49 protein-coding genes, 2 pseudogenes and 1 CRISPR repeat array are annotated in these 56,505 nt (G+C 61.0%); of the genes and pseudogenes, 33 read left to right on the top strand and 18 right to left on the bottom strand.

What is annotated here, in order from left to right; translation table 11 throughout:
- Positions 1-1,418: PAS domain-containing protein (locus tag GZ093_RS06235; protein WP_296483568.1), on the bottom strand; the 1,418-nt coding region annotated here is incomplete at its 3' end.
- 361 nt (positions 1,419-1,779) lie between these two features.
- Between GZ093_RS06235 and GZ093_RS06230 the strand changes: the two genes are divergently transcribed.
- The gene (locus GZ093_RS06230) at positions 1,780-3,324 is read left to right on the top strand and encodes an aldehyde dehydrogenase family protein (RefSeq protein ID WP_296483565.1); all 1,545 of its coding nucleotides are present in this window, start codon (positions 1,780-1,782) and stop codon (positions 3,322-3,324) included.
- 298 nt (positions 3,325-3,622) lie between these two features.
- Positions 3,623-5,074, top strand: coding sequence for a diguanylate cyclase (locus GZ093_RS06225; protein ID WP_296483562.1), 1,452 nt, complete (start codon positions 3,623-3,625; stop codon positions 5,072-5,074).
- 38 nt (positions 5,075-5,112) lie between these two features.
- Here GZ093_RS06225 and GZ093_RS06220 read toward each other — a convergent pair whose 3' ends face one another.
- Entirely contained in the window at positions 5,113-5,814 is a 702-nt protein-coding gene (locus tag GZ093_RS06220; protein ID WP_296483559.1) for a TetR/AcrR family transcriptional regulator, read from the bottom strand.
- 110 nt (positions 5,815-5,924) lie between these two features.
- Here GZ093_RS06220 and GZ093_RS06215 point away from each other — a divergent pair, with 110 nt between their 5' ends.
- The 12 genes and pseudogenes from GZ093_RS06215 to GZ093_RS06160 all read left to right on the top strand — a co-directional run bounded on the left by GZ093_RS06215 (position 5,925) and on the right by GZ093_RS06160 (position 23,058).
- Positions 5,925-7,586, top strand: coding sequence for an AMP-binding protein (locus GZ093_RS06215; protein WP_296483557.1), 1,662 nt, complete (start codon positions 5,925-5,927; stop codon positions 7,584-7,586).
- Between the two features lies 1 nt (position 7,587).
- Positions 7,588-9,471 (top strand): annotated as a pseudogene (locus GZ093_RS06210) (carboxyl transferase domain-containing protein); the annotation flags it as partial.
- Between the two features lie 65 nt (positions 9,472-9,536).
- Entirely contained in the window at positions 9,537-10,517 is a 981-nt protein-coding gene (locus GZ093_RS06205) for a YafY family protein (RefSeq protein WP_296483554.1), read from the top strand.
- Between the two features lie 70 nt (positions 10,518-10,587).
- On the top strand, positions 10,588-13,071 hold the full coding sequence (cas3, locus tag GZ093_RS06200; protein WP_296483551.1) for a CRISPR-associated helicase Cas3': 2,484 nt from the start codon (positions 10,588-10,590) through the stop codon (positions 13,069-13,071).
- Positions 13,064-13,777 carry a type I-C CRISPR-associated protein Cas5c gene (gene cas5c / locus GZ093_RS06195; protein WP_296483548.1) on the top strand — a complete coding sequence of 238 codons (714 nt, stop codon included), beginning with the start codon at positions 13,064-13,066 and terminating at the stop codon, positions 13,775-13,777. The genes cas3 and cas5c overlap by 8 nt, the downstream gene beginning before the upstream one ends.
- Position 13,778: 1 nt before the next feature.
- A complete protein-coding gene (gene cas8c, locus GZ093_RS06190; protein WP_296483546.1) occupies positions 13,779-15,686 on the top strand; it encodes a type I-C CRISPR-associated protein Cas8c/Csd1 in 1,908 nt (635 codons plus the stop codon).
- A gap of 18 nt (positions 15,687-15,704) precedes the next feature.
- Positions 15,705-16,592 (top strand): type I-C CRISPR-associated protein Cas7/Csd2, encoded by an 888-nt coding sequence (cas7c, locus tag GZ093_RS06185; RefSeq protein WP_296483544.1) that lies wholly within the window; start codon positions 15,705-15,707, stop codon positions 16,590-16,592.
- Positions 16,593-16,639: 47 nt separating this feature from the next.
- Positions 16,640-17,506 (top strand): BRO family protein, encoded by an 867-nt coding sequence (locus GZ093_RS06180; RefSeq protein ID WP_296483541.1) that lies wholly within the window; start codon positions 16,640-16,642, stop codon positions 17,504-17,506.
- Positions 17,507-17,529: 23 nt separating this feature from the next.
- A complete protein-coding gene (cas4, locus tag GZ093_RS06175; RefSeq protein ID WP_296483538.1) occupies positions 17,530-18,168 on the top strand; it encodes a CRISPR-associated protein Cas4 in 639 nt (212 codons plus the stop codon).
- A 12-nt stretch (positions 18,169-18,180) separates the two neighbouring features.
- Entirely contained in the window at positions 18,181-19,209 is a 1,029-nt protein-coding gene (gene cas1c, locus GZ093_RS06170; RefSeq protein WP_296483536.1) for a type I-C CRISPR-associated endonuclease Cas1c, read from the top strand.
- A gap of 9 nt (positions 19,210-19,218) precedes the next feature.
- Positions 19,219-19,509, top strand: a complete 291-nt coding sequence (gene cas2, locus GZ093_RS06165; protein WP_296483533.1) for a CRISPR-associated endonuclease Cas2 — start codon at positions 19,219-19,221, stop codon at positions 19,507-19,509.
- A 225-nt stretch (positions 19,510-19,734) separates the two neighbouring features.
- Positions 19,735-22,558: direct repeats of the CRISPR family, unit length 37 nt; unit sequence GGATCGCCCGGCATTCATGCTGGGCGCGGATTGAAAC.
- 101 nt (positions 22,559-22,659) lie between these two features.
- A complete protein-coding gene (locus GZ093_RS06160; RefSeq protein ID WP_296483530.1) occupies positions 22,660-23,058 on the top strand; it encodes a rhodanese-like domain-containing protein in 399 nt (132 codons plus the stop codon).
- 39 nt (positions 23,059-23,097) lie between these two features.
- Here GZ093_RS06160 and GZ093_RS06155 read toward each other — a convergent pair whose 3' ends face one another.
- Genes GZ093_RS06155 through GZ093_RS06140 form a run of 4 tightly spaced genes read right to left on the bottom strand, consistent with a single transcriptional unit; the run spans position 23,098 to position 26,709 of the window.
- Positions 23,098-23,802 carry an ABC-type transport auxiliary lipoprotein family protein gene (locus GZ093_RS06155; protein WP_296483528.1) on the bottom strand — a complete coding sequence of 235 codons (705 nt, stop codon included), beginning with the start codon at positions 23,800-23,802 and terminating at the stop codon, positions 23,098-23,100.
- Positions 23,799-24,764 carry an MlaD family protein gene (locus tag GZ093_RS06150; RefSeq protein WP_296483524.1) on the bottom strand — a complete coding sequence of 322 codons (966 nt, stop codon included), beginning with the start codon at positions 24,762-24,764 and terminating at the stop codon, positions 23,799-23,801. Before GZ093_RS06150 ends, GZ093_RS06155 begins: the two co-directional genes overlap by 4 nt.
- A gap of 11 nt (positions 24,765-24,775) precedes the next feature.
- Positions 24,776-25,582: an ATP-binding cassette domain-containing protein gene (locus GZ093_RS06145; protein ID WP_296483521.1), complete on the bottom strand. Its 807-nt coding sequence runs from the start codon at positions 25,580-25,582 to the stop codon at positions 24,776-24,778.
- Entirely contained in the window at positions 25,579-26,709 is a 1,131-nt protein-coding gene (locus GZ093_RS06140; protein WP_296483518.1) for an ABC transporter permease, read from the bottom strand. Before GZ093_RS06140 ends, GZ093_RS06145 begins: the two co-directional genes overlap by 4 nt.
- A 106-nt stretch (positions 26,710-26,815) precedes the next feature.
- Here GZ093_RS06140 and GZ093_RS06135 point away from each other — a divergent pair, with 106 nt between their 5' ends.
- Positions 26,816-28,525: a GMC family oxidoreductase N-terminal domain-containing protein gene (locus GZ093_RS06135; protein ID WP_296483515.1), complete on the top strand. Its 1,710-nt coding sequence runs from the start codon at positions 26,816-26,818 to the stop codon at positions 28,523-28,525.
- Positions 28,526-28,806: 281 nt separating this feature from the next.
- Positions 28,807-29,565, top strand: coding sequence for a TSUP family transporter (locus GZ093_RS06130; protein ID WP_296483511.1), 759 nt, complete (start codon positions 28,807-28,809; stop codon positions 29,563-29,565).
- Positions 29,566-29,584: 19 nt separating this feature from the next.
- Here GZ093_RS06130 and mrdA read toward each other — a convergent pair whose 3' ends face one another.
- From mrdA to GZ093_RS06110, 4 genes are read right to left on the bottom strand one after another with little or no spacing between them, the layout of a single operon-like run.
- On the bottom strand, positions 29,585-31,591 hold the full coding sequence (mrdA, locus tag GZ093_RS06125; RefSeq protein ID WP_296483509.1) for a penicillin-binding protein 2: 2,007 nt from the start codon (positions 31,589-31,591) through the stop codon (positions 29,585-29,587).
- A gap of 18 nt (positions 31,592-31,609) precedes the next feature.
- Positions 31,610-32,140 (bottom strand): rod shape-determining protein MreD, encoded by a 531-nt coding sequence (gene mreD / locus GZ093_RS06120; RefSeq protein WP_296483505.1) that lies wholly within the window; start codon positions 32,138-32,140, stop codon positions 31,610-31,612.
- On the bottom strand, positions 32,137-33,057 hold the full coding sequence (gene mreC, locus GZ093_RS06115; protein WP_296483503.1) for a rod shape-determining protein MreC: 921 nt from the start codon (positions 33,055-33,057) through the stop codon (positions 32,137-32,139). The genes mreD and mreC overlap by 4 nt, the downstream gene beginning before the upstream one ends.
- Before the next feature lie 15 nt (positions 33,058-33,072).
- Positions 33,073-34,116 (bottom strand): rod shape-determining protein, encoded by a 1,044-nt coding sequence (locus GZ093_RS06110; protein ID WP_296483501.1) that lies wholly within the window; start codon positions 34,114-34,116, stop codon positions 33,073-33,075.
- Positions 34,117-34,316: 200 nt separating this feature from the next.
- Here GZ093_RS06110 and gatC point away from each other — a divergent pair, with 200 nt between their 5' ends.
- Genes gatC through gatB form a run of 3 tightly spaced genes read left to right on the top strand, consistent with a single transcriptional unit; the run spans position 34,317 to position 37,609 of the window.
- Entirely contained in the window at positions 34,317-34,616 is a 300-nt protein-coding gene (gatC, locus tag GZ093_RS06105; RefSeq protein ID WP_296483498.1) for an Asp-tRNA(Asn)/Glu-tRNA(Gln) amidotransferase subunit GatC, read from the top strand.
- A gap of 24 nt (positions 34,617-34,640) precedes the next feature.
- Complete coding sequence (gene gatA / locus GZ093_RS06100; RefSeq protein ID WP_296483497.1) at positions 34,641-36,116, top strand: Asp-tRNA(Asn)/Glu-tRNA(Gln) amidotransferase subunit GatA; 1,476 nt, start codon at positions 34,641-34,643, stop codon at positions 36,114-36,116.
- Between the two features lie 2 nt (positions 36,117-36,118).
- Positions 36,119-37,609 (top strand): Asp-tRNA(Asn)/Glu-tRNA(Gln) amidotransferase subunit GatB, encoded by a 1,491-nt coding sequence (gene gatB, locus GZ093_RS06095; protein WP_296483494.1) that lies wholly within the window; start codon positions 36,119-36,121, stop codon positions 37,607-37,609.
- A 72-nt stretch (positions 37,610-37,681) separates the two neighbouring features.
- Here the strand turns inward: gatB and GZ093_RS06090 are convergent, their stop codons facing one another.
- Together GZ093_RS06090 and pyrE are read right to left on the bottom strand one after the other, a co-directional pair.
- Positions 37,682-38,347: a DUF4124 domain-containing protein gene (locus tag GZ093_RS06090; RefSeq protein ID WP_296483491.1), complete on the bottom strand. Its 666-nt coding sequence runs from the start codon at positions 38,345-38,347 to the stop codon at positions 37,682-37,684.
- Positions 38,348-38,349: 2 nt separating this feature from the next.
- Entirely contained in the window at positions 38,350-39,072 is a 723-nt protein-coding gene (gene pyrE / locus GZ093_RS06085) for an orotate phosphoribosyltransferase (protein WP_296483490.1), read from the bottom strand.
- A gap of 11 nt (positions 39,073-39,083) precedes the next feature.
- On the opposite strand from pyrE, the gene GZ093_RS06080 reads away from it, so the two are divergent.
- Positions 39,084-39,875, top strand: a complete 792-nt coding sequence (locus GZ093_RS06080; protein WP_296483487.1) for an exodeoxyribonuclease III — start codon at positions 39,084-39,086, stop codon at positions 39,873-39,875.
- Between the two features lie 119 nt (positions 39,876-39,994).
- On the opposite strand, the gene GZ093_RS06075 is transcribed toward GZ093_RS06080, so the two are convergent.
- Positions 39,995-40,924 carry a LysR family transcriptional regulator gene (locus GZ093_RS06075; protein ID WP_296483484.1) on the bottom strand — a complete coding sequence of 310 codons (930 nt, stop codon included), beginning with the start codon at positions 40,922-40,924 and terminating at the stop codon, positions 39,995-39,997.
- 250 nt (positions 40,925-41,174) lie between these two features.
- Between GZ093_RS06075 and GZ093_RS06070 the strand changes: the two genes are divergently transcribed.
- From GZ093_RS06070 to GZ093_RS06025, 10 genes are all read left to right on the top strand, one after another.
- Complete coding sequence (locus GZ093_RS06070; RefSeq protein ID WP_296483482.1) at positions 41,175-42,326, top strand: ABC transporter substrate-binding protein; 1,152 nt, start codon at positions 41,175-41,177, stop codon at positions 42,324-42,326.
- Between the two features lie 14 nt (positions 42,327-42,340).
- On the top strand, positions 42,341-43,366 hold the full coding sequence (locus GZ093_RS06065) for an ABC transporter ATP-binding protein (protein ID WP_296483478.1): 1,026 nt from the start codon (positions 42,341-42,343) through the stop codon (positions 43,364-43,366).
- A gap of 10 nt (positions 43,367-43,376) precedes the next feature.
- Positions 43,377-44,282 (top strand): ABC transporter permease, encoded by a 906-nt coding sequence (locus tag GZ093_RS06060; protein ID WP_296483475.1) that lies wholly within the window; start codon positions 43,377-43,379, stop codon positions 44,280-44,282.
- A complete protein-coding gene (locus GZ093_RS06055; protein ID WP_296483472.1) occupies positions 44,272-45,108 on the top strand; it encodes an ABC transporter permease in 837 nt (278 codons plus the stop codon). Before GZ093_RS06060 ends, GZ093_RS06055 begins: the two co-directional genes overlap by 11 nt.
- Positions 45,109-45,154: 46 nt before the next feature.
- Positions 45,155-46,600 (top strand): gamma-aminobutyraldehyde dehydrogenase, encoded by a 1,446-nt coding sequence (locus GZ093_RS06050; RefSeq protein ID WP_296483471.1) that lies wholly within the window; start codon positions 45,155-45,157, stop codon positions 46,598-46,600.
- A 51-nt stretch (positions 46,601-46,651) separates the two neighbouring features.
- Complete coding sequence (locus tag GZ093_RS06045; RefSeq protein ID WP_296483468.1) at positions 46,652-46,873, top strand: hypothetical protein; 222 nt, start codon at positions 46,652-46,654, stop codon at positions 46,871-46,873.
- 221 nt (positions 46,874-47,094) lie between these two features.
- Positions 47,095-47,484, top strand: a complete 390-nt coding sequence (locus GZ093_RS06040; protein WP_296483465.1) for a DUF3597 domain-containing protein — start codon at positions 47,095-47,097, stop codon at positions 47,482-47,484.
- Between the two features lie 36 nt (positions 47,485-47,520).
- Complete coding sequence (locus GZ093_RS06035) at positions 47,521-48,108, top strand: DUF937 domain-containing protein (RefSeq protein ID WP_296483462.1); 588 nt, start codon at positions 47,521-47,523, stop codon at positions 48,106-48,108.
- Positions 48,109-48,169: 61 nt separating this feature from the next.
- On the top strand, positions 48,170-48,424 hold the full coding sequence (locus GZ093_RS06030) for a GlsB/YeaQ/YmgE family stress response membrane protein (RefSeq protein ID WP_296483459.1): 255 nt from the start codon (positions 48,170-48,172) through the stop codon (positions 48,422-48,424).
- 171 nt (positions 48,425-48,595) lie between these two features.
- Complete coding sequence (locus tag GZ093_RS06025; RefSeq protein WP_296483457.1) at positions 48,596-49,591, top strand: TIGR01212 family radical SAM protein; 996 nt, start codon at positions 48,596-48,598, stop codon at positions 49,589-49,591.
- A 79-nt stretch (positions 49,592-49,670) separates the two neighbouring features.
- Here GZ093_RS06025 and GZ093_RS06020 read toward each other — a convergent pair.
- The 4 genes and pseudogenes from GZ093_RS06020 to GZ093_RS06005 all read right to left on the bottom strand — a co-directional run bounded on the left by GZ093_RS06020 (position 49,671) and on the right by GZ093_RS06005 (position 52,715).
- Positions 49,671-50,054: pseudogene (locus tag GZ093_RS06020) on the bottom strand (DUF488 family protein).
- Positions 50,055-50,226: 172 nt separating this feature from the next.
- A complete protein-coding gene (ypfH, locus tag GZ093_RS06015; protein ID WP_296483454.1) occupies positions 50,227-50,922 on the bottom strand; it encodes an esterase in 696 nt (231 codons plus the stop codon).
- A 436-nt stretch (positions 50,923-51,358) separates the two neighbouring features.
- A complete protein-coding gene (locus GZ093_RS06010; RefSeq protein WP_296483452.1) occupies positions 51,359-52,237 on the bottom strand; it encodes a pirin family protein in 879 nt (292 codons plus the stop codon).
- A 70-nt stretch (positions 52,238-52,307) separates the two neighbouring features.
- Complete coding sequence (locus GZ093_RS06005; protein ID WP_296483449.1) at positions 52,308-52,715, bottom strand: DoxX family protein; 408 nt, start codon at positions 52,713-52,715, stop codon at positions 52,308-52,310.
- 106 nt (positions 52,716-52,821) lie between these two features.
- Between GZ093_RS06005 and GZ093_RS06000 the strand changes: the two genes are divergently transcribed.
- The gene (locus GZ093_RS06000; protein WP_296483446.1) at positions 52,822-53,742 is read left to right on the top strand and encodes a LysR family transcriptional regulator; all 921 of its coding nucleotides are present in this window, start codon (positions 52,822-52,824) and stop codon (positions 53,740-53,742) included.
- A gap of 35 nt (positions 53,743-53,777) precedes the next feature.
- On the opposite strand, the gene wrbA is transcribed toward GZ093_RS06000, so the two are convergent.
- Positions 53,778-54,380: an NAD(P)H:quinone oxidoreductase gene (gene wrbA, locus GZ093_RS05995; protein ID WP_296483443.1), complete on the bottom strand. Its 603-nt coding sequence runs from the start codon at positions 54,378-54,380 to the stop codon at positions 53,778-53,780.
- A gap of 532 nt (positions 54,381-54,912) precedes the next feature.
- On the opposite strand from wrbA, the gene dsrO reads away from it, so the two are divergent.
- A complete protein-coding gene (gene dsrO, locus GZ093_RS05990; protein ID WP_363260283.1) occupies positions 54,913-55,674 on the top strand; it encodes a sulfate reduction electron transfer complex DsrMKJOP subunit DsrO in 762 nt (253 codons plus the stop codon).
- Between the two features lie 2 nt (positions 55,675-55,676).
- The coding region (gene nrfD / locus GZ093_RS05985; protein ID WP_296483440.1) for an NrfD/PsrC family molybdoenzyme membrane anchor subunit at positions 55,677-56,505 on the top strand (829 nt) is incomplete at its 3' end.

Raw genomic sequence — 56,505 nt, 5'->3', positions numbered from 1 at the left:
TGGCGGGCAGACTGGTGCAGCAAGCCGGTGATGCCTTGCAGGTTGTTCTTGATGCGGTGATGCACTTCGCGCACCAGGGCGGTCCGCTGAACAGCCTCGGCCTGTTCACGCTGATGGGCCTGCAAGGCACTGGCGGTGGTGTCGGTCAGGCTGCCGACGTAATGCGTGAGCCGACCCTGCGCATCCGTGACCACCGTGGTGCTAACTCTTGCCGGGTAGACCTCGCCATTCTTGCGGCGCTGCCACATCTCGCCCTGCCAAGTGCCGGTGTTGTGAATATCACGCCACACACTGTCATAGAACGCGGCGGTGTGGCGCCCCTCGGGCCGCAACAGCCGGGGCGTCTGCCCCAAGGCTTCCTGCTGCGAGTAGCCGGTCATGTCGATGAAGGCCTGGTTGACCCGCAAGAATTTTTGCTCCACATCCATCACCACCAGAGCCTCTTGGCATTCAAAGGCAATCGCGGCGATGCGCATCACCTCTTCGGCCTGCTTGCGCTGGGTGATATCGCGGGTCACGCCGATGAAATGCGCCAACTGCCCCTGCTCATCGCGCACGGGCGAGATGGTCAGCTCGTTCCAGAACGTGCTGCCGTCTTTGCGGTAGTTCAGAATTTCACCGGCGAACTCCGCGCTGTTCTTCAGGGCCAGGCGCATCGCATCGACGGCGCGCGGATCAGTCAACGGCCCCTGCAGAAAGCGGCAATTCTGGCCCAGGGTCTCCGATGGGCTGTAGCCAGAAATAGACACGAAAGCGTCATTGACCGAAATGATGCACTGGTCAGGGGTCGTGATGAGCACGCCTTGTGAGACGGCTTTAAGGGCACTGTCGCTGACGCGCAGGGTCGCCTCAAGCAGCTTGCGCTGCGTGATGTCGCTCAACACCAGCCGCTGCACACGGGCGCCGCCTTCCTCCATGGTGATGGCTCGGATCAGCGCCCAGAACAGCGTGCCATCGCGCCTGGCCAAGCGCAGCTCGCACACCTGAGGCGCCCCGGTGTCGGCCACCTGTTGACCCAGCCGGAAATAAATGGCCTGGTCTGGTGCGCCAATGAAACGGGTGATGGGCTGGCGCAGCAACGCGCGCCGGGGCAGCCCCAGCAGCGCGGCGGCGGTGAGGTTGGCCTGCAGGATCAGACCCGCTGCGCTGACGGTGCAATGACCGACCGGCGCGAGATCGTCAAAGTCGGAAAGAGTCAGCTGCGAGGCAGCCAGTTCATCGCGCGTGCGGCGCAGTTCGTCGTTCTGCAACTCCAGCGCATTCTGGGACACGCGCAGTTCTTGAATGGTCGCCTGCAGCGCTTGCGGCGATAGCTCGCCGCTGTACGCCGGCAAGCGGCCATCAGGTGGTTGCAGCGCTATGTCGGCGCGCGGGCGCAACGGCTGCTCGGCATTGGCAGACGGGAATGAGGAATTCAAGTGATTGCGGGACTGCATCGGCTTTGATGGTACCTGAACGAACGTTCCTGGCGGGCCAGCTCAAGCTGCGCCAGGCGACCCCTTCCGGCGGGCGCCCTGCCACACCTTGAATTTATGCCAAAACAGCCGCCAGCCCTTATGGTATAAGCCTGACAAGCTACTTATACGATAGTAATAAGAGATCCAGCACGGGCGCAAACAAGGCTCGGCGGTGAGCGTCAGGACCTGGCTGCGATGGCGCCTGAAATTGAGGCTTCGGTCATGGTCGGAGGCGCTCGGCGGGAGCACTTCTCATCGACAATGCCCACATCCGCCGGGGCCCCGCGCCCGGCTGTCATGTCGGCCTTTATTTGGAGTTTGCATGCCCGCACAAGCCTTGTTACAGCGTTTGAACATCCCCCTGCTCGCCAATGGCGTCAGCCTGCTCAGCCATGCCCCCGACGGCCCCGGCCCAGCCGCTTTCCTGCGCTGCTGCTCCCCGATTGACGGCGCTGTCATTGCCGAGGTGCCGCGCATGACGCCCGCGCAGGCCGACGCTGCCGCCGAGCGCGCCCACGCCGCCTACCTGCGCTGGCGTCTGGTGCCTGCGCCCCGGCGCGGCGAACTGGTGCGCCTGCTCGGTGACGAGCTGCGCGCGCACAAGCAGGCGCTGGCCGAGTTGGTGACGCTTGAGGTCGGCAAGGTCAGCGCCGAGGGCCTGGGCGAGGTGCAGGAGATGATCGACATCTGCGACTTTGCCGTCGGCCTGTCGCGCCAGCTGCACGGCCTGACCATCGCCAGCGAGCGCCCCGGCCACCGCATGATGGAAACCTGGCAACCGCTGGGCGTGGTCGGCGTCATCACGGCCTTCAATTTTCCGGTGGCGGTGTGGGCCTGGAACGCGGCGCTGGCGCTGGTGTGTGGCGACGCGGTGCTGTGGAAGCCGTCCGAAAAAGCGCCGCTGTGCGCGCTGGCGGTGCAGGCGCTGTTTGAGCGCGCCTGCCAGCGCTTTGGCGAGTCTGATCTGACGCGTGACCTGTCACAGGTGGTGCTGGGCTTGGCCGATGTGGGCCAGGCGCTGGTGGAGCATCCGCGCCTGGCCCTGATCTCCGCCACCGGTAGCACCGGCATGGGCCGCGCCGTCGGCCAGCGGGTGGCCGCGCGCTTTGGCCGCTGCCTGCTGGAGCTCGGCGGCAATAACGCCATCATCGTGACACCCTCCGCCGACCTGGACCTGGCGGTGCGCGCCGTGGCGTTTGCGGCCGCGGGCACCGCTGGCCAGCGCTGCACCTCGGCGCGCCGCTTGGTCGTGCATGAGGCGGTGTACGACGCCCTGCTGGGGCGGCTTCAAGGCGCTTACGCCAGCTTCAAGATCGGCGCGCCGCAAGACGAAGGCACTTTGCTCGGCCCGCTGATCGACCAAGCCGCCTTTGCGGCGATGCAGGCGGCGCTGGCCCAGGCCCGACTTGAAGGTGGTCAGGTGACGGGTGGCGAGCGTGTGCTGATGCAGCAGTACCCGAACGCCTTCTACGTCAGCGCCGCGCTGGTGGAGATGCCCGCGCAAACCGATCTGGTGCGCCACGAAACCTTTGCGCCCATTCTCTACGTGCTCAAGTACCAGACGCTGGCGCAGGCGATTGACTTGAACAACGACGTGCCGCAAGGCTTGTCGTCGGCGATTTTCACCACCGACCTGCGCGAGGCCGAGACCTTCATGTCGGTGGCCGGTTCCGACTGCGGCATTGCCAACGTCAACCTGGGCACCTCGGGCGCCGAGATTGGCGGCGCCTTTGGCGGCGAGAAGGAAACCGGCGGTGGCCGTGAATCGGGCTCCGACGCCTGGAAGGGCTACATGCGCCGCGCCACCAACACCATCAATTACTCCGGCGAGTTGCCGCTGGCACAGGGCGTGCGCTTCGATATTTGATTGGTCACTGCTGAAATTGATGTCCGCCAGGGTCAGCAACGCGCCTTGTCCGGCCGACCGCAAGGCAGCGGCAGGAGACTTTTCCACTCGCAATCGAAGTTGACGGACGCGTCTGGTTAGGTACAGGATTTCAGCGACTTTGTTGGGAAAATTGCTGTTTTCTCGCGCGAACGTGACTGTGAATGCTGGTCGGCTTTCGAGGCAGGGTGTACAGTCACACGGGTCGTGATTGCCCAAATGAATGAGGCTCTAGAGGCCTCGCATATTGTCAAGAGACAAACCTCGAATATTTTCACTGATGACGAATCCCTTGCCCCACGAACGCGAGTCCAGGATTCGGGCGTTATTTGACGAGTACATTGAGCAGTACGCCTCGCGTGATGATCGCCTAACAACCCGATTCAGCGACAACTTCAGCGGCTACACCGGCGGCGGAAGTTTCCTGGTCAGGGACCGCGCCGAGTGGGTCAAAATTACGCGACAGGACTTCGCGCAGGTGACGGGTCGTATCCGCATCGAGATGGTGGACCTCTTGCTGCAGGACATCAGCGCTGACGTGGTCGTCGCCACTGCCTTCTTTCACATTCACTTGCCCGGCCCAGAACATGTTTTGTCGAGGGAAGTGGCGCGACTGGTCCTGATTTTTCGTCTGGAGTCAGAGGACTGGAAAATTGTGCACAGTGGCATCTCGATTCCCTACCACCTGGTGCAGGACGGTGAGGTCTATCCACTGAAGGGCCTGCAGGAGCGAAACAGCGCACTTGAAGCGGTGATTGAGGCGCGTACCAAAGAGCTTCACGACAGTGAGGCACTCTACCGCCTGCTGACAGAAGAAACCTTGGATGTTGTCTGGAAGACCGACCGCAACCTTTGCATCACCTATATCAGTCCGGCTGACGAGCGCCTTCGAGGCTACTCGGCCGACGAAATGCTGGGGCGCCACGTTTTTGACATGTTGACCGATGAAGGCATGGCTACGGTGAAGGCAATTTTGCACAATGAGATAGAGCCTGAAGAAATAAGCGTAAGGGAAGGCTACCGGACCTTTTCAGTACAACATCGCTGCAAAGACGGCAGGTTGCTCTGGGGCGAAGTTCTTGCCAGGCCCGAGCGCGATGCGCAAGGAACGATCACCGGATACCACGGCACCACGCGGGAAAGTACCGAGCGCGTGCGTCTGGAAGCCGAAGTGCGCAGATTGGCCTTCTACGATCCGCTTACCCGCTTGCCCAACCGGCGTTTGCTCCATGATCGATTGAACCAAGTCATGGTCGCCAGCAAGCGCAGTACATGCCATGGTGCAGTGATGATGCTTGATCTGGATAGCTTCAAATCGCTCAATGACACGCATGGGCACATGGCGGGAGATTTACTGTTGACGGAGGTGGCCCGGCGTTTGACGGCTTGCGTGCGCGAGATGGACACCGTGGCCCGTTTTGGCGGTGATGAGTTTGTGGTGGTGCTCGGCGAATTGAAAGTGGACGAAGCGGCATCGACAGCGCAAGCGCAGATGGTGGCTGAAAAGATTCGCGTCAGTTTATCCGAGCCCTACTGGCTGACTTTCAGCCATGGGGGGCAGGCAGAGACGACGGTCGAGCATCGTTGCTCCGCAAGCATCGGCGTGGTGGTGTTCATCAACCATGAGGCGAGTCAAAATGACATCCTGAAATGGGCCGATGCGGCAATGTACTGGGCCAAGGAGGCGGGCCGCAATGCGGTACGGTTCTATGGGGCAAAAGTCCAGTCTTGAACGGCTGTCATCAGAGAAACTCAGTGTCCGCTGTCAATCTAGCCGACATCGGCGGCATCTTGGCGCTGGGGGTTGGCAGTTTTAACCGAAAAACTTTCGTTATCGATCAGACCAATAACGCGCCACGCCAACTGGGTGAGTTCTCTTGCCATGGCGTCAGCGTTCAGGCGACCGTCGGGGCGGTACCAGGCATAGAGAAAGCCGGGCAGACTGCATGCCGCCAGCGCGGTAATGCGCGTCTCGTTGAAGTCAAACTTGCCGTCGCGCCGACCCTGCTCGAGCAGGGGACATAAGCGATCATAAAAATGATTGGCCAATTGCTTCTGTGCCGCCAGGTACTCAGGGCGATAGACCTGGGGTTCGCGGTAGCCAAAAAATGCCGCCGGGTAGTGGGCAATGGTGGCGCGGATCAGGCGATCCAACCCTTCGGTGACCTTGACATGCGCTGGGCGCGTGTCATCAGGGCAGAAGTCCATGGTCGTGAAACACGCCACGGCCGCGCGCCAGGACAGGGTCTCAAAAATCTCCTGCTTGTTTTGAAAATAGTAATACACAAATGGCTTGCTGACCCCCAGCTCGCAGGCCACCTGCGCCAGCGTGGTATGGGCGTAACCCTGGGCGGCGAACAGGCGCTCGGCGACTTGGAGGATGCGCTCGCGCTTGGCGTCGGTGCCGGGCGTGGCGCTCTGCTGACGGCGCTTGGGCGAGATGGCGGAAGATGAAGTACGGGAGCGGACCATAGGCTAATTGTCACCTAAGTTATACCAAGAGGTAGGAGCATCCTACCAACGGGTATATATTGACATGCAGGCGATTGACAGATGCCTCACTTAACCACGAAAGTGTCACCATGCCAACAGTTCCAGCGCCCCCCATCAACAGACCCCTACACGACTACCTGCGTGCTCAGGCCAGGACGCAACCCGACAAAGCCGCTTACCTGTGGTACGGCCACGGCATCAGCTACGCCGAGCTCGATCGCGCCAGTGATGCCTTTGCGGCCCGACTGGCGGCGCTGGGGGTCAAAAAAGGCGACCCGGTGGCGCTGTTCCTGAACAATTGCCCGCAGTACGTGATGGCGCATTACGCCATCCAGAAACTCGGCGCCATCGTCTGCCCGTGCGGGCCGCTCAACAAGGAGCACGAGTTGCTCTACCAACTGGGCGACTTGCAGGCGCGCGTGATCATCGCCGCCGACAACCTGCTGCCGGTGGTGGCGCAGGTGCGCAGCCAGACCGCACTGACCCATGTGTTTGCCGTGCGCTATGCCGACTTGCTGCCCGAGCAGCCGAGCGTGACCGTCCCCGCTGAATTGCTGGCGATAAAAGCCCAGCCCCAGCAACTGCCGGCCGATGTGGAAGACTTCATGGCGGCCACCCAGGGCACGGCCACGCCGCCGCCGGTGGCGCTGGCCATGGACGACGTCGCGCTGATGACCTACACCTCGGGCACCACCGGCTTGCCCAAGGGGGCCATGCTGACTTATGGCAACGCCTTGTACAAATCGGCCGCGGCGGCCAACTGCAATGGCGTCAGCCACGATGATGTGTTGCTGGCAATTGCGCCGCTGTATCACATCGCCGGCATGGTGATGGGCATCAACGTCACGATGTTCACGGGAGCGACCACCGTGTTGATGTACCGTTTTGACCCGCTGGCGGTGCTGCAGGCGATCGACCGCCACCGCGTGACCTGGTGGTACAGCATTGCGCCGATGAATGTGTTTGCCATGCAGGTGCCCACTGCCAGGGAGTTCGATTTGTCGAGCTTGCGCATGAACCCGGTGACCAGCTTCGGCGTCACCTTGACCGAGGCGCTGGCCCGGCAATGGCAGGCCCTGGCACCGAACTGCGAGTCGTTTGAAGCGGCCTACGGCTTGAGCGAAACCCACACGGTGGACACCTACATGCCGCACGATGCAATCCGCTGGGGCACGCAGGGCAAGGCGATTCCGGGCAACGAGATCCGCATCCTGGACGCCGAGTCGGGCCGTGTCTGCGCCAGCGGCGAGGTCGGCGAGATCGTGCTGCGCAGCGCCGGTGTCTTCAAGGGCTACTGGAACAAGCCCGAGGCCACGGCGCAGACGCTGCGCGACGGCTGGGTTTACACCGGCGACATGGGCAAGCTGGACGCCGATGGCTACCTGACCTTCATCGGCCGCTTCAAGGAGATGATCAAGGTCTCGGGCTACAGCGTGTTCCCCGAAGAAGTGGAAACAATCTTGATCAAGCACCCGGCCATTGCCCAGGCCGCCGTGATTGGCGTGCCCGACCCCGACAAGGGCGAAGTGGTGAAGGCCTTTGTTGTGCTGAAGCCGGGCCAGAACGCCAGCGCCGCGGAGATTGTGGCCTGGTCGCGCGCCAACATGGCCACCTACAAGGCACCTCACGACGTGCAGCTGATGACCGCCCTGCCGACCACCGGCGCGGGCAAAGTGTTGCGCCGCCTGCTGAAAGACCCGGCGCCATCCGCCGACCTCACGCCACCCGCCACAAAGCAAACCCATGACTGAAATTCGCTCCCCCCTGCAGGCCCAGATCGTCCAGTGGCACGTGCAGCCTGGTGACAGCGTCCAGGCCGGTGACCTGCTGGTCATTCTGGAAGCGATGAAGATGGAGCACGAGTTGCGCGCCCCCCAGGCCGGGCGCGTGAGCGAGCTGTTTTTTGCCAATGGCGAGTTGGTGGCAGAAGCTGATTTACTCCTGAATATAGAGCTACTCAAGCAGACAGGACGGGGGCTAGAGCCGGATTTGTCATATAAGACGCCGGAAACCACCCGGCCCTCGTTGGCGGTTCGCGCTGAGGCACCCGTCCCGCGCCCGCTCGCAGGAGCAGCAGGGAACACCGCGCCGCGCCCGGACCTGCAACGGGTGCTTGATCGCCAGGCCCACACGCTCGATGCCAACCGCCCCGAGGCTGTCGCCAAGCGCCACGCGCTGGGTCAGCGCAGCGCGCGCGAAAACATCGCCGATTTATGTGATGCCGACTCCTTCATCGAATACGGCGCGATGGCCGTGGCGGCCCAGAGCCGCCGTCGCTCCGAACAAGACCTGATCCAGAACACCCCCGCCGACGGCATGGTGACCGGCATCGGCAGCGTCAACCAGGCGCTGTTTGGCCCCGAGCACAGCCGCGCGGTGGTGATGGCCTACGACGCCACCGTGCTGGCCGGCACGCAAGGCCTGCGCAACCACCAGAAGACCGACCGCATGCTGGGCCTGGCCCTGGAGCAAAAGCTGCCCGTTCTGCTGTTTGCCGAAGGCGGCGGCGGCCGCCCGGGCGACGTCGATATGCCGATCGTGGCCGGGCTGCATGTGGGCACTTTTGCCAGCTTCGCGCGCCTGAATGGCCAGGTGCCGGTGGTCGGCATCGTGGCGGGTCGCTGCTTTGCCGGCAATGCGGCCTTGCTGGGCTGCTGTGACGTGATCATCGCCACCGACAACAGCAACATCGGCATGGGCGGCCCGGCCATGGTCGAGGGCGGCGGCCTGGGGGTTTTCAGGCCAGAACAGATTGGCCCCAGCGGGGTGCAACACGGCAATGGCGTCATCGATATTCTGGTGGCGGACGAGAGGGCGGCGGTGGCGGCGGCGCGGCATTACCTGTCGTTCTTTCAGGGCCGGGTCAGCAACTGGCAGGCGCCGGACGTACAGGCGCTGCGTGACGTGGTGCCGGAAAACCGCTTGCGCGTCTATGACACGCGCGCCGCGATCACGGGCATGGCTGATGAGGGCAGCGTGTTGTTTCTACGCAGCGGCTTTGGCTTGGGGCTCCACACCGCGTTGGCGCGCCTGGAGGGCCGCCCGGTCGGCATCCTGGCCAACAACCCGCTGCACCTGGGCGGCGCCATCGACGCCAATGCGGCCGACAAGGCAGCACGCTTCATGCAACTGTGCAACGCGCACGGCTTGCCGCTGATCAGCCTGGTGGACACACCCGGCTTCATGGTCGGGCCGGACATGGAAGCCCAGGCGCAGGTGCGCCATGTGAGCCGCATGTTTATTGCGGCAGCGCATTTGCGCGTGCCGTTTTTCAGCGTGATGCTGCGCAAGGGCTACGGCCTGGGTGCCATGGCCATGACGGCCGGCGGCTTTCACTCGCCCCTAATGACCGTGGCCTGGCCGAGTGGCGAATTTGGCGCCATGGGCTTGGAGGGCGCCGTGCGACTGGGCTACCGCAAGGAACTGCAGGCGTTGCCTGAAGGGCCGCAGCGCGAGGCCTTGTTCCAGCAACTGCTGGCCAAACAGTACCACAACGGCAGCGCCATCCACATGGCCGCCACGCTGGAGATTGACGCCGTGATTGACCCGGCGCAAACCCGCGCCTGGCTGGTGCGGGGCTTGCAGATGCAGCGTGAACTGCCGCAGGCAAGCGGGTTGGCCATTGACGCCTGGTAGGCCAACTCGATTGGGCGGGCACCGGTTTCGATTTCATAATGCACCCTGTCACACAGGGAGCTGCAATGGATCGGACCGAACGTTTCTACATGATCTTGGGGCTGCTGCGTCGCCAGACGGTTGTCAGCTTTGCCACACTACAGACAGCACTTGAAGTCTCGCGCTCCACGCTCAAACGTGACCTGAGTTACCTCAGCACCCGACTGAACAACCCCATCGCCTACAGCCGCGAGCTCGGCGGCTACAGCCTTGAAAAAGCCGATGGCGAAAGTGGCATCCCCCACGAGTTGCCGGGGCTGTGGTTCTCGGCCACTGAAATTCATGCCCTGCTGACCGTGCAACATTTGTTGTCGGGGCTGGATACAGGCGGCTTGCTCAATACCCACATCGCCCCATTCATTGACCGTCTCAACACACTGTTGGGGCACGAAGGCAACGAAGACGCCACCCAACTGCGCCGCCGCGTGCGCATCATCGGCCTGGCGCACCGCAGTGTCACTCCGCGTCACTTTGAGCGCGTGGCCACCGCCCTGGCGCAGCGCAAGCGGCTGCACATTGCCTACTGCGCCCGAGGGACCGGCGAAGCCAGCGCGCGTGAGGTGTCGCCCCTGCGCCTGGTGCACTACCGGGGCAACTGGTATCTGGACGCATGGTGTCACTTGCGCCAAGGTCTGCGCAACTTTGCCCTCGATGCCATGGCCGAAGTTCAACTGTTGGACCGCCCGGCACGCGACGTCAGCGACGCCAAACTTGATGCCACTTTCGGCTCCGGCTACGGCATTTTTTCCAGCGGCACCCTGCGCTGGGCACGCTTGCGCTTCACGCCCGAGCGCGCCCGCTGGGTGGCGCAAGAGCAGTGGCATCCGCAGCAAGACGGCAAGCACCAAGCCGACGGTGGCTACCTGCTGCGCATCCCCTACACCGACCACCGCGAGCTGATCATGGACATCCTCAAACACGGCGCGCACTGCGAAGTGCTGGGCCCCACCAGCCTGCGCCAGGTGGTGGGGGATGAGGTGAAAAAGATGGGTGAAAAATATTTTTGAGTCGTGGGAGAGTGGGTCATGTGGTGACCCTCAGCGCATGTAAGCTTCCCCCAATGCTTAACAAAACCCAATGAGGCTAAAACCTATCGCCCACGTCCGGGAAGCGGATGGCTCCATCCAGTGGCTGCCAGATCACTTGATCGGTGTATCGATGCTGGCCAGAGATTTTGCTCGAAAGATCGGTCTGGCCGAGCAGGGTGAACTAATGGGCTTGCTGCACGATCTAGGCAAATACAGCGAAGAGTTCCAGAACTATCTGAAATCTGCGGTTGAATTGCTCAATCCCGATGAAGACGAAGATTTTGTCAATGCCAAGGGACTCAAGGGCAAGGTGGATCACTCCACTGCTGGGGCTCAATTGGTCTGGCGCGAGCTTTCACAATTGGGACAAATCGGCCAGATCGTCGGGCAGGTACTGGCCTTGTGCATCGCCTCCCATCACTCTGGGCTGATTGATTGCCTGACCTCTGACTTGAATAGCCTGGGCGAAGATTCGTTCACCAAACGCATGAGCAAACTGGACGACCGAACTCATTTGATTGAAGCGCGCGCCGCAGCCGATGAAGCCATCGTGTCGCGCATGCGCGAACTCATCACCCAACCATCAATGATTGGAGGGGTGAGCGCTGCAATCGGCAAAGTTGTCCGTGCGGCACCTGAGAAAAATGATAAAGGCATTGTTTCTCAGCAGCATATTGGACTGCTTGTTCGCTTCTTGTTCAGTTGTTTAATTGACGCAGACCGCATAGATACGGCTGACTTTGAGAGTCCAAAGCATGCCAAGCTGCGAATGCGTGGCAGCTACGCAGCATGGGACGCATTAATCGTTCGTTTGGAAAGGCATCTGGCGGCCTTTGAGCCCAAGCTACCAATCGACGATCTACGCCAAGACATCTCGCGCCATTGTCTGGATGGCGCATCACGTTCCAAAGGCATCTATACATTGACCGTGCCAACTGGCGGCGGAAAAACACTGGCGAGCCTGCGCTTCGCTCTGCATCATGCGCACAAACACGCAATGGATCGCGTGATCTACGTCATCCCTTTCACATCGATCATTGATCAAAACGCAGAAGTGGTCCGAAGCATTCTTGAGCCCCAAGGTGTGACACCGGGCACGGTGCTCCTTGAGCATCACTCCAATCTGACCCCTGAGCAGCAGACTTGGCGCGGGAAAATACTTTCTGAAAACTGGGATGCGCCTATCGTTTATACGACCAGCGTTCAGTTTTTGGAAACTTTGTTCGGTTCTGGTACGCGGGGGGCACGGCGCATGCACCAACTGGCCAACGCGGTGCTGATCTTCGATGAAATCCAGACTCTGCCTATCAACTGTGTTCATCTTTTCAACAACGCCATCAATTTTCTGGTTGAGCAGTGCGGCAGCACCGTTGTGCTGTGTACAGCTACTCAGCCACTGCTAAATAAGGTCGATGCAGACAAGGGCGCTATTCGCATTCCTGATGGCAATGAACTTATGCCGGATATTAAGAAATTGTTTGATGACTTGAAGCGGGTCGAGGTCAAGAACCGTCGTAAACCCGGCGGTTGGACGATGGAGGAAATTGCACTACTGGCACAAGAGGAAACGCTGAGGGCGAACAGTTGCCTGGTCATTGTCAATACCAAGAATTCGGCGCAAACCATCTACCGGCTTTGCAAGAAGCATGCAACCATTCCGGTCTACCACCTGAGCACAAATATGTGCCCTGCACATCGCAAGTCCATACTAGCTGAAGTACGGATTCGTCTTGAAAAGCAGGAGCAAACGCTACTCGTCAGCACCCAACTGATTGAAGCGGGTGTGGATGTGGACTTTGGTGCGGTCATTCGGTTCATGGCAGGTTTGGACTCCATAGCCCAGGCATCGGGGCGGTGCAATCGCAATGGTCGATCAGCGTTGGGGATTGTTCATGTCGTCAATCCACAAGACGAAAACCTGAGCATGCTGCCGGACATCAGTATCGGCCGTGACAAGGCTGACCGTGTGTTCAGTGACTATGAGGCCAACCCAGCAAAATTTGGCAATAACCTGATTGGGTTAAAAACCTTGGACTGGTATTACCAGAACTACTTTTTTGCAAGAGCCGGTGAAATGGTTTATCCAGTTTCAGAGAAGGTAGTCGGGCATAAAGACTCACTGCTTAATCTGCTGGCCGTCAATACGCACGCTACGGCAGAGCACTGCAGAACCAAGGGTCAGGCACCCAATATTTACCTGCGGCAATCTTTCATGTCTGCAGCCAAGGCTTTCAAGGCGATCGATGCACCGACACGCGGGGTGATTGTTCCTTATGGTCAGGCGGGCAAAGACCTGATTGCTGATTTATGCGGCGCATACATGCCGGCGAAGGAGTTTGAACTGTTGCGTCAGGCCCAACAGTTCAGTGTGAATGTATTCCCGAACGTTCTTGAGACACTGCAAAAAGCTGGGGTTGTGCAAGAAGTTCGGAAAGAAACCGGAATTTTGTTTTTGATTGATTCCCGCTACTACAGCGAGGAGTTTGGTCTTTCAACAACACCTGAAGGAAATATGGAGGTTCTTTATGGCTAACCGAAACAGCATTGAATTTAAGGTGTCGGCGCGGCACGCCTTGTTCACCGATCCACTGAGCAGAATTGGTGGGGAAAAGTGTTCGTACCACATCCCTACTTACGAGGCACTCAAAGGCATTGCCAAGTCGATTTACTGGAAGCCCACGTTCATCTGGGTGATTGACGAAGTGCGCGTGATGAAGCGTGTTCGCACGCAGACGAAGGGAACCAAGCCGCTGGATTTCGGAGGTGGAAACACCTTGGCGATTTACACCTTTTTGGTAGACGTGGAATACCAGGTTGGCGCTCATTTTGAGTGGAATTTGCATCGGCCGGAATTGGCGGACGATCGAATTGAAGGTAAGCACCTCACCATCGCCAGACGCATGTTGGAGCGAGGCGGACGGCAGGACGTTTTTCTCGGTACACGCGATTGCCAGGGCTACGTCGAACCTTGTGTTTATGGGGAAGAAGTAGGTGCCTATGACAGTGACGGGGAACTGGCGTTTGGTCTGACGTTTCACGGGTTTGACTACCCTGATGAAACTGGGGACAAACAGCTGCATGCGCGCTTTTGGCGACCAATCATGATCGATGGTCGTATCCGCTTTGCACGCCCAGAGGACATCACTGTTCGCAAATTTGTTCGGGATATGGGTGTTAAAAAATTCGGCACAAAAAATATGAAAAACGTCGAAGCCGAAGCATCTGAATTGGAGGATTGACGTGAGCTGGGTTCAAAAACTTTATGAAACCTACGAGCAGTGTTGGGGGCGGGAAGCGCCTGGTGAGATCGGGTTGCTCCCTATAGGCCACACCCCGCAGCAAGCTCACGTCGAAATCACGATTGATGCGGATGGAAACTTCAAGGGTGCAAGAACTGTTCAGAAAGTGGAAACCGTCATACCGGCAACGGAACAGTCGGCCGGGCGTGTCGGAACAAAGCCACCGCCACATCCTTTATGCGACAAGGTTCAATACTGCGCCGTTGATTACCCCCACTATGGCGGGAAAAAACCAAGTTTCTTTAGGGAATACGAGGAGCAACTCAATGCGTGGTGTACCTCGGAATTCAGCCATCCCAAAGCAAAGGCAGTACTTCAATATGTCAGAAAGGGTCGTTTGGTGCAGGACTTAGTGAATGAAAAAGTCCTCCACCTTGGTACAGACGGAATACTGTTTACCCGATGGACAAGCGAAGAGCAAGCCCCGAATATTTTTCGGTATTTGACCGCCAAAGACGGGGAAAGGGATCAAGGCGATGCCTTCGTTCGTTGGCAGGTCTGGGAGCTAGACAATCCGTGTACTGCTGTTTGGGAAGATAAGCCCTTGCAAAACGCTTGGGCTGCATACGATGCCAGCACCAAAAAATTAACCGGCGTTTGTATGGTGACTGGTGATGCCCAAGCCGCACTTGCCGCTAGTCACCCCAAGAGAATCCGCCATGCGGGGGATGGTGCCAAGCTCATTAGTGCCAATGACGATTCAGGCTACACCTTTCTGGGCAGGTTCACCGACAAAACGGGGTTGCAAGCCTGTGGTGTTGGCTATGAGGTGACCCAGAAGGCGCATAACGCGCTGCGTTGGCTGATCCAGAGACAAGCGTATCGAAATGAAGATCAAGTTATTGTTACCTGGGCTGTTGCCGGTAAACCGGTGCCTGATCCATTCAAGGATTCACTTTCACTTTTTTTGAGTGGTGAAGACGCTTCCGAATCTGTGCTGGATGAACTGCAGGCTGATGTTGGTGACGTTGGTCAAGCTTTTGCCTTGAGGCTAAAGAAAGCCATCGCGGGATACCGCGCAAAGCTTGATCCGACCGACGACATCATCGTCATGGGACTTGATTCGGCGACACCGGGGCGCATGGCCATTTCTTTCTACCGGGAGCTGAAAGGCTCTGAATTCCTTGATCGACTTCAGTCTTGGCACGAGAAATTTGCTTGGCTGCAAAACTTCGGCAAGGACTCCAAATTTGTTGGCGCGCCCGCCCCGCGCGATATCGCAGAGGCTGTTTATGGTCGCCGTATCGACTACAAGTTGCGAAGAAGCACGATTGAGCGGCTACTGCCTTGCATTGTTGATAGCCAGCCGTTCCCACGCGATCTTGTTGATTCAGTTGTACGACGGTCTTGTAATCGCGTCGGCATGGAGCACTGGGAGTGGGAGAAAAATCTTGGGATTGCCTGCTCTTTGTTCAAAGGCTTTTTTAATGAAAGGGACTATCAAATGACATTGGAAACAGACCGGACATCCCGGGACTACCTCTACGGACGCCTTCTGGCTGTGGCTGAGCACATTGAGGGCCGAGCGCTTTACGTTGGAAAAGAGACGCGAGACACCACTGCGGCCAAATTGATGCAGCGCTTCGCCGACCGACCTGCCAGCACGTGGCGGACAATTGAATTGGCTCTAGCACCGTCGAAATCACGCTTGCGAGCCAAGCGCCCCGCGTTTCTTTACGAAATGGAAAAGCTGCATGACACCATCGTTTGCAGCTTTGTTGGCGATGATTTTCTTGACGACAAGAAGCTTTCCGGTGAGTTTTTGCTCGGATACCACTGCCAACGACGGGAATTGAATCCACCAAAAATTGATGCGAGCAACAGCGCTGAAGACACCCCTACTGAATAAACAACCAAGGAGCCCAACATGACAACCTTACAAAACAAAATTGACTTCGCTGTGATTCTGCGCGTGAAAAACGCCAACCCGAACGGAGACCCGCTTAACGGAAATCGCCCGCGTACTGACTATTCAAATTTCGGCGAAATGACCGATGTTTCCATCAAACGGAAGATTCGTGACCGATTGCTTGAGCGCTGGATAGCGGATGGCAGAGCAGATGATGGAAACATGATATTTGTGCAGTCTGATGATCGAAAGGCAGATGACTGCAAGAGCTTGCGGTCACGTGCTGAAGCTGGTTTGGATAAGGAATTGGGATCAGATAAGACGGTCACGCTGGCTTGTGCCAAATGGTTTGACGTACGTGCTTTTGGTCAGTTGTTTGCGCTCAAGAGCAACAAGAAAGCCGGCAAAAAGAAAGAAGACGGTAGCGAAGATGAGGGTGACACCGGTGTGTCGATTGGCATTCGGGGACCAGTGACGGTTCAATCTGCTTTCAGTGTGGAACCGATTGATGTCATCAGCACGCAAATTACAAAAAGTGTCAACGGCGAAGATACCAAGGATGGGAAACGGAGTCCCGACACGATGGGCATGAAGCACCGCGTTGATCACGGCATCTACCGCTTCTACGGCAGCATGAATCCGCAATTGGCCGAAAAAACCCGGTTTTCTGATAACGATGCAGATGCCATGAAAAAAGTGCTGCCGAAGTTATTTGAGAACGATGAGTCCTCAGCCAGGCCAGCGGGCAGCATGGAGGTAATCAAAGTCATTTGGTGGAAACACAATTGCAAGTCAGGGCAGTACTCCTCGGCCAAAGTGCATCGGAGCCTGACAGTTCACCCTGACGGCACGTACACGATTGACGATCTGGCTGGACTTGAGCCTGAATGCATTGATGGATTTTGAGTGGGTCACAACGCTGCTGAAAATGAACCCGCTAAAAGGAACCGGTAATGAAAATCTTTCCCACTGAATTTGATGGTCAGACAATTCGTCGTTTATACGACGAGACGACTGAAATCTGGTGGTTTTCGGTCATCGATGTGGTGCAGGTGCTCACGCAGCAGGTCGACTACCAGACTGCGCGCAAATACTGGAACAAGCTCAAAGAGCGTCTGAGCAAGGAAGGCAGTGAGTCGGTGACAAACTGTCACCGACTGAAATTACCGGCAGCCGACGGGAAAAACTACCTCACCGATGTTGCCACCGCCCAGACCCTGCTGCGCCTGGTGCAGTCCGTCCCCAGCCCCAAGGCCGAACCCATCAAACTCTGGCTTGCCAAGGTCGGCTATGAGCGCATGCAAGAGATGGCCGATCCGGCCCTGTCGCTGGACCGTGCCCGCCAGACCTGGCAGCAGCACGGTCGCAGCGACAAATGGATTCAGCAACGTATGACCGGGCAGGAAACCCGCAACAAGCTCACCGACTATTGGAGCGAGCACGACATCAAAAAGGGCAGCGAATTTGCCATCCTGACCAACATCATCCATCAGGAGTGGTCGGGCGTGAGTGTCGCGGAGCACAAGGATATGAAGGGGCTGACAAGCCACAACCTGCGGGACCACATGAGCGAGGCGGAGCTAATTTTCACGGCCCTGGCTGAGCTGTCCACCCGGCAGATAGCTGAAAGTGTGGATGCCACCGGCATGGCAAAAAACAAGTCCGCTGCCAAAACGGGAGGCCGCATTGCCGCCCAAGCCCGCCACCAGCTGGAAAGCCAGACCGGCAAGTCGGTGGTCACCGGTGCCAATTACCTGCCACCGGTTGCGCCCAAGGTAGTGAAGGTCGTCAAGGCCATCAAGGCCGCAAAGAAAGCGTAAAGCATCCACGCATCGGGCCGCTTGTGCTTGAACCTGACCCCATCCCCCTGTCTGCCCTGCAGCACTGGCGTTATTGCCCGCGCCAGTGCGGACTGATTCACTTGGAGCAGGTGTTTGACGACAACGTCCACACCCTGCGTGGCCAGGCGGTGCATGCCAAGGTAGACCAGCCCGGAGTCGAAACCGCCAAAGGCGTTCGCGTGGAGCGCGCTTTGCCTCTGTGGCATGACGAGCTGGGTTTGGTGGGCAAGTCCGACGTAGTGGAATTTTTGGCTGGGGGCGTGCCCTACCCGGTGGAATACAAACACGGCAGCCGCAACAAGGCCGCAGACATTGCCGCGTGTGACGATCTGCAGTTGGCAGCCCAAGGCATGTGCCTGCAAGCCATGACAGGCAAGACGGTGAACGAGGGCGCCCTCTACTACGCCACTTCCAAACGTCGGCGCGTGGTCGCTATCACTGAACAATTGCGCGTTGACGTGGCGCAGACCGCTGACGCCATCCGCCAAATGCTGGCCAGCGGCGAGTTGCCCCCGCCACTGGTGGGCGAGCAGGCGGCCAAGCGTTGCAAAGCGTGTTCGCTGCTGGAGCGCTGCCAACCGCAGGCCACGCACGCGGGGCTGATCGCCGCTCGGTCTGCGCTGTTCGACCCCGATTCCTAGGTCTGGATGCCCATGCAACTCCTCAACACCCTCTACGTCACCACAGCGGACACTTATCTGCGCCTGGACAACGACACTCTGCGCGTGGAGGTGGAGCAAGAAACCAGGCTACGTGTGCCACTGCACCACTTGAGCGCGGTGGTGTGTTTCGGTCATACGGGCTTGTCGGCACCGCTCATGCACCGCTTGGCTGAAGGTGGCATTGCGCTGGTGTTGCTGGATGACAATGGGCGTTTCAAAGCAAGGTTAGAGGGCGCAGTCACAGGCAATGTTCTGCTGCGCCAAGCTCAGTTTGGGCGTGTGGCAGACCCCGCGTTTACGCTGGACATGGCACGCGCCTGTGTGGCGGGCAAGATCAAAAACACCCGGCAGGTGTTGCAGCGCGGCGCCCGCGAAGCCAAGTCAGAAGACGAAGCCCAGGTATTAACCCGCCTGGCCGACGACCTGGCTGCCAGTTTGCGCGCGCTCACCGGGACCACCAGTCTGGACGCCTTGCGTGGTATTGAGGGTGAGGCGGCGCGCCAGTATTTCAGCGGCCTCAATTTGCTGGTGCGCCCTGAGTCGCGCGCGGTCTTCCAGATGGATGGGCGAACGCGTCGCCCGCCGCGTGACCGCTTCAATGCCATGTTGTCATTCTTGTATTCCATGTGGATGAACGACTGCCGTAGCGCGTTGGAGGCAGCCGGGCTGGACCCGCAAGTGGGTTTTTTGCATGCCTTGCGACCGGGCCGCGCTGCACTGGCGCTGGATTTGATGGAAGAGTTTCGCCCCTGGGCTGATCGCTTGGCCCTGACGCTCATCAACCGGGGTCAGTTGGACGCTGATGATTTTGTTTTGCGTGAAGGCGGTGGCGTGTTACTGGAGCCCGATGCGCGCAAGGCCGTGGTGGTGGCGTATCAGGAACGCAAGCGCGACGAGATCAATCACCCGCTGCTGGCGCAGTCTGTCCCCTTGGGCCTGGTGCCGCTGGTGCAGGCACGCTTGATGGCGCGCTCTTTGCGCGATGACGGTGCACCGTATGTGCCGTTTGTAGCCAAGTAGGATTGAGCCATGCTGGTACTGGTTTGCTACGATGTGTGTACTGAAACCAAGGCGGGGCGCCGCCGTTTGCGAAGGGTTGCCAAAGTCTGCGAGAGCACCGGGCAGCGGGTACAAAAATCGGTTTTTGAGTGCCAGTTGGATGTAGCGCAATTTGAGGCACTTGAGCGGGAATTGCTCGCAGAAATCGATGCGCAGCAAGACTGCTTGCGCCTGTACCGCATACCCAGTACCCGCGGGTTCGAAGTTCTTGAGCACGGCTCCTTCAAGGCGGTGGATTTTGATGGGCCGCTGATGCATTGATTGCGCCCCGAAGTGCTCGCAGACGCATGGCCTGTGGTAAGGTCAATGCCGCGAACCCCAAGTGGTTGACTTCTCCCTATAGGGTTCGCGCGCTACGCAAGCCATTGATTCAAATGATTTTCCAGAATCTCTCCACGCAAATCTACGGGGTTGGTCTTGTGGAGCAACGAGGTTCGCGCGAATGCACCAAAAATGCCTTTGCTGACAAGCCTTTGGCGGCGAAGCGGATCGCCCGGCATTCATGCTGGGCGCGGATTGAAACTGCCATGTGGTGACGGGCTGGCCGATTTCGTCGGGGATCGCCCGGCATTCATGCTGGGCGCGGATTGAAACATTCCAGAAAGCAAATCATCATGAAAACCTCTCGGGATCGCCCGGCATTCATGCTGGGCGCGGATTGAAACGACTTTTTGCGCGATGAAGTCCAACTCGGCCTGCGGATCGCCCGGCATTCATGCTGGGCGCGGATTGAAACAGCGCTGACGGCGGTGACCCGTGCCGTTTGCTCGGGGATCGCCCGGCATTCATGCTGGGCGCGGATTGAAACGAGACAAAAACCCTGCATGGTGAAAAGCAGTTTGGGATCGCCCGGCATTCATGCTGGGCGCGGATTGAAACCCATCCAACTCAGCGGCATCACCTACATCCTGCCGGATCGCCCGGCATTCATGCTGGGCGCGGATTGAAACCCATGCTGACCATCACCACCCCCGCCGATGCGGTGGATCGCCCGGCATTCATGCTGGGCGCGGATTGAAACAAATCAATCTAGGCACCGGAGCCGTCGTCGGCCACGGATCGCCCGGCATTCATGCTGGGCGCGGATTGAAACGGCCTTTTGCTTGGAGATGGCGGTCTCGTAGATCGGATCGCCCGGCATTCATGCTGGGCGCGGATTGAAACCAGCAAGCCGCCGCCCAATCTCAAGCTTGGCCAGGGATCGCCCGGCATTCATGCTGGGCGCGGATTGAAACCTGTGGTGGCTGTGCCAAAGGCCAGCGTCACAAAGGATCGCCCGGCATTCATGCTGGGCGCGGATTGAAACAGTGTTTTCCAGCGCAGGGTGGTGCTGGTGGCGCGGATCGCCCGGCATTCATGCTGGGCGCGGATTGAAACATGTCGGGCATGGCGTTCTCGGCGCCCATCTCAGGGGGGATCGCCCGGCATTCATGCTGGGCGCGGATTGAAACATCACGGACCACATGCGCTTTTGACCGTGCCAGGGGATCGCCCGGCATTCATGCTGGGCGCGGATTGAAACCCCTTGTCATACCCGGCTTGCGCCGACTCTTGCGGGGATCGCCCGGCATTCATGCTGGGCGCGGATTGAAACCCTGGACCGAGTTGCAACGCCTCAAGCGTGAAGGGATCGCCCGGCATTCATGCTGGGCGCGGATTGAAACAAGCTGGCCGACTACCAGCCCTACGTCAAGCAGCGGATCGCCCGGCATTCATGCTGGGCGCGGATTGAAACTTGGGGTACCGGCGCGATACCCGCCGACCAGATTGGATCGCCCGGCATTCATGCTGGGCGCGGATTGAAACGTGCTGGTCCCGCTCATCCAGCTTCTATGGCGCCTGGGATCGCCCGGCATTCATGCTGGGCGCGGATTGAAACATATCCTCGTCGGTCAGTACAAAGTCGGGCTGCACGGATCGCCCGGCATTCATGCTGGGCGCGGATTGAAACGACTCGATCAGCAACATCGTGGTCAAAGTGCTCGGGATCGCCCGGCATTCATGCTGGGCGCGGATTGAAACACCTCATGGATCCGCGTCATCGCCGGAAACAAAGAGGGATCGCCCGGCATTCATGCTGGGCGCGGATTGAAACAGTGCAGGTGTCGCTGCACTGGCAATTTGCTGCGGATCGCCCGGCATTCATGCTGGGCGCGGATTGAAACAGCTTCTTTCATTGCGGCGGCCAATTCATCATTGGGGATCGCCCGGCATTCATGCTGGGCGCGGATTGAAACATCCGGCCATGGTTGGCCAGCAGCGTGCGGCTCAGGGGATCGCCCGGCATTCATGCTGGGCGCGGATTGAAACATCTGGCTGGAGCAACAGAGCCCGGCCTATGCGGGGATCGCCCGGCATTCATGCTGGGCGCGGATTGAAACTACAAACTCTGATGCGTCAAGAAATGCCATCACAGGATCGCCCGGCATTCATGCTGGGCGCGGATTGAAACTTCTTGCTATAGCTGATGAAGCCCTTGGCAGCGCCCGGATCGCCCGGCATTCATGCTGGGCGCGGATTGAAACACGCTTGAGGTGGTACAGCGCTGAAAGGCGTACAGGATCGCCCGGCATTCATGCTGGGCGCGGATTGAAACAAGTTGTATGCCATTTTTTCTGCGATGGCACCGCCCGGATCGCCCGGCATTCATGCTGGGCGCGGATTGAAACTGCAGCGTTTCCAGGTAGCCAGCACTTACGTTGTGGATCGCCCGGCATTCATGCTGGGCGCGGATTGAAACACGCATGTACTCTTGGGCTCGCAGCCCGCCTCGGAGGATCGCCCGGCATTCATGCTGGGCGCGGATTGAAACTTCTTTGGTAAGCAAACAAACCACTCGGTAATCAGGGATCGCCCGGCATTCATGCTGGGCGCGGATTGAAACATCGCCGCTTCAAGCGTTGGGTATCCGTACTCACGGATCGCCCGGCATTCATGCTGGGCGCGGATTGAAACGCTCCATCTAGGTTTAAAAACCCGCACCACTTGCGGATCGCCCGGCATTCATGCTGGGCGCGGATTGAAACCCTAAGGGCTTGCGGCTCTACGGCGTGGGTGGCCGGATCGCCCGGCATTCATGCTGGGCGCGGATTGAAACCGTTTACCAGCGAATCCACTCCCCGACATGACCGGGATCGCCCGGCATTCATGCTGGGCGCGGATTGAAACATGATCTGGGACAAAGAACTTCACTTCTTGCATGGGATCGCCCGGCATTCATGCGGGGCGCGGATTGAAACCGGTTGCCAGCAGCGGCTTGGGGGGCGATGTGTTGGATCGCCCGGCATTCATGCTGGGCGCGGATTGAAACACGCCGTTGTCTTGAGTTGTATCCCTGCAGGTTCAGGTCAGGACTCTGTCTTGCTATGCTTGCGCCCTTTGCAGCCATCCCCCAAGCCAAAAGGAACCACGATGAAACCAACTTTAGGCAAGTCCCTGCTGGCGATCACCTTGCTGGCGCTGACACAGGCCGCCAGCGCAGGTCTGCCCGCCGTCAATGTCAAACAGGCCGCCGCGCTGCAAAGCAGCGGTGCGCTGCTGCTGGACGTGCGCGAAGTCGATGAGTACGCGCAGGGTCATGCCCCTGGCAGCACGCTGATCCCGCTGGGCCAGCTGGCACAGCGGCTCAAGGAGATCGCACCCTTCAAAGGCCAGCGCGTGGTGTTGATTTGCCGCTCCGGCCGGCGCTCGGCGCAGGCCACCGCGCTGCTCGAAACAGCGGGCTTCGGCGCCGCCTCTAACGTCGAGGGCGGTATGCTGGCCTGGCAGCGGGCCGGTCTGCCGGTGCTCACCGGCACCGCTTCGCGCTAAGCCGCTGCGGACCCGCAGTTAGCCGCGGGCGCTTGGCGCCTAACGACCCAACTGCTGCAACCACTGCGCCAACTCCTGCGCCGCCGCATCGGTGGCGAGCTTCAAGGCCTGGACACCGCCGACGGCATCGGCGCTGGGGGCCGGGCGCTGCACCACGATGATGCGCTGCGCCAGCAAGCCTGCCCCGCTGGGGCTGGCCTGGGTGAGCGTGGCACGCAGGCGCAGCAGGCCCACGCTTGAGCCGGGCGTTTCAAACAGCTGGCTGAATTCTTCGAGCTCCACGCCCAGGTTGATCGGGGTCACGCTGGCCAGCCCGTCCGGCGTTGCCAGCTTGGCCGCGCTGACGACGGCTCCCGGCTCCAGCAGGGCGCGGTCTTGCCCCAGCTGTTCGCGCAGGCGCTGGCGTACCAGTTGGGCCGGTGGCATGCTCCAGCGCGCCTGCGCGTAGGGCCGCAGTTGCTGCGCATTGGTATAAGCCAGCCGGTACAGCACGGCACTGCCGTCCAGTGCGCTGCTGGCCTTCACCTCTTCCAGGACGAGTGGCGCCAGGGCAGACGCGCCGACGTGGCCCGCCTGGGGCGCCGGCGCGCTGCTCAGACCACCGGGTCCAAAGTCATACACCGCCGGACGTGCCGTGGGGCGCGTCAGCGAACAGCCAGTGAGCGTCACAAAAAATAGAAGAATTAGGGCTCTAGCCCCCGTAGAATGAGCGTTGGATGCTATGAAATTTACAGCGTATTTCATGGTTGACCTGGGGTTGCAGAAAAGCCGGGTTCGCCCGGGCCAGGCGCCTGCGGCCCATTGCCCAAGAGCAGGGACTGCGGGTTGTCGCTGACGTTGACGGCCGCCCGCCCGACCTGGCGCGTCATGCGGGCGGTGTCGCCCAGCGCCTGATTCAGGCGCGGCAGCGTCAAGGTGTTCAGGGTTTGGGCGGTGGCCCCCAGTGTGCCAACCCCCAAGCTGAGCTGGTCGAGCGTGCCGCCGGGCTCGTTCATGCGCTCGGTGACGGCTCGGAAGGCGCGGGCCGAGACGCGGGCCTCGTCGGCGCTGTCGCCGACCCGCTCGGACGTGGCTTGCATCGACTTGAGAGCGACGGTGGCGTCCTGCACCATCGGCGTCAGCAGCTTGCCGGTGCGGTCTGAAAACTGCTGCAGTCCGCGCGCCGCCTGACCGATGTTGTCGATCGCGCCGATCACGGTCTTCTGGTTGTCGTCACCCAGCAGCTTGTTGACGCGCTGCGTGGTTTCTTCCAGCTGCCCCATGATGCGCAGGCCCCGCTCGGACAGTTCAGCCAACAGGCCCGGGCGCATCGGAATGCGCGCGGGCGGGTCCAAATCGGCGCGCAGCGCGACTTTGGAGGTTCCGGTGTCGTCGAGCTGGATGAACGCCAGCCCGGTGACACCCTGAAAACCGAGGGTAGCGAAGGTGGATTGGGTGATCGGGGCCTGCTCATCCACCGCGATGCGGATCAGCACATTGCCGGGCGTCACCGGATCAAAGCCAATGGCGCTGACCTTGCCTACGTTCACGCCTTTGAAACGCACCGTGGCTTGCGGCTGCAGGCCGGAAATGGCCTCAGCGCTGGAGAGCTCATAGATTCGCTGCGACTGCGTGTCGCGGGTCAGCCAGAGTGCCAGCCCAACCAGCAGGGCCAGCATCAGCAGCACAAAGGCGCCAGCGGCCAGGGCATGAGATTTGTTTTCCATAAGTCTGTGTTTTACTCGGTAAGCGGGGATTGACGCAACACGGCCGCAGCCCGCTGGCCACGCTCGCCCAGAAAAAAGTCGTGAACAAACGGATGATCATGCGCCATCACCTCCACGGGCGTGCCGCAGGCAATGATTCGCTTTTCGGCCACCACGGCAATTCGGGTGCTGAGCTCGAACAGGGTGTCCAGGTCGTGCGTCACCATCACCACCGTCAGGCCGAGCTCCTGGTGCAGCGAGCGCAGCAGCGCCACAAAGCCGTCGGCACTGTCGGGGTCGAGCCCGGCGGTGGGCTCATCGAGCAGCAGCAGCGGCGGGTCCATCACCAGCGCGCGCGCCAGCGCCACCCGCTTGATCATGCCACCGGACAAGTCAGACGGCATTTTGTGCGCCTGCGCTGGATCCAGGCCGACCATCTGCAGCTTGACCATGGCCACCTCCCGAATCAGCGGGAGCGGCAGGGTGCCGAGCTCGCGCAGCGCAAAGCCAATGTTCTCCAGCACCGTGAACGCAGAAAACAAGGCGCCATGCTGGAACAGCATGCCGACGCGGCTGGCCGCGCCTTCGGCGCCGAGTTGCGCTGCTGGTTGGCCCAGCACCGTGACGCGGCCCCGGGCGGGCTTCTCCAGCCCCAGGATCTGGCGCAGCAGCACGGTCTTGCCGCTGCCGGAGCCGCCGACGATGCTCATGAACTCACCGGCTTCGATGCGCAGGTTCAGGTCCTGGTGCACCACGGCGTCGCGCCCGGCGGTGTGGAATACCGACCAGAGTTTGTCGATGTCGACCACGGCCGGGGCAGCTGGCGCGCCGGCGCTCATATGCCCACGTCCTTGAACACCAGCGCAAACACCGCGTCGACCAGAATCACCATGGCAATCGAGGTCACCACCGAGGCGGTCGTGCCTTGGCCCAGGCTCTCGGTGTTGGGCTTGACGCGCAGGCCGTAGTGGCAGCCGATCAGGGCGATCAGCAGGCCAAACACCACCGATTTGCTCATCGCCAGCGTCAGGTTGGAGGCTTCGACTGCACGGGGCAAGGCGGCAAAAAAATACGCTGGTGTCACGCCCATGGCCAGGTCAGCGGCCAGCATGCCGCCAAACAAGGCCGCCAGTGAGGTCCAGACCGTGAGCAGCGGCATCGCCAGCGCCATGGCAATGGCGCGCGGCAACACCAGCCGGTAACCTTGGGCGATGCCCATCACGCGCATGGCGTCAAGCTCTTCGGTGACGCGCATGACGCCGATTTGCGCCGTGATGGTCGAACCCGAGCGCCCGGCAATCAGGATCGCGGCCAGCACCGGCCCGAGCTCGCGAATCACCGACATGCCCAAAATATTGACGATGAAGCTGTCGGCGCCAAACTGGCGCAGTTGCAGCGACATCAAGTACGCCAGCACCACGCCAATCAAAAAACCCAGCAGCGCGGTAATCGGCAGCGCGGTGGCGCCGATGCGAAACAGGTGGCCCGACACGTCACGCCACGGGCCCTTGGCGGGCGCGCGCAGCAGCTTGAGCGTGTCCAGCAACAACTGGCCGAGCAGCCGGGTCGCATCCCTCAGGTGGTCAATCAACAGCCAGACCAGGGCGCCCAGCGCCAGAAACAATTGCCAGGCACTGGTGCGCCGCGCCACCGGCGCCGGCAGCGCGTACTGCTCGACCCGGCCGAGCATGGCGCGCTGCGGCGGTTCAATCAACAGCTGAGGGGGCCATTGGTGGCCCCAGGCGTTCCACAGCACCTGGGCCCCGGTGTGGTCGAGCCGCTGCAGGCCGCGCAGGTCCCAGCTGAGCTTCACCGCGTCACCCGGGGCAGCGAAGGACAAGTCGGACTGCAAACGGGCCCAATTGGCGGGCTCGGCCAGGCGCGCGGCCGACCAATCACCCGACAGCCGCAGCCCTGCGCCGTCAGCCGCAGGGCTGCGCTCAATGCTTGGGGCGTCTGGCGTCATGGCGACTCAGCGTGGAATGGAGAAACAAGAACCATGCGGGCATCGTAACGCCAAGCGCTGACGCCGGGGTGCTTGACCGCTCTTCGCCTTGCGGCAGAATGGCCGCATGAGCACCACGTTTGACTACATCATCATCGGCGCTGGCACCGCCGGTTGCCTGCTGGCGAACCGGCTGTCCAAGGATCCGGCCAAGCGCGTGCTGCTGATCGAGGCCGGCGGCAAAGACGATTACCCCTGGATTCACATCCCGGTGGGCTACCTGCACTGCATCGGCAACCCGCGCACCGACTGGCTGTATCAGACCGAGGCCGAAGTCGGCCTGAATGGCCGCGCCTTGCGCTATCCACGCGGCAAGACGCTGGGCGGCTGCAGCAGCATCAACGGCATGATCTACATGCGCGGCCAGGCGCATGACTATGACCAGTGGGCGCAGCTCACCGGCGACGATGCCTGGTCGTGGCAGCGCTGTTTGCCCGACTTCATGGCGCATGAGAGTCACTATAAATTGGATAGCTACTCAAGCATTAAGGACGGGGGCCAGAGGCCAAAAAGACTTGAAGATTTCAAGAACTTCCATGGCAACGCCGGCGAGTGGCGGGTCGAAAAGCAGCGCCTGCGCTGGGACATTCTGGATGCGTTTGCACAAGCCGCGCAGCAGGCGGGCATCAACCCGACCGACGACTTCAACGCCGGCTCCAACGAGGGCGTTGGCTACTTTGAGGTCAACCAGAAAAGAGGCTGGCGTTGGAGCACGGCCAAGGCGTTTTTGCGCCCCACCTGCATGAACAGGCCCAATTTCACGCTCTGGACCTCAGCGCAGGTGGTCCAACTGCAGCTGCAAAACCAGCTGGACGGCAGCCAGCGCTGCAGCGGCGTGCAGGTCTGCGTCAAAGGCGAGATGGTGAACGCCAGCGCCAGCTTTGAGGTGATCCTGAGCGCCGGCAGCATCGGCTCGCCGCAGATTCTGCAACTCTCCGGCATCGGCCCGGCCGCGCTGTTGCAGCAGCATGGCATTGTGGTGCAGGCGGACGCGCCGGGGGTGGGCGCCAACTTGCAGGATCACCTGCAGATTCGCACCGTGTTCAAGGTGACCGGCGTGAAGACGCTCAACACCCAGGCCAACTCGCTGTGGGGCAAGGCCATGATCGGCCTGGAGTACGCGCTCAAACGCAGTGGCCCGATGAGCATGGCGCCGAGTCAGCTGGGCGCCTTCACCCGCAGCGACGCCAGCCAGCCTTACCCCAACATCGAGTACCACGTGCAGCCGCTCAGCCTGGACGCGTTTGGCGAGCCGTTGCACCGCTTCAACGCCTTCACCGCCAGTGTCTGCAACCTGCAGCCCAGCAGCCGCGGCACGGTGCAGATCCAGAGCCCGCGCTTTGATGCGGCGCCTGCCATTGCACCGCACTACCTGAGCACCGAGGCGGATCGCCAGGTGGCGGCCGACTCGCTGCGCCTGACGCGCACCATCGTGGCGCAGCCGGCGCTGGCCAACTACCAGCCGCAGGAGTTCAAGCCCGGCGTGCAGTTTCAGACCGACGACGAACTTGCGCGCCTGGCCGGCGACATTGCCACCACCATCTTTCACCCGGTCGGCACCACCAAAATGGGCGCGACCGACGACCCGCTGGCGGTGGTCGATGCGCGCCTGCGGGTGCGTGGCAACCGCGGCGGCCTGATTGCGGGCTTGCGCGTGGTCGATGCCGGCGTGATGCCGGTGATCACCAGCGGCAACACCAACTCGCCGACCTTGATGATTGCCGAGAAGGCGGCGCGCTGGATCGTCGAGGATGCAGCACGGCAACTGAAAGGGTAAATCCGAAGAGGGTAAATCCTGATGCGCTGTCCGCCGCAGCCGCGTAAAGTCGGGCCAATTGTCAACGAGCCACCGGCCCGTTGACCCTGAAAGGCCCGGGAGACAAACCCCCAAGAGGCAGTGTAAAACGAGGCAATCCAGCGAAGATTGCGCTGAGGAAGGCACCGGCAACCCCGGTGCTTTTTTTATGCCAAATCAGCCTGCAGCCCCCGTCGTTATTGCATTAGAAGCTACAAATAATGTAGTTCCGAGCCGCCACACCCGGATGCGACAATGCCCTGATGGAATTGTTCATCGTCTCTGCTGCCTCGCTGCTGGCCGGTTTTGTGGATTCGATTGTGGGCGGCGGTGGTCTGATTCTGGTGCCTACCCTGTTCGCCACCTTCCCCGCCGCGCACCCGGCCACCCTGTTTGGCACCGGCAAAGGCGCATCGGTCTGGGGCACTGCCTTTGCCACCCTTCAATTCAGCCGCCAGGTCGAGATGCGCTGGGCCGCTCTGCTGCCCGCGGCCGCCGCCGGTTTTGTCGCGGCCTTCGCCGGCGCCTGGCTGGTGACCGTGGTATCCCCTGATTTTTTGCGCAAGCTGCTGCCCGGCGTGTTGCTGGCGGTGCTGATCTACACCGTGCTCAAAAAAGAACTGGGCCGTACCCATGCGCCGCTGTTCTCGGGCGACAAAGAGGCTTATCTGGCGGCCGCCATCGGTGCTGCGACCGGTTTTTACGACGGTTTCTTTGGCCCCGGCACCGGCAGCTTTCTGGTGTTTTTGTTTGTGCGCGTGATGGGCTACGACTTCCTGAGCGCCTCAGCGGCGGCCAAGCTGATCAACACCGCCACCAACACGGCGGCGCTGATTCTGTTTGTGGCCAAGGGCCATATCTGGTGGCATTTTGTCCTCGCCATGGCGCTGGCCAATGTAGCGGGCAGCCTGCTCGGCACGCGCCTGGCGCTCAAGCATGGCACCGGCTTTGTGCGGGCATTCTTCATCGTGATCGTAGGCGCGCTGATCCTGAAAACCGGCTACGACGCTTTCCTTCGCTGAGGACGGCGCCGCAGCGCCCTTAGCGAACGGCTGGCGTGGCGCTGGTCGCTATGGCGGGCGCGCTGGCAGCGGGAGTGACCGGGCCCCCCGGCGGCCAGGGCACTTCAGCCACCGTGCGCGGCTTGCCAATCGGGGCCGTCGCCAGGCCTTGTTGCACGGCCTCGATGTCTTCCCCGCTAGGGTACTGGCCCAGCAGCAGGTAATCGATCACGCGCCGTGCGATCGGGGCCGCCGAGGTGGAACCAAAGCCGGCGTTTTCCACAATCACCGCCAAGGCGATGCTGGGCGCCTCGGCCGGCGCAAAGGCAATGTAGAGCGAGTGGTCACGCTGGCGCTCCTCCATGCGCGCGGCGTTGTATCTTTCATTTTTTCTCATGGTCACAGCCTGCGCCGTGCCGGTTTTGCCGCCACTGAGGTACGGGGCACCGGCAAATACCCGCCTGGAGGTGCCCTGCTGCGTCACACCCACCATGGCTTGGCGGATGACTTGGATGTGCTCTGGTTTCAACCCCAGGTTCTCGGGCGGCTCAGGCGCCACCGGCACGCTGACTTGGCTGCCGGCCTCCTGGTTGGCGATCACCAACTGGGGTTTGTGCTTGATGCCGTCGTTGGCCAAAATGGCGGTGGCCTGCGCCAACTGCAGCATGGTGAAACTGTTGTAGCCCTGCCCAATGCCCAGCGAAATGGTTTCACCCGCATACCATTTTTGCTGCTCCTGGCGTTTGTAGTAGTTGCGCTTCCAGTCCTGGCTGGGCAGCACGCCACGCACCTCGCCGTGGATGTCGATGCCGGTGATCTGGCCAAAGCCCAGCGGCTTCATGAAATCATGCATGGCGTCAACGCCGAGTTCGTTGGCCAGCGAGTAAAAGTAGACGTTGCTGGACTCCACAATGGCGCGGTGCATGTCCATGATGCCTCCGCGCTCGTTCTCCGGGCTGCCAAAGCGGCGCCCCCCAAACATGAAGAAACCGGGGTCGTTGATCAGCGTGCTGGCTGAGCGCTTGCCCGTCGTCAAGGCCGCCAGCGCCATGAAGGGCTTGTAGGTGGAGCCGGGCGGGTAGGTGCCGCGCAGCGCCCGATTCAGCAGCGGCTTGTCGATGGACTCGTTGAGCCCTTGCCAGCTTTCCTGGTCAATGCCTTCGACAAACAGATTCGGGTCAAAGGTGGGCTTGCTGACAAAGGCCAGTACTTCGCCGGTCCGGGGGTCCAGCGCCACCAACGCGCCGCGGCGATCGCCAAACAACTCTTCCACCAGATGCTGCAGCTTGATGTCGATCGCCAGCTTGACGGTGTTGCCCGGCGTGGCCGGGCTGCTGGCGAGGCGGCGCATGGCACGCCCCCCTGCCGAGGTTTCCATCGAATCAACCCCGGTGATGCCGTGCAACTGGGTCTCAAAGCTCTGCTCCACGCCGAGCTTGCCGATGTAGTCGGTGCCGCGGTAGTTGGCGGCGTCGTCGGAGTCGTCGAGCTTTTCTTTCTCGCTCATGTTGATGCGCCCGATGTAGCCGATCACGTGGCTGGCCAGCTCGCCATAGGGGTAATTGCGAAACAAGCGCGCCTTGATGTCGACACCCGGAAACCGGTAGCGTTGCACCGCAAATTTGGCCACTTCCTCATCACTCAGGCGGGTGCGCAGCGGCAGCGACTCGAAGCTCTTGGATTCTTCGCGCAACTTCTTGAAGCGACGCCGGTCACGCGGCGTGATGTCGAGCACCTGCGACAGCGCATCAATCGTCTGCTCCAGATCAGTCACCTTGGACGGCGTCACTTCCAGCGTGTAGGCCGAATAGTTGCTGGCCAGCACAATGCCATTGCGGTCCAGGATCAGGCCGCGGTTCGGCACCACCGGCACAACCGCTGTGCGGTTGCTTTCGGCCTGCTCCAGCAGGTCATCGTGGCGCACCACCTGCAGGTACAGAAGGCGCGACAGCAGCAGCAAGAAAGCCAGCACCACAACGAGCCCTGCCACCAGCACCCGCGCGCGAAAACGCGACAGATCCGCCTCGACGTTGCGCAGTTCGATCATGAAAGCGAAATCACCGGGTCACAGGGGCCGATTCGCATCGGGGTCGGGCGTTCGGCGCTGCGGCACCAGCAACAGCACGCTAACGGCCGGCCACAAGAGCGACTCGATCAGCGGCGCCAGCAACAGCCACCAGCCGGGAAAGCCGCCGCCCGCCAGCATGCGAACACTCAGCGCAATGGCATGCGCCACCACAAACAAGGGCAGCACCTGGAACGCCTGCGACGGCACCGGAAACCAGAGCAGGCGGCGGTGGATGGCAATGGCCAGAAAACTCAGCACCGTGTAGCTCAGTGCGTGCTGGCCCAGCATCGCCCCTTGGTGCACGTCAACGAAGATACCCAACACAAAAGCCGCGCCAATGCCGATGCGCTGCGGCTGGTGAACGCTCCAGAACACCAGCACCAGTGCCAACAGGTCGGGCACCCAGGCGGCTCGCCCCCACAGCCCCATGTTCTGCACCATGTTGAGGAACAAGGCCGCCAGCAGGCTGCCCCAGATGAAGAAAGGGTTGGCGGGCAGCAGCAACTGGTGGCCCGGTCGCATGATCATTTCTTCAATCCTTTGCGGGCAGCCTCAGCGGCGGTTGGCATCACCGGCGGCGCGGCCATCGGGCTGGTAATCGGTTGCAGCACCATCACGTGCACCACGCCCGACACCAGCGCCAAGGGCTCACAACTGATGCGCGCAAAGGCAGAGTCAACGCGCCGATCTACTTTGGCCACACGCGCCACCGGCAAACCCGGCGGGTAGACGCCATCCACGCCACTGGTGGTCAGCAGGTCGCCGATTTTCACGTCGGTATTGGCGGCCATGAAACGCAACTCCAGCGCGCTGGCGCGCAAGGCCGGATCCCCAAAGGCGACGCCGCGCGCCCCGGTGCGGGTGTTGAGCACCGGAATGGCCTGCTCCCGGTCGGTGATCAAAGTGACTTCGCTGGTCGCCGGATAGACGCGGGTCACCTGGCCCAACACGCCGGTTTCATCCAGCACCGGCGAACCGGCAACAACACTGTCAAGCAAGCCGCGGTCGATGATGACTTTGCGCGTGTGCGGGTCAGCGGCGTCATACAAAACCTGCGCTGCCTGCGAGGGCGTGCTCACGCGCTCGCGCAGCGCCAGCAGCGCGCGCAAGCGGGTGTTTTCCAACAACAACTGCTCGACCTGGCTGGCGCGCAGGGACTGCAAACCGAGCTTGTAGAGGGCCGCTTCTTCGCTGGTCTGGGAGCGTTTGAGAGACTCAAAATATTTACCGCCGCCCTGGGCCCACACCACCGGTCGCAGGGCCAGCCATTGCACGGGATAGAGCACGGTGGCCACCGCCAACCGCAGCGGCCGCGCCAACTCAAGGCGAGCATCGGCCACCATCAGGAACAGCGCCAGCAGGCTGAAAAACGTGAGTTTGGATAAGGCCGACGGGCCCTGCCGAAAGAATGGCGGCGGTGTCCCGTCCAGCGTACCGAGTGGCATCGCTGCGCCTGTTGCTTATTCGCTGGTGAAAATGGAGCCCAGGCGGTCCATCCGCTCCAGCGCCATGCCGCAACCCCGCACCACGCAGGTCAGGGGGTCTTCGGCCACCAACACTGGCAGTCCAGTCTCTTCGGCCAGCAGGCGGTCCAGGTCACGCAACAGCGCGCCGCCACCGGTGAGCATCATGCCGCGGTCGGCAATGTCGGCACCGAGTTCGGGCGGGGTTTGTTCCAGCGCGTTCTTGACCGCCGACACGATGTTGTTGATCGGGTCGGTCAGGGCTTCGAGGATTTCGTTGCTGGAGATTGTGAAGCTGCGCGGCACGCCTTCGGACAGGTTGCGGCCGCGCACTTCCATCTCGCGCACTTCACTGCCGGGGAATGCCGAGCCAATATTTTTCTTGATCGCTTCTGCCGTGGGCTCGCCAATGAGCATGCCGTAATTGCGACGGATGTAGTTGATGATGGCCTCATCAAAGCGGTCGCCACCGACACGCACACTGCCTTTGTAGACCATGCCACCGAGCGATATGACGCCGACCTCGGTGGTGCCGCCACCAATATCCACCACCATGGAGCCACTGGCTTCGCTGACGGGCAGACCGGCGCCAATGGCAGCAGCCATGGGCTCTTCGATCAGGTAGACGTCGCTGGCACCCGCTCCAAGAGCTGATTCACGGATGGCGCGGCGCTCGACCTGGGTGGACCCGCACGGCACGCAGATGATGATGCGCGGGCTGGGCCGAAAAATGGAGCGCGGGTGCACCATCTTGATGAATTGCTTGAGCATTTGCTCGGTGACCGTAAAGTCGGCGATCACGCCGTCTTTCATCGGGCGAATGGCTTCGATGTTGCCGGGCACTTTACCGAGCATGGCTTTAGCCTCTTTGCCCACAGCCTGGATGGTCTTCTTGCCTTGCGGGCCACCTTCATGGCGAATCGCCACCACCGAAGGTTCATCAAGCACAATGCCCTTGTCGCGGACGTAAATCAGGGTGTTGGCGGTACCGAGGTCAATCGCCAAGTCAGTGGAGAAGTACTGACGGAATGCTCCAAACATTAATAATCCTCTCGGGCACGGTGGGCGCTTCGGCCTGCCATCGCCAGGTTAACGGGTTCAAAATCGGGTTTTATTGGCTAAAACCTGCCGGGTCGCAGACCCCTAGCCAAAGGCAGGATAATACCCCATCCCCTGTGAATAACCGTCCGGCCTCGCCTCTTCAGAGGTGTTTTACAACCGGTTTCGAATGAAAATACCTTATGTCCCTCACTTCTGCTGACATCGCCCGAATTGCCAACCTGGCCCGGCTGGAGCTTCAACCCGCCGAGAGTGAGCGCATGCTGACCCAGATCAACGGCTTCTTTGCCCTGGTTGAAAAGATGCGTGCGGTCGACACCACCGGCCTTGAGCCGCTGGCTCACCCGGTGGCTGCCATTCAGGACATCACCTTGCGCCTGCGGGAAGACCGGGTCAGCGAGCCCGACAACCGAGAGGCCAACATGCGCAATGCCCCAGCGCTGGAGCACGGCCTGTTTCTGGTGCCCAAGGTCATTGAGTAACACCGCCAACAAACAAACATATAGATGACTACCACCACTGCACTGCACGACCTCACCGTGGCCCAGCTCGCGGGCCTGTTGCGCGCGCGCAAAGTCTCCGCCCTGGAAACGGCCCAGCATTTTTTGGCCCGCGCCCAGGCGAATGCGTCGCTCGGGGCTTTTCTGGACTTCAACGAAGAGGTGACGCTAGACCAGGCGCGCGCCGCTGACCTGGCATTGACTGCCGGCAGTGCCACGCCAACGCTGCTGGGCGTTCCGATGGGACACAAGGATATTTTTGTCACGCGCGATTTCATCTCCACCGCAGGCTCCAGGATGCTGGCCGGTTATCGCTCACCGTTTGACGCCACCGTGGTGAGCAAGCTGGCCGCGCAGGGCGTGGTGACTTTGGGCAAGCTCAATTGCGACGAATTTGCCATGGGCTCGGCGAATGAAAATTCGGCGTTTGGCCCGGTCAAAAACCCATGGGACCTGACCCGCACCCCCGGCGGCTCATCCGGCGGCAGCGCGGCAGCCGTGGCAGCGCGCCTCCTGCCCGCCGCCACGGGTACTGACACCGGCGGCTCGATTCGGCAACCGGCCTCGTTTTGCGGCGTCACCGGCATCAAGCCCACGTACGGTCGCGCCTCGCGCTACGGCATGGTGGCGTTTGCCTCCAGTCTCGATCAGGCCGGGCCGATGGCGCGCAGCGCCGAAGACTGCGCTTTGCTGCTGTCGGCGATGTGTGGGCCGGACCCGGACCGTGATTCCACGTCACTGGACGTGCCGGCCGAAGATTTCACGCGGTCTCTGAACAAATCCATCGAAGGTTTGCGCATTGGCGTGCCGGCTGAATTTTTTGGTGAAGGCCTGGCTGATGACGTGCGCGCTGCCGCGGACGGCGCACTCAGGGAGTTGGAGAAACTGGGTGCCAGGCTGGTGCCGATTTCGCTGCCGCGCACCGAGTTGTCCATTCCGGTTTATTACATCATTGCACCGGCCGAGGCGTCGAGCAACCTGAGCCGCTTTGACGGCGTCAAGTTCGGTCACCGGGCCGCGCAGTACGCGGACTTGACCGACATGTACAAAAAGACCCGCGCCGAGGGTTTTGGTGATGAGGTCAAGCGCCGCATCATGATTGGCACCTATGTGCTGAGCCACGGCTACTACGATGCCTACTACCTGCAAGCGCAAAAGATCCGCCGCATGATTGCTGACGATTTTCAGCAGGCTTATCTGCAGTGCGACGTGATTGCCGGACCGGTGGCACCCACGGTGGCGTGGAAACTGGGCGGGCACGGCAACGATCCGCTGGCCGATTACCTGGCCGACATCTTTACCCTGCCGGGCTCGCTGGCAGGTTTGCCGGGCATGAGTTTGCCGGTGGGCTTTGGCGCCAACCACATGCCGGTCGGGCTGCAACTGATCGGCAATTATTTGCAGGAGGCTCGCCTGCTCAATGTGGCGCATCGCTTCCAGCAGGCGACGGACTGGCACCTGGCCAAGCCAGAAGGATTTTGAGCATGAATACGTTTGTTGAAAAAGCACCGTCAGCCGCGCGTGCCGCCCTCCCATCTCCGCTGGTGATGGGTTACGAAGTCGTGATTGGTTTCGAGACCCACGCCCAGCTCTCGACCCAATCCAAGATCTTCAGCCGCGCCGCCACCGCCTTTGGCGCCGAGCCCAACACCCAAGCCTGCGCAGTGGACCTGGCGCTGCCGGGCACCTTGCCGGTGATGAACAAGGGCGCGGTCGAGCGGGCCATCCAGTTTGCGCTGGCGATTGGTGCCCAGGTGTCGCCGCGCAGCATTTTTGCGCGCAAGAACTATTTTTACCCGGACCTGCCCAAGGGCTACCAGATCAGCCAGTTTGAAATTCCGGTGGTGGTCGGTGGCGAGGTTGAATTTTTCCTCGACGATGAAAAACGTTCGGTGCGGCTGGTTCGCGCCCATCTGGAAGAAGACGCCGGCAAGTCGCTGCACGAAGATTATGTGGGCCAAACCGGCATCGACCTGAACCGCGCGGGCACGCCGCTGCTGGAGATCGTGACCGAGCCCGACATGCGCTCCAGTTTGGAAGCGGTAGCCTATGCCAAAGAGCTTCACAAGATCGTGACCTGGATTGGTATTTGCGACGGCAACATGCAAGAAGGCAGTTTCCGCTGTGACGCCAATGTGTCGGTGCGCAAGCCCGGCGGGCCACTGGGCACACGGCGCGAGGTCAAGAACCTCAACAGTTTCAAGTTCATGCAGCAAGCGATTGACTACGAGGTGCGCTGGCAGATCGAGCAGATTGAAGATGGTCATGTGATTGAACAGGCCACCGTGTTGTTCGACCCCGACACGGGCGAGACGCGTTCCATGCGGAGCAAGGAAGATGCAGCCGACTACCGTTATTTCCCAGACCCGGATTTGCCGCCGCTGGTGATTGCCGATGACTGGGTGCAACGCGTGCGCTTGGAGATGACCGAGCTGCCGCGCGTGATGGCGCAACGCTTTGTCACTGACTATGGGCTCTCGGATTACGACGCCACAGCGTTGACCCAAAGCCGGGCCATCGCCGCCTATTTCGAAGCCACCACCCAGGCCTGCGGGCAGGCCAAACTGGCCAGCAACTGGATCATGGGTGAATTGGCACGCCGACTCAATGCTGATGAGATTGACATCGCGCAATCTCCCGTTGCGGCAACGCAGCTGGGCTTGTTGATCACCCGCATCGTGGACGGCACCCTGTCCAACAACGCCGCCAAACAGGTGCTTGATGCGCTTTGGGCCGGCGAGACCCCTGATGTCGATGCGGTGGTTGAGTCCAAAGGCCTCAAGCAAATGAACGACAGCGGCGCGCTGGAAAAAATCGTCGATGACGTTTTGGCCGCCAACCCGAAAAACATCGAGCAGTACAAGGCCGGCAACAGCAAGGCGCTCAACGCGCTGGTCGGTCAGATCATGAAGGGCAGCCAAGGCAAGGCGAACCCGCAGCAGGTGAATGACCTGCTGCGCCGGAAGCTGGACTGATGCCAGGTCTGCTTCAATGCGCCTGGTCCCTACCCCGTTTGGCCGCACGCAAGTGCTGGCCGGGGGTATGGGTCAAGGCCGCAACCACAGCCGCTTCAGCCGCGTCAGTTCTTCGTCGAAACGCGCGTTGACGCGCTTGAGTTCCGACTCTTGGTCGGCAATAAACCGGCCCTGAATGGCCAGGCTTTGGGCCAGCTCGTCAACCTGGCGCCGGACCGAGGGCGGTGCTTTGCTCGGGTCTTTCTTGTAAAACTCCATCTCTTCATTGATCACGGCGCGCTGGCGCAGCAGCTCTTGCACCCGATGCATCGCCGCCTGGCGCACGACGCCAATCTGAGCTAGCGCCTCAGCGCGTTCCTTGTCATGCACCGCCTGATTCGGGTAGCGCGCCAGCAGCGCCCGGTCGCGCCGCTTCTCTTCATTCAGGCGCGCCCAATCTTCCTGGGCCACCTTCTCCCGGGCGTCAAGCGCCGCGCGCTCCTGCGCGGTGAGTGTCGGACTCACCCGGGCTTTGACCGTACCGCTCGGGTTGAGCACTTTTTGTTCGCGGTCATTGCAGTCGGGAATGGGTCGGTCAGAGGTCAGTGTTCGGCCCCGTGCGTCGACGCAGGTGTAAATGCCCTGCCCATTGTTGCCATTGCCCGACTGCTGCGCCTGGACGACGGTCATGCCGAACAGGATCATCAGCAAAACGCCGCTGACAGTTTGCGTCGCAACGAACCCAATCCGTCTGAACATATTTAACTTTCTACGACGCCATAGCGCTGCCGATAGGCCAGCACCCGTTGCTGGTCAGCGGCCAGTCCGGGCCCGCTGTGCTGTTGAAGATACTGCATTAAATCGGCCAACTTGGCAATGGCGCATACCTGCAAGCCAAGTTGCTCTCGCACGTACTGCACTGCGCTGTAGGGCACGTCGACCACGGCATCACCACGGCGCTCGGTGGCCATTTCTTGCCGGTCCAGCGCAATGATGACGGCGTGGGCCGTGGCGCCTGCCGCCTGGATGACGGCGATTGATTCGCGGGCCGCGGTACCGGCGGACATCACGTCGTCCACAATCAGCACCCGTCCTTTGAGCGGGGCGCCAACCAGGGCGCCGCCCTCGCCATGGTCCTTGGCCTCCTTGCGGTTGTAGGCAAAGGGGACGTTGCGGCCCAGGCGCGCCAACTCCGCCGCCAGCACCGCACCCAATGGAATGCCTTTGTAGGCCGGGCCAAAAATCATGTCGAATTCAATGCCGCTGGCCAGCAGGCGCTGCGCATAAAATTGCGCCAGTCGTCCTAATTTGGCCCCATCGTCAAACAAGCCGGCATTGAAGAAGTAGGGGCTCAGGCGACCGGCTTTGGTTTTGAATTCACCAAAACGCAGCACACCACAATCGAGCGCAAACTGCACAAACTCCTGGGCCAATGTGTCCGACACAGGGGCGGCGCCGGTTTTAGTTCCAACACTTATCGACATCGGGGAATTCCTTGTTTAAATTAACCAGCCTCAACCTCAACGGCATCCGCTCTGCTACAGCCAAAGGCCTGGAAGCCTGGCTCACCAAGACTCAGCCAGATTGTATTTGTGTACAGGAGGTCAAGGCACAGGCAGTGGATGTGCAGGGCCGCTTTGAACACCTGGCCGGCCTGCGCGGCCACTTTCATTTTGCCGAGAAAAAAGGTTATTCCGGTGTTGGCCTGTATACCCGGCACGAACCCAGCGACGTGCGGGTCGGCTACGGCTCCTCTCAGTTTGACGCCGAGGGACGTTACGTCGAGTTGCGCTTTGACACGCCCAGTTCCAAGCGCTCCATCATCAGTTGTTATTTTCCCAGTGGCTCGTCGGGCGAGGAACGCCAGCAGGCCAAGTTTCGCTTTCTCGAAGAGTTCTATCGGCACTTGGCGCAAATCAAGACCGAGCGCGACTTCATTCTGTGCGGCGACGTGAACATCGCGCACCAGGAAATAGATTTGAAAAACTGGAAAGGCAATCGGAAGAATTCAGGATTCTTGCCCGAAGAGCGGGCCTGGATGACGAAGTTGTTGGCCGAGGCCGGGCTGGTGGACGTGTACCGGCAACTCCACCCCACCGCCACGGACGAAGCCTACACCTGGTGGAGCAACCGGGGCCAGGCCTATGCCAAGAACGTGGGCTGGCGGCTGGACTACCACCTGGCGACGGCGGGTATGGCATCGGGCGCACGGTCGGTGGACATCTACAAGGGCGAGAAATTTTCTGACCATGCGCCGTTGACGATTGACTATGACTGGGATAAATAAGACGATGTCCATATCGCCCCCTCGGTAGATCAACGACCGCAGCACCCAAACACGTCACCGGGGGCCGCCTTGTGGTGCTACGCGAGAGGCTGGGTTGCAGATCCTTAACGCCGCGCCCCTTAACGCAAATGACCACCCATGGCGGACAAATGGCCGTCCAGCGTAGGACGAACGGCAGTTAAGAAGTTGCTCAGCGACTCGGGTTGCGTCGCTCCTTTACGCCACGCCAAACCCACTTCCAGGTGCGCGAGCGGATTGGCCAGAGGCCGGGCTTCTATCCGGTCCCCCTCCAATGACCATGGGCGGTAAAGCATGTCTGGCAGCACGGAACAGCCAGCGCCCGTGGCGACCAGGCTGCGCACGGCCTCTACGGAGGAGGTGCGGATCAGCACATTGGGGTCGGTTCCGCCCGCGTTCCACAGCGCCGTGGTGGCATCGCCCAGTTCATCAACCTGCAGCAGTATCAAAGACTGCTCGGCCAGATCGGCGGCCTGTATTTTTTCTTCTGTGGCCATGCGGTGGTTCACTGGGCACCAGACCCGCCAGCCTGAACGCAAAATGGTTTCGGTTTCGAGCGCGCGGTAGTTTTGCAGTTGCGACACCACAATCAGTGCCACATCGAGTTCACCGCTCACCAGCAAATGCTCCAAATAGTCGCGGCGGTCTTCCGTGATCTGAACTTGAATGCGCGGAAACACCCTGCGAAAACGATCCAACAAGAACGGCAGGTAGTAGCCCACCATGAGGCTGGTCACGCCAATATTGAGTTTACCCGTCACCGTATGCGGTCTTGACGCCAGCGCGTCCCGGGCGTTGCGCATGGCCACCTCAATCTGGTGGGCGTGGCGTAGGAACTGGTGGCCTGCATGGGTGAGAGACATGCCGCGCGCCCGGCGCTCAAACAGTAGCGTGCCCAAATCAGCCTCGATCTGGGCGATGGCGGTAGACACCACCGATTGCGACACATCCAAACCCTGAATGGCGGCCGAAATGGAACCCGACTCCGCCACCGCTATGAAATACCGAATGCTCTTAAAAGATGTACCCATACCGATCTTTCGTCATTTCTGGCACCATTTTGGTTGATTTAAAGGGTAAACCCGACAATGCATCATTTTGGAACCTAGGGTAAACCATTGACTTGATGTCTTTTGGTGCGAGGTTTCTATTTTACAGATAGATCGTATTGGCTGGCCAAGGTAGGCAAGGCCTTGTGCAACCCCTAAGATTCCAAGCGAGCTGAACGGCCAATGAGCAGTCCAGCGGTTTGTTCATCCATTTCGCACCAGGAGAGTTTTTATGTCTCAAAAACGCGCCATCACTGCAGGCCTGCTCGCCGCCTGCGCTGCGGCATCCACACTCGCAGCCCCACCCGCATCCATCGGCAAAGGCGAGGGGCAACTGAACATCATCGCCTGGGCTGGCTACATTGAGCGCGGCGAATCCGATAAGGCCTATGACTGGGTCACCGGATTTGAAAAGGAAACCGGTTGTAAGGTCAACGCCAAGTCTGCCGCCACCTCCGATGAAATGGTGTCGTTGATGAAGCAAGGCGGCTACGACCTGGTGACGGCCTCGGGCGATGCCAGCTTGCGCCTGGTGGCCTCCAAACTGGTGCAGGAGATCAACCCGGCATTGATACCCTCTTACAAAAATGTCGATGCGCGCCTGCAAAACGCAAATTGGCACACGGTGGGTGGCAAGCATTACGGCGTGCCCTACCAATGGGGGCCCAACGTGTTGATGTACAACACCGATGTGTTCAAAAAAGCGCCCGACTCCTGGTCTGTCGTGTTTGAAGAACAACAGCTGCCTGATGGCAAGTCCAACAAAGGCCGTGTGCAGGCCTATGACGGTGCCATTTATCTCGCTGATGCCGCCTTGTACCTGATGTCCAAGAAACCTGAGCTTGGCATCAAAGACCCGTACGAACTCAATGAAAAGCAATATGCCGCTGTGCTGGCATTGTTGCGTGGGCAAAAGAAACTGGTCCACCGCTACTGGCACGACGCCACGGTGCAGATGAACGACTTCAAAAACGAGGGGGTTGTGGCTTCAGGCTCGTGGGGCTACCAAGTCAATGCCCTGGCAGGTGAAAAGAAGCCCATCGCCTCCACCATTCCAAAAGAAGGCGTGACCGGCTGGGCCGATACCACCATGCTGCATGCCAGCGCCAAGAACACCAACTGTGCCTACCTTTGGATGGAGCACTCACTGAGCAACCAGGTGCAAGCCCCTCTGGCCGAATGGTTTGGTGCCAACCCTGTGATTGCTGCGGCCTGCAAGGCCAAGGCGCCCGGCGGCGGTGACTTCTGCAAAGACAACGGCTATGACCGCTTCACCCAGGTCAAATTCTGGAAAACACCCCAAGCCAAATGCACGACTCACGGCACTTGTGTTCCTTATGCCAAATGGACCATGGACTACATCAGCGTCATGGGCGGTCGTTGATTTCTGGGCTACGTATGCCAGTCGCCATCGAATTCAACAGCGTCTCCAAACACTTCGGCGAAGTCAAGGCGCTCAATAGCGTCAGCTTCACCGTCCAGGAGGGTGAGTTTTTTTCCATGCTCGGCCCCTCCGGCTCTGGGAAAACCACCTCGCTGCGTCTGATGGCGGGATTCGAGCAACCGAGCAGCGGCAGATTGACGTTGATGGGTTTTGAAGCGGCTGGCACGCCGCCCTATGCGCGTGATGTCAACACCGTCTTTCAAGACTACGCGTTGTTCCCGCACATGAACGTGTTGGACAACGTCGCCTACGGTTTGATGGTACGCAAAATGCCCAAGCCCGAGCGCTATGCCCTGGCGCATGCAGCGCTGGCCATGGTGGCGCTGCCCGACCATGGCGCGCGAACGCCCGCACAACTCTCGGGCGGCCAGCGTCAGCGGGTGGCGCTGGCCCGCGCGCTGGTGAATCGTCCGCGCATCTTGTTGCTCGACGAGCCGCTGGGCGCGCTGGACATGAAGCTGCGCGAGCAAATGCAGGTGGAACTTAAAGTGTTGCACCGCAAGCTGGGCATCACCTTTGTGTATGTCACGCACGACCAGAATGAAGCCCTGTCGATGTCGGACCGTGTGGCCGTCTTCAACCGTGGGCAGATTGAACAAATTGCCACCCCGCGCGAGTTGTATCGCCGCCCGCGTACCCGTTTCGTCGCAGACTTCGTGGGCAGCTCCAACGTGGTCGCTGCGGATCTGGCACGTCGCATCACAGGGCATTCGCAGTGCTTTTCTGTGCGCCAGGAAAACATCGCCCTGGCCCCTGCCGGTGGCGCCGCGGCACCCGGACGCGTGCAAGTCGAAGGCGAGGTGTTGGCGATCCAGTTTTTGGGGGCTACCCAGCGTATTGAGGTGCAAGTGGGCAGTCAAATCATGACGGCCCTGCAGCAGGATGTTGCAGCCGCTGGTGATCAGGCCACGCATACGGCGCCCGGCCAGCAGGTCGCCTTGCACTGGGCGGCACATGACATGGTGATGCTCGATGCCTGAAGGTGTCTCCTTGAGCCGAAGGGTCTCCAATGTGCTCTATCAGCGCCGCAATCTGACGCTGCTGTTAATGCTCACCCCGCCGCTGTTGTGGTTTGGCGTGGTGTATGTGGGCTCGTTACTCAGCTTGCTGGGGCAAAGCGTGTTCACCTTTGATGACATGACGATGTCGGTGGTGGCCGAGCTGACCACTGATAACTTTCGCAATTTGCTGGTGCCTGCCAATCTGGATATTGTGTTGCGGACCTTGGCCATGGCCATGGCGGTCACGCTGGGTACCGTGCTCATTGGTTTTCCCATGGCGTACTACATGGCCCACTACGCCACTCCCGCTGAAAAGGGTTTTTTCTTTGTTGGGGTGATGCTCCCCATGTGGGCCAGCTACATCGTCAAGGCCTATGCCTGGACGGTACTGCTGGCCAAAGGGGGTGTCATGTACTGGACGCTGGAGCGGCTGGGGCTGCTGGGGGCGCTGGAAGCTGTATTGCGCATCCCAGGCGTTGGTGGCGACACGCTGGCGACATCCAACGTCGGGCGGCTCTTGGTGTTTACCTACATCTGGTTGCCGTTCATGATTTTGCCAATCCAGGCCGCCATTGAACGAGTTCCTACCAACCTGCTGCTGGCCTCTGCCGACCTGGGTGCTCGTCCGCTGCAAACCTTTCGCACGGTGTTGTGGCCGCTGGCTTTTCCGGGCGTGGTGGCGGGTTCCATCTTCACGTTTTCTCTCACGCTGGGCGACTACATCATCCCCCAGTTGGTGGGGCCGTCTGGCCTGTATATCGGCAGCATGGTCTACACCCTGCAAGGCACGATCGGCAACATGCCCATGGCAGCAGCTTTTACCTGCGTACCGATTATTTTGATCACGGTGTATTTGGCATTGGCAAGACGCTTGGGGGCTTTCAATGCACTCTGAATCGAACTCGCGTCCGTTCAAACTTCGCCTGCCCAGCGGTGTCGCCGTGCTGCGCACTGCCGCCTACACCGGGCTGGCGCTGCTGCACCTGCCGTTGCTCTTCATTGCGCTGTATGCGTTTAACAGCGATGACAGTGGCTACAGCTTCCCCCTGAACGGCCTGACGCTGCGCTGGTTTGCCCGCGCCTGGGAACGCACTGATATTCATGAGGCGATTGTTTTGTCACTGTCGGTGGCGACCCTGGCCACCCTGATTGCCATGGTACTGGGCACGCTAACGGCTGCCGCCCTGAATCGTGACCGCTTCTTTGGCAAGGATGCATTCACCACGTTGCTGATCATGCCCATCGCCTTACCCGGTATCGTGACCGGTATTGCGCTGTTGGCGGCCTTCAAGCTGATGGATGTGAACCCCGGGTTTTGGACAATTGTCATTGGTCACGCTACTTTTTGCGTGGTGATTGTGCACAACAACGTGGTCGCCCGTTTGCGCCGCCTGCCGGCACGGCTGATTGAAGCGTCCATGGATTTAGGCGCAGACACTTTGACCACGCTGCGCTACATCATCCTGCCCCAACTCAGCACTGCGCTGTTGGCTGGCGGCATCCTGGCCTTTGCCTTGTCGGTCGACGAGTTGATTGTGACCACCTTCACCTCCGGGGCAGACAAAACCCTGCCAATCTGGTTGCTCAACCAACTCAGTCGCCCGCGCGAAGTCGCCATTACCAATGTGGTGGCGTTGCTGGTAATGCTGATCACCATGCCGCTGATTCTGCTGGCTTGGCGATTCACCCGTGACGGCGATGCCAGTCCGAGTGGCCGGTAGACCCCATTTATTTTCAATATTGTCATCAACTCTCTGGACTTTCATCATGGCAGCACCACGATTTCCGACTCAACTTATCATCAACGGCCGGGCCGTCACCGGCGAAGGTCGTGCCGAGAGTGTGCTCAACCCCGCCACCGGCGAGGTGCTGTGTGAGGTGCACGAAGCCAGCGCCGACCAGCTGCGCCAGGCCGTCGATGCTGCGAGCAAGGCCTTTCCTGCTTGGGCTGCGCTGACACCCAAAGAGCGCAGTGCCTATTTGCTGAGAATTGCCGACGCGATTGAAACGCACGGCGATGAATTTGCCATGCTGGAGTCACTCAACTGTGGCAAGCCCTTGAGTGCCGCCCGCAACGACGAAATACCGGCCATTGCCGATGTGTACCGTTTTTTCGCTGGTGCCATTCGCAATATGTCGGGCTCACTCAGTGGCGAGTATCTGGCAGGCCACACCAGCATGATCCGCCGCGACCCGTTGGGTGTGGTGGCCTCGATTGCGCCGTGGAACTACCCACTGATGATGGCCGCTTGGAAACTAGGCCCGGCCATCGCGATGGGCAACACCGTGGTGCTCAAGCCCTCGGAAAACACGCCGCTGACTACCCTGCGTCTGGGCGAGCTGTTGGCCAACATCTTGCCACCCGGCGTGGTCAATATCGTGTGCGGCCGGGGAGACACGGTGGGCGCGCCGCTGATTCGCGACCCGCGCATTCGCATAGCTTCGCTCACGGGCGACGTATCTACCGGCAGCAAAATCATGGAGGCCGCAGCACGTGGCGTCACACGCACCCACCTCGAATTGGGTGGCAAGGCACCTGTCATTGTGCTCGACGATGCCGACTTGCCCAGCGTCGTCGAGGGCCTGCGCACTTTTGGCTATTACAACGCCGGACAAGACTGCACCGCCGCCTGCCGGGTCTACGCCAGCGACAAAATTTACGAGCGCCTGGTGGCGGACCTCAGCAGTGCAGTTTCCACCATCAAGGTCGGTCTGCAGCAAGAGCCGGGCGTGGAGATGGGCCCGTTGATATCAGCCCGCCAGCGCGACCGTGTTGCCAGCTTTGTCGACCGGGCCAGCCAACTGCCGCATATCGAAGTCACGACCGGCGGCAGCGCTTGGGGTAGCAAAGGCTTCTTCTACAAACCCACCGTGGTAGCCGGCGCACGGCAAGACGACGAGATTGTTCGCAGCGAAGTGTTCGGCCCGGTGGTCTCCATCACCCGGGTCAAGGATGCTGAGCAAGCGTTGGCTTGGGCCAATGACTCCGAGTACGGCCTGGCCAGTTCCGTGTGGACCCGTGACGTTGGTTGCGCCATGAACATCGCCTCTCGCCTGCAATACGGCTGCACTTGGGTCAACACGCATTTCATGCTGGTGTCTGAAATGCCACACGGTGGCATGAAGCACTCAGGCTATGGCAAAGACATGTCCGTGTATGCGCTGGAGGACTACAGCTGCGTGCGCCATGTGATGATCAAACACAACGCGTAGACCATTTTTGCATCCAGGAGAAAACCATGAGATTGTTAAACCTTCCACGACTTGGCCGCCTGGAATGCTCACAACGCCAACGAGGCAGCGCTGAGCTTTGACTATGACGTGGAATATTTTGACGCCTCTGTCGGTCAATCTCAGTACGGCGGTGTGCCCTGTTGTGGAGGCAGCACCAGCAACGCCCGCAGCACAGTAGGCCAGGCGCGCTCCAAAGCAGACCCCGCACGCGCTGATGCAGCGACGCAGGCCTCGGGCGCTGAAACAGGCTGATGACTTGGGGTTCGTCGGACCTTGCGTCTGATCAATTGCGCACTTCCCCAGGCGAATAGCATGAGCAGGTCGGTCCTGCTTGCCGCACGTCCAAGCCCATCTGTTTGATCGTGGTTAGCGCGCGGTTGCGGGAGCTCGCTGGCCTGTGCTCCATCCGAGGCGTTGTGGCACTGCCGTGCGGCAGGACTGCACCGTCCTACTCACTACCCAAGGAGAGCGTCATGGGATTTTTTAGCAAGATACTTGAAAAACTAGGCATCGGCGAAGCAGCCGCCACACCGGCAGCAACTGCCGCACCTGCGAGCCCGGGAGCGGCCCAGGCTGCAGCGCCGCCACCCAAGCCGGTCGCGCTCGTCGATGTTGTCGCGCAACTGGAGCAGCGCGCGGCGGCGGACCCGCAGAAGCTGAATTGGCGCACCTCCATCGTCGACTTGCTGAAGCTGCTCGATATTGACAGCAGCATTGCTGCGCGCAAGGATCTGGCCACGGAGTTGAATTGCCCGGCGGAACTGATGAGTGATTCAGCGAAGATGAATATTTGGCTGCACAAGGCCGTGCTGGCACGCATTGCGGCCAACGGCGGCAATGTCCCTCAGTATCTGTTGGCCTGAAACGGCAGCTCAATCCCTCAAGCAAGGAGCAGGCACATGCAGATGGCGGACATCCTCGCCCAAATGGGCGGCCTCCAGTCGATGGCCCACGAACTGGGCGTCAGTGAGAGCCAGGCAGAAACCGGCGCCGCGGCGCTGATTCCGGCGATTCTCGGCGGCTTCAAGAAACAGGCGCAGTCGCAGCCCACGGGCTTAGAGGGGCTCGGCAGCCTGCTCGGGCAACTCGGCGGTGGCAGCCTGCTCGATCAGGTGCTGGCGCCACAGCCCACCGACGTGGTCCCGGGCAACGAGGTGCTCGGGCAAATATTTGGCTCCAAGGACGTGAGCCGGGCGGTTGCGCAGAATGCAGCGGCGCAGTCGGGGCTTGACCCGTCGCTGCTCAAGAAGATGCTGCCGATACTGGCCATGTTGGTTGCAGGTTACATGGCGAAGCAGCAAGGCAGCGGCGCTGCGGCGCCGCCCTCACCGACGGGCGGCGGCCTTGGCGGCCTGCTGGGGGGGCTGCTCGGCGGCCGGACCGGCGGCTCCGGCAGCGCGCCGGGACTTGCCTCGATGCTCGACCTGAACGGAGACGGCAATCCGCTCGATGACATCTTGCGGATGGCCGGCAAGGCGATGGGTTAGACCCACAGCGCAGCTTGGCTGCACTGTGCCGGTGATTTGAATCTCAAAAGGGAGTACCGCTATGAGCTGGATTATTTCGTTGATCATTGGCGGAATCGTCGGCTGGCTGGCGAGCATCGTCATGAAGACCAACGCGCAAATGGGCTGGATCGCCAACGTACTGGTGGGTGTCGTGGGCTCGATGCTGGGCTACTGGATCGCCGGACTTCTGGGCATCGCGCCCACTGGCGGCATCCTGGGTTTCCTGGTGGCGGTCGTGGGTGCGGTACTCTTGATCTTCATCTTGAACAAAGTTGGCATCTTCCGCAAGGCTTGACGCAGGGCCTCTGCGTTGCGCGACTGACGGACGTGCTGGCCAGCCGCGGCAAGGCGGCTACATATAATTGCCCGTTCAATTGTTGATCCTCCACTCCCACAACGTCATGGCGCGCCCTTCTTTCAGCGACCCTCAGCGCCTTTCCAGCGCCGCGCGCTCACGCCGCACCGCATGAATCCCGTCGCCTGCTCTCCCTTTGGCGAACGTCGCTACCACGCCTGGAACGACCATGTGAAAGCGCGCCATGGCGGTCGGGTGCAGAAGGTCTCTGTGCTGGCGGGTTTCACCTGCCCAAACCGCGACGGGCTGGTCGGCACCGGGGGCTGCACCTTCTGCAACAACGCCAGCTTCACGCCCGGCTACCTGCACCGGCGCCAGAGCATCACCGAGCAAATCGACGCCGGGCTGGAGTTCCTGCAGCGGCGCTACCCTGGCACGCAGCGCTACATCGCGTATTTTCAGAGTTACAGCAACACCTACGGCGAGTTTGAGCGGCTGCGCGCCTGCTACGCCGAGGCACTGGCCCATCCGCAGATCAGCGGCCTGGCGATCGGCACCCGCCCCGACTGCCTGCCCGACGCCGTGCTCGATTACCTGGCCGAACTGGCGAGCGACACCATCATCGAGCTTGAAATCGGCGTCGAGTCCTGCAACGACGCGGCGCTGGCGCGGGTCAACCGCGGCCACGATTTTGCCGCCAGCGTGGACGCGATTGAGCGCGCGGCGGCGCGCGGGCTGGACGTCACCGCCCACGTCATGCTCGGCCTGCCGGGCGAGTCCCACGCCAGCATGATGGACGGCGCGCGCCAGCTCTCCGCCCTTCCGATCCACGCGCTGAAATTGCATCAATTGCAGTTGGTGCGCGGCACCGCGCTGGCGCGCGAATGGCAGCGCGACCCAGCGGCGGTGCCTCTGCTCGATGAGCCGGCCTGCGTCCGTCTGCTCGTCGATTTCATCGAACGCCTGTCGCCCAGGATTCTGCTGCAGCGCATCGGCAGCGAAGTGCCGCCATCGCTCAAACTCGCTCCGGCGTGGAACCTGCGGCTGTCCGAATTGGCCCCGCGCCTCTCCGCCGAACTGGCCCGGCGCTCAAGCTGGCAGGGCAGCCGCTATGTGACGACGGCGCCCGGCCGTACTTTAGATTGCTTCTTTTTTCATAGCGAATAAGGCCGCAGCCACTGGGCCGGCAGCCCAAAGAGCATAGTACATCGACACGCGCAGCCGCGCACCAGACCGCAACCGGCCCTCATGCGCTCAGCAAGGCCCCGTGTTCCACCAGCAGCGCCCGGAGAATCGAGCGATGGCAGCGCGACTCGTCCTGGCAATAGCAGCCCATGGAGAAATTGGCGCCATGCGATAGCTGGGCCAGCAGTTCCATCGTGCGCGTCGCATCGGGCTGCTTCATCTCGGCGCGGTAGCGTTTCGCGAACGCGTTCCACTTGGCCTCGTGATCGGCCTCCTACCCAAGCTTCATGGTCTCCATGCTGGGCACCAGGTTGGGGTACCAGACGTCATACCAGTTCTGCCGTGCAAACTCGGTCTTTGGGGCGCCTCGCGGCGGACGCCGCACGGCTCCTATCCGGGGGCCTTCAGCGGGCGCTCGCTCGCTCCCCAATCGGACAATACGTATTCCCCTGACAACTCCTTGCTTGATCAATCCGGCCCCATAAAAATCCTAAAAAGATAGCGCACTACATATAGGTGACAGGGGCTACCGCCCTGAAATCTGGATACGGAAAAATTGGAGGCGCTCGTGCGTGCCCGGTAGCACCGCCTGCACGATCGTCTCGGCCAGGGCACGCTCAACCGGACGTATTGGTGCCCTGGTCGTTGGGTGCTGCCTCCTGTGCCGCCGTCCACAAATGCCGGGCAATATGGGTGCTGAGTTTGGTGATGGCCAGCGCTATCAAATCGGGGTGCAGCTCATGACCGACAAAGGGCACTACCTCGGCCGTGATGTCACAGCCCATGTCCAGCAAATGGTGGGCTGCGGTCACGCTGTGGCTGTAGGGAATCAGCTCGTCTTGCTTGCCATGCAGGAGATGGATGGTGGTCACGGCCACAGGCACATCCGGCAGGGTGGTGAAGCGTCCGCCGATGGCGACCACGCGACTGGCCAGCATGGGCTGCAATTTGCTCAGCTCCAACACCATTTCCGCGCCCTGCGACAGGCCGATCAACGCGGTGGCTGCTGCCGACACCCCACTGCGCTCCTGCCAGCCACGCACGGCGGCTTGCAGCGCTGGCAGGGCTTGGGCCACCCGCAACGGGCGGTTCTGGTCGGTCACATCGGCCATGGGAAACCAGTCGAAACCCTGGGGGGCGTCAGCCGCCGTAGCGGCCTGCAGGGAGACGATGGTGGCCTGGGGAAAGGTTTCGCTCAGTCGCGCGCCCAAGGGCAGCAGCGACGCGGCATCGGCCCCGGCCGCGTGGCACAACAGAATCAGCTGCGCCGCTTGGTCGGCGCGCTCCTGGATGACGAGTGAAAGATCGGGCATGGCGGGCTCTACGGGTTGGCTAGCTGTGCATTGTGCCGCAGCTAAAACGAGCGTTTGCAAGGCCTTGTTTCACCGCCGCGGCTTAGTCAGCTTGCGGCACGCCCGTCGATGTAATACCCACGCCCTGCCTCCCGCACAAAACGGTTGAGTTCATGCATGCGCTCGGCGCGGCCGACCTTGCAGCGGGCCAAAGACTCGACGATGCGCACATCACGCTGGACTCGGCATGGCGCAACTCCAGCCCCACTCCAAACCGAACGACCCGTGCAAATAACTATTAATTAGATAGCTACATGTGCTTGAAGGACGTGGGCTAGAGCCAGAAAACATCCATAAATATGGTCAACTGACGCGAATCGCCACCTGGCCAAGCACCGCTTTGAGAGATCGGCAACCAGGGTGACCTATGGCGATGCCTCCCGGTTGGGATGGCGGATCAGGCCGATTCGCCCAGCCGTCCGTCGCGGAAATCACTCAGGGCCTGGTAGATTTCATCTTTGGTGTTCATCACAAACGGGCCGTACTGAACGATAGGCTCTTTCAAAGGCTGCCCTGAAATGAGCAGCACCCTGGCATCCACGCTGGCCTCGATCACCACACCATCAGCCTGGGCGTCATTGGCCAGGATGGCCATGCGCTGGACTGGCACCGACTTACCCGCAATGCTGACTTCACCCCGGTACACATAGACGAACGCGTTGTGGCCAGCGGGCAGTGGCTGCGCGAAGCTGCTGCCTGCGCTCAAGTGCAGGTCCAGGTAGTTCGGCTGCGTGGTGTCGCGTGTCACGGCACCACTCACGCCGTGGCTTTCCCCTGCAATCACCGTCACGGCCACGCCTTCTTCCGTGACAAATTTGGGTAGTTCGTCGGCCTTGAAGTCGCGGTACCAGGGGGTGTTCATCTTGTCGCGCTGGGGCAGGTTCAGCCAGAGCTGAAAGCCTTCCATCACGCCTTCTTCCTGCTGCGGGATTTCGGAATGGATCACGCCTTTGCCGGCCGTCATCCACTGCACGCCGCCGTTTTCCAGCAGACCCTCATGGCCGGCACTGTCACGGTGGCGCATGCGCCCGGCAATCATGTACGTGATGGTCTCGAAGCCGCGGTGCGGGTGATCGGGAAAGCCCGCAATGTAGTCGTCGGGTTGGTCGCTGCCAAAGGCATCGAGCATCAAGAATGGGTCGAGCCGTTGCTGCAGGTCTTGTGTCAGCACACGGGTCAGTTTGACGCCAGCGCCGTCGGAGGTGGCTTGACCGGTGATCAATCTCTCAACCGTGCGTGAAACCTTTACATCGTGCTTGTCGCTGATGGTGTTCATTTGCAGTTCCTTCTTGACGCAGGGTGCTCGGCAACACCCTGCAGGGTTGATTGGTTGTTCGAGGGTAGGTTCAATCGCGGCGGGAATCAAGACTCCATGCGCCAGCGCCGTTGGCGGCAATGGCCAGCAAGCCACCGACGACCGCGATGTTCTTGAAGAACAGCAGTTGTTGCATGAAAGCCTGGTCAGCAGGAACACCCCAGTAATTGTGGAAGAAGAAGCTGGCCACCAGCGTGAACGCCGCCAGAACCAAAGCCGCGATGCGGGTACCAAAACCAGCCAGCAGCGCCAGGCTGCCGACAATCTCCACGATCAGGGCGATGACGGCAGCGAGAGTGGGCAGCGGCAAGCCAACCGACGAGATGTAGCCCACGGTGCCGGCAAAGCCGGTGAGCTTGCCAATGCCGGCGGGCAGGAACAAAGCGACCATGAGTAAGCGTGCGGCCAGATTGAGAGAGTTTTGAATTGCGTTGGACATGATGGATTTCCTTAAAAAATGAGATGAACGCAATGTGTTGCGGTAGATGTAGTCTATTTGTCATCAATCAGCTTGAGAATCCCTTGAAATGGATATGATTGATCCCATGTTGGAACAATCAAGCGCAACTATCGACCCCAACGACCTGCTCATCTTTGCCAGTGTGGCCGAGCTGGGTAGCTTCAGCCGCGCTGCCGAGCGCATGGGGCTGCCCAAGTCCACGGTATCGCGCCGGCTGGCTGCGCTGGAACACCGCTTGGGCGAACGGCTGCTGCTGCGCACCACCCGGCGTCAGTCTTTGACCGAGTTCGGCCTGCAGTTGCTGGAGCATGCGCGTCAGGTGGTGTCTGAGGTGGAGGCGGTGGCTGCATTAAGTGAGCGTCGCCAGGCCACGCCGAGCGGGCGCCTGCGGGTCTCCATGCCCAGTGACTTTGCCAACCTGCTGTTGGCCGACACGCTGGCGGCTTTTATTGCGCTGTATCCGGCGATCCAGCTGGAACTCGATTTGTCGCCGCGCCGGGTGGACCTGCTCGGTGAAGGTTTTGATGTGGTGCTGCGCATTGGCAAGCTGCCTGACGATGCCTCGCTGGCAGCGCGGCGCCTGGCTGTTTTTTCTTTTGGTCTGTACGCTGCCCCCAGCTACCTGGCCGAGCATGGCGAGCCCGCTGACCCGGATGATCTGGCACGGCATGCGGCCATCAGGATGCTGCAAGCCAATGGGGAGGCTGCCGCCTGGACCTTGGTGCAAGGTGAGCGGCGCTGGCAGGGCATCCCGCCGGGCCGGGCCAGCGCCAATGCGCCCGAGTTGCTGATCAAACTGGCGTGCGCCGGCGCGGGGATCGCGGCCGTGCCAGACTACTTTGCGCTGCCTGATGTGCACCGGGGCGCGCTGCGACGCGTGTTGCCAAGCTGGAGTTTGCCCAGCCACACGGCGTGGGCGGTGTTCCCCGAGCGCAAACTGATGCCGGTCAAAACACGGGTCTTCATCGACATGCTGCAAACGGCGCTGGCACAGGTGCAGGCATGAAGCCGGCGCCGCAGGGGCGCGGCTGTCAGAGGTGATCAGGCACCAAACAATTTGTTGGCGGTTTGAGCGATGAGTTTGCCCTGAAAACGGGCGCCGTCGAGCTCGATCGCGCTGGGCTGGCGCTGTCCCTGGCCACCCGCGATCGTGGTCGCGCCGTAGGGGCTGCCACCAACGATTTCATCGAGCGACATTTGACCCTGGTAGCTGTACGGCAGACCCACGATGGTCATGCCGAAGTGCATCAGGTTGGTGATGATGGAAAACAGCGTGACTTCCTGACCGCCATGCTGGGTGGCGCTGGAGGTGAACGCGCCGCCCACCTTGCCGTTCAGTGCGCCGCGCGCCCACAGACCGCCCGCCTGGTCGAGAAAGCTCGCCATCTGCCCGAGCATGCGGCCGAAGCGGGTCGGGCAGCCGATGATGATGGCATCAAAGCCTTCGAGTTCGGCCACGCTCGCCACGGGCGCTGCCTGTTCGAGCTTGAAATGGGCCGACTTGGCGACCTCCAGCGGCACCGTTTCTGGCACGCGCTTGAGGTCGACGCTGGCGCCGGCCGAGCGGGCACCTTCTGCCATCGCTTGCGCCATGGTTTCAATGTGGCCGTAGCTTGAGTAGTAGAGAACGAGTACTTTTGACATGGAAACTCCTTGGAAGATTGCGCCTGTTGAATCGCCGGGCGCATCGCGAAAGACCGAACTCGTGCGACCTGTTGTCGCCCCAACAGCAAAGCTATATTTTTGAGGAAAACTTTATTAACCGGTGGTGATGAATATCAAGGCGCCAGATCAAACACGAGAACTTGCGCGTCTTGGGCTTGGTTCGTCAGCAGATCAGTCTTTCCTTGCAGCACCAGCCGGTGGCATTCCACACCGGCGTCGCGTGCATTAACTATTAATTAGATAGCTATATGTGCTTGAAGGACGTGGGCTAGAGCCCGAAAACATTCATAAACAGGACTCAGGCCCGCCAATCGACAGCACGGGCGGTTGCGCTGGTCTGAGCTCACTGCCGGCGGGCAGTGTGATGGTGTGGCCCACAGTGACAGCAGGCGACGCAAGAACTGACGACGCACTAGGTAAAAGCATCTAGCCGCCTGGCCTATCACCCCAATTGCAGCGGGGTCACTCTGAACCTATCGTCGTGGCATAGCTTGAACCGAGGAATGTTGCCATGAAAATAGACTCAATCAGCCCCGCCGACCCGACTGTGTCGTCTTCGAGACGTGCGTTTTTGCGCGGGATTCCCATCGTCACCATGGGCGCCGTCAGCCTGCCCGCGGCCGCGGCCGCCGCGGCCACGTCGTCCGGCGCGCACTGGGGCATGCTCGTTGATCTGCGCAAGTGCATCGGCTGCCAGGCCTGCACGATTGCCTGCATCAACGAAAACGACGTGCCCGAGGGCAGCTTTCGCACCATCGTCTCGAACTACAGCGTCAAGCAGAACGACCAGGTGGGCCAACCCGCTGGCACCTACGTGCTGCCGCGTCTGTGCAACCACTGCGACGAGCCGCCGTGCGTGCCGGTCTGCCCGGTCGGCGCCACCTTCAAGCGCGCAGACGGTTTGGTGCTGGTCGACGGTGACCGCTGCGTCGGCTGCGGCTACTGCGTGCTGGCCTGCCCTTACGACGCCCGCTTCATCAACCACCAGACCGGCAAGGCGGACAAATGCACCTTCTGCGGCCACCGCCTGGAGGCCGGGCTGCTGCCGGCCTGCGTGGAAACCTGCGTCGGCGGCGCGCGCATCTTTGGCGACCTGAACGATCCCAAGGGTGAATTGCGGCTGCGCATGAACGCCGCCAGCGACCAGCTGAAAGTGCTCAAGCCCGAGCTGGGCACCCGGCCCAATGTCTATTACATCGGCCTGGACGAGCGCTTCCAGGGCAAGGTTGAAGGCCAGGGCGCGCTGTGGCAATCCAAAACTCACGGAGTCTGATCATGAACACCAGCATCGTTGAAACCGTCAATGTCATTCGTGAAGTGGCCTGGCTGCCGTGGGCAGTGCAATACTTCTTTCTCATCGGCCTGTCTTACGGCGCCTTTGTGCTCTCTCTGCCCGGCATCGTCTGGCGCCGTCCCGGCTGGATCGGGATTTCGCGCGTGGCCCTGCTGGTGGCGTTGATCTGCGGCCTGAGCGCGCCGGTTGCGCTGCTGGCCGACCTGCACCAGCCGGGGCGCTCCTACCACTTCTACCTGCACTTCACGCCGACCTCCTGGATGTCCTGGGGCTCCTTCTTCATCCCCGTCTATGTGGGCGGCCTGATGCTCTACGCCTGGCTGGCTTGGCGGCCCTTGCTGGCGCAGCAGGCGCAGCAGGGCGACTTGTCGCCGCGCCTGACGCGGCTGTGCCGGCTGCTGAGCGGGGGCGGATCGCAGAGTCGGGGCGGGCTGTTCGCCGCCGCCGCGCTCACCTTCGTCGGGGCGTCGCTGGTTGCGCTCTACACCGGCATGGAGGTGATGGTGGTGCGGGCGATCCCGCTGTGGCATACGCCCTTGCTGCCGCTGCTGTTCGTGGTGACGGCACTGGCTGGCGGCATCGGCCTGACGCTGATCCTCGCTCGCCTGGCCGGCCAGCCCGCAAGCGACGACACCGCACGCCTGGCCCGGGCGCTGGCGTTCACCCAGGGCGGGGCCCTGTTGATTGGCGCGGTCTGGCTGATGCTCGGCTTCAGCGGTGTGTCGCCGATTCACGCGCAGGCCCTGGCCGAGTTGGCACCCTCTAGCGCCTGGAAAGTGGCGGGGTTGTGGGCGGCAGGCAGCACCGCGC

Source organism: Rhodoferax sp. (genome assembly GCF_010365055.1).
Classification (GTDB): Bacteria; Pseudomonadota; Gammaproteobacteria; order Burkholderiales; family Burkholderiaceae_C; genus Rhodoferax.
This window is presented reverse-complemented; position numbering and strand designations above follow the sequence as displayed.

Coding starts and splice junctions, on each gene's coding strand:
- GZ093_RS06025 (WP_296483457.1), top strand. CDS start 48,596: ATGAATCCCGTCGCCTGCTCTCCCTTTGGCGAACGTCGCTACCACGCC.
- cas3 (WP_296483551.1), top strand. CDS start 10,588: ATGAGGCTAAAACCTATCGCCCACGTCCGGGAAGCGGATGGCTCCATC.
- GZ093_RS06050 (WP_296483471.1), top strand. CDS start 45,155: ATGGCAGCACCACGATTTCCGACTCAACTTATCATCAACGGCCGGGCC.
- GZ093_RS06030 (WP_296483459.1), top strand. CDS start 48,170: ATGAGCTGGATTATTTCGTTGATCATTGGCGGAATCGTCGGCTGGCTG.
- mreD (WP_296483505.1), bottom strand. CDS start 32,140: ATGATCATGCGACCGGGCCACCAGTTGCTGCTGCCCGCCAACCCTTTC.
- GZ093_RS06000 (WP_296483446.1), top strand. CDS start 52,822: ATGTTGGAACAATCAAGCGCAACTATCGACCCCAACGACCTGCTCATC.
- GZ093_RS06075 (WP_296483484.1), bottom strand. CDS start 40,924: ATGGGTACATCTTTTAAGAGCATTCGGTATTTCATAGCGGTGGCGGAG.
- cas2 (WP_296483533.1), top strand. CDS start 19,219: ATGCTGGTACTGGTTTGCTACGATGTGTGTACTGAAACCAAGGCGGGG.
- wrbA (WP_296483443.1), bottom strand. CDS start 54,380: ATGTCAAAAGTACTCGTTCTCTACTACTCAAGCTACGGCCACATTGAA.
- GZ093_RS06145 (WP_296483521.1), bottom strand. CDS start 25,582: ATGAGCGCCGGCGCGCCAGCTGCCCCGGCCGTGGTCGACATCGACAAA.
- GZ093_RS06035 (WP_296483462.1), top strand. CDS start 47,521: ATGCAGATGGCGGACATCCTCGCCCAAATGGGCGGCCTCCAGTCGATG.
- pyrE (WP_296483490.1), bottom strand. CDS start 39,072: ATGTCGATAAGTGTTGGAACTAAAACCGGCGCCGCCCCTGTGTCGGAC.
- mrdA (WP_296483509.1), bottom strand. CDS start 31,591: ATGATCGAACTGCGCAACGTCGAGGCGGATCTGTCGCGTTTTCGCGCG.
- GZ093_RS06140 (WP_296483518.1), bottom strand. CDS start 26,709: ATGACGCCAGACGCCCCAAGCATTGAGCGCAGCCCTGCGGCTGACGGC.
- GZ093_RS06070 (WP_296483482.1), top strand. CDS start 41,175: ATGTCTCAAAAACGCGCCATCACTGCAGGCCTGCTCGCCGCCTGCGCT.
- GZ093_RS06230 (WP_296483565.1), top strand. CDS start 1,780: ATGCCCGCACAAGCCTTGTTACAGCGTTTGAACATCCCCCTGCTCGCC.
- GZ093_RS06090 (WP_296483491.1), bottom strand. CDS start 38,347: ATGTTCAGACGGATTGGGTTCGTTGCGACGCAAACTGTCAGCGGCGTT.
- GZ093_RS06225 (WP_296483562.1), top strand. CDS start 3,623: ATGACGAATCCCTTGCCCCACGAACGCGAGTCCAGGATTCGGGCGTTA.
- GZ093_RS06010 (WP_296483452.1), bottom strand. CDS start 52,237: ATGAACACCATCAGCGACAAGCACGATGTAAAGGTTTCACGCACGGTT.
- GZ093_RS06055 (WP_296483472.1), top strand. CDS start 44,272: ATGCACTCTGAATCGAACTCGCGTCCGTTCAAACTTCGCCTGCCCAGC.
- GZ093_RS06220 (WP_296483559.1), bottom strand. CDS start 5,814: ATGGTCCGCTCCCGTACTTCATCTTCCGCCATCTCGCCCAAGCGCCGT.
- mreC (WP_296483503.1), bottom strand. CDS start 33,057: ATGCCACTCGGTACGCTGGACGGGACACCGCCGCCATTCTTTCGGCAG.
- GZ093_RS06110 (WP_296483501.1), bottom strand. CDS start 34,116: ATGTTTGGAGCATTCCGTCAGTACTTCTCCACTGACTTGGCGATTGAC.
- ypfH (WP_296483454.1), bottom strand. CDS start 50,922: ATGCCCGATCTTTCACTCGTCATCCAGGAGCGCGCCGACCAAGCGGCG.
- GZ093_RS06150 (WP_296483524.1), bottom strand. CDS start 24,764: ATGGAAAACAAATCTCATGCCCTGGCCGCTGGCGCCTTTGTGCTGCTG.
- GZ093_RS06160 (WP_296483530.1), top strand. CDS start 22,660: ATGAAACCAACTTTAGGCAAGTCCCTGCTGGCGATCACCTTGCTGGCG.
- gatC (WP_296483498.1), top strand. CDS start 34,317: ATGTCCCTCACTTCTGCTGACATCGCCCGAATTGCCAACCTGGCCCGG.
- cas1c (WP_296483536.1), top strand. CDS start 18,181: ATGCAACTCCTCAACACCCTCTACGTCACCACAGCGGACACTTATCTG.
- GZ093_RS06040 (WP_296483465.1), top strand. CDS start 47,095: ATGGGATTTTTTAGCAAGATACTTGAAAAACTAGGCATCGGCGAAGCA.
- cas5c (WP_296483548.1), top strand. CDS start 13,064: ATGGCTAACCGAAACAGCATTGAATTTAAGGTGTCGGCGCGGCACGCC.
- GZ093_RS06215 (WP_296483557.1), top strand. CDS start 5,925: ATGCCAACAGTTCCAGCGCCCCCCATCAACAGACCCCTACACGACTAC.
- GZ093_RS06180 (WP_296483541.1), top strand. CDS start 16,640: ATGAAAATCTTTCCCACTGAATTTGATGGTCAGACAATTCGTCGTTTA.
- GZ093_RS06130 (WP_296483511.1), top strand. CDS start 28,807: ATGGAATTGTTCATCGTCTCTGCTGCCTCGCTGCTGGCCGGTTTTGTG.
- gatB (WP_296483494.1), top strand. CDS start 36,119: ATGAATACGTTTGTTGAAAAAGCACCGTCAGCCGCGCGTGCCGCCCTC.
- GZ093_RS06065 (WP_296483478.1), top strand. CDS start 42,341: ATGCCAGTCGCCATCGAATTCAACAGCGTCTCCAAACACTTCGGCGAA.
- GZ093_RS06135 (WP_296483515.1), top strand. CDS start 26,816: ATGAGCACCACGTTTGACTACATCATCATCGGCGCTGGCACCGCCGGT.
- GZ093_RS06205 (WP_296483554.1), top strand. CDS start 9,537: ATGGATCGGACCGAACGTTTCTACATGATCTTGGGGCTGCTGCGTCGC.
- gatA (WP_296483497.1), top strand. CDS start 34,641: ATGACTACCACCACTGCACTGCACGACCTCACCGTGGCCCAGCTCGCG.
- GZ093_RS06005 (WP_296483449.1), bottom strand. CDS start 52,715: ATGTCCAACGCAATTCAAAACTCTCTCAATCTGGCCGCACGCTTACTC.
- dsrO (WP_363260283.1), top strand. CDS start 54,913: ATGAAAATAGACTCAATCAGCCCCGCCGACCCGACTGTGTCGTCTTCG.
- cas7c (WP_296483544.1), top strand. CDS start 15,705: ATGACAACCTTACAAAACAAAATTGACTTCGCTGTGATTCTGCGCGTG.
- GZ093_RS06155 (WP_296483528.1), bottom strand. CDS start 23,802: ATGAAATACGCTGTAAATTTCATAGCATCCAACGCTCATTCTACGGGG.